The 56,453-nt window shown below is 67.9% G+C and carries 50 protein-coding genes and 1 pseudogene (2 of these 51 cut by a window edge); 16 read left to right on the forward strand and 35 right to left on the reverse strand.

Annotated features, from left to right (window positions below; all coding sequences use genetic code 11):
* Nucleotides 1-293 carry the start of an ABC transporter ATP-binding protein gene (locus ACT54L_RS23130; protein WP_274776939.1) on the reverse strand. It extends 487 nt beyond the left edge of the window, so 293 of the gene's 780 nt are visible here — the first part of the coding sequence; its start codon is at nt 291-293; its stop codon lies beyond the left edge, outside the window.
* 44 nt (nt 294-337) lie between these two features.
* Nucleotides 338-1,339 carry an ABC transporter substrate-binding protein gene (locus ACT54L_RS23135; protein WP_476088015.1) on the reverse strand — a complete coding sequence of 334 codons (1,002 nt, stop codon included), beginning with the start codon at nt 1,337-1,339 and terminating at the stop codon, nt 338-340.
* Nucleotides 1,340-1,504: 165 nt separating this feature from the next.
* Here ACT54L_RS23135 and ACT54L_RS23140 point away from each other — a divergent pair, with 165 nt between their 5' ends.
* The 10 genes and pseudogenes from ACT54L_RS23140 (at nt 1,505) to ACT54L_RS23185 (ending at nt 11,593) form a co-directional block, all read left to right on the forward strand.
* Nucleotides 1,505-3,616, forward strand: coding sequence for a hydantoinase/oxoprolinase family protein (locus ACT54L_RS23140; protein WP_476088016.1), 2,112 nt, complete (start codon nt 1,505-1,507; stop codon nt 3,614-3,616).
* Between the two features lie 11 nt (nt 3,617-3,627).
* Entirely contained in the window at nt 3,628-5,397 is a 1,770-nt protein-coding gene (locus ACT54L_RS23145; RefSeq protein WP_476088017.1) for a hydantoinase B/oxoprolinase family protein, read from the forward strand.
* On the forward strand, nt 5,394-6,236 hold the full coding sequence (locus ACT54L_RS23150) for a sugar phosphate isomerase/epimerase family protein (protein ID WP_476088018.1): 843 nt from the start codon (nt 5,394-5,396) through the stop codon (nt 6,234-6,236). Before ACT54L_RS23145 ends, ACT54L_RS23150 begins: the two co-directional genes overlap by 4 nt.
* 17 nt (nt 6,237-6,253) lie before the next feature.
* On the forward strand, nt 6,254-7,066 hold the full coding sequence (locus tag ACT54L_RS23155) for a TetR/AcrR family transcriptional regulator (RefSeq protein WP_476088019.1): 813 nt from the start codon (nt 6,254-6,256) through the stop codon (nt 7,064-7,066).
* Complete coding sequence (locus ACT54L_RS23160) at nt 7,067-7,873, forward strand: aldolase (protein ID WP_476088020.1); 807 nt, start codon at nt 7,067-7,069, stop codon at nt 7,871-7,873. It begins immediately after the preceding gene.
* A gap of 99 nt (nt 7,874-7,972) precedes the next feature.
* The gene (locus ACT54L_RS23165) at nt 7,973-8,785 is read left to right on the forward strand and encodes a DUF4198 domain-containing protein (RefSeq protein ID WP_476088021.1); all 813 of its coding nucleotides are present in this window, start codon (nt 7,973-7,975) and stop codon (nt 8,783-8,785) included.
* 9 nt (nt 8,786-8,794) lie between these two features.
* Nucleotides 8,795-9,467 (forward strand): annotated as a pseudogene (gene cbiM / locus ACT54L_RS23170) (cobalt transporter CbiM).
* A gap of 1 nt (nt 9,468) precedes the next feature.
* A complete protein-coding gene (locus tag ACT54L_RS23175) occupies nt 9,469-10,107 on the forward strand; it encodes a cobalamin biosynthesis protein CbiM (protein WP_476088022.1) in 639 nt (212 codons plus the stop codon).
* Entirely contained in the window at nt 10,104-10,862 is a 759-nt protein-coding gene (gene cbiQ, locus ACT54L_RS23180) for a cobalt ECF transporter T component CbiQ (protein ID WP_476088023.1), read from the forward strand. Before ACT54L_RS23175 ends, cbiQ begins: the two co-directional genes overlap by 4 nt.
* Nucleotides 10,859-11,593: an energy-coupling factor ABC transporter ATP-binding protein gene (locus ACT54L_RS23185; RefSeq protein WP_476088024.1), complete on the forward strand. Its 735-nt coding sequence runs from the start codon at nt 10,859-10,861 to the stop codon at nt 11,591-11,593. The genes cbiQ and ACT54L_RS23185 overlap by 4 nt, the downstream gene beginning before the upstream one ends.
* A 6-nt stretch (nt 11,594-11,599) precedes the next feature.
* Here ACT54L_RS23185 and ACT54L_RS23190 read toward each other — a convergent pair whose 3' ends face one another.
* From ACT54L_RS23190 to ACT54L_RS23295, 22 genes are all read right to left on the reverse strand, one after another.
* Nucleotides 11,600-13,057, reverse strand: a complete 1,458-nt coding sequence (locus ACT54L_RS23190; protein WP_476088025.1) for an alpha/beta hydrolase — start codon at nt 13,055-13,057, stop codon at nt 11,600-11,602.
* Nucleotides 13,058-13,208: 151 nt separating this feature from the next.
* Nucleotides 13,209-13,628: a DUF3775 domain-containing protein gene (locus tag ACT54L_RS23195; RefSeq protein WP_476088026.1), complete on the reverse strand. Its 420-nt coding sequence runs from the start codon at nt 13,626-13,628 to the stop codon at nt 13,209-13,211.
* A 36-nt stretch (nt 13,629-13,664) separates the two neighbouring features.
* A complete protein-coding gene (locus ACT54L_RS23200) occupies nt 13,665-14,111 on the reverse strand; it encodes a baeRF12 domain-containing protein (protein WP_476088027.1) in 447 nt (148 codons plus the stop codon).
* Between the two features lie 143 nt (nt 14,112-14,254).
* Nucleotides 14,255-17,131: a DNA translocase FtsK gene (locus ACT54L_RS23205; RefSeq protein WP_476088028.1), complete on the reverse strand. Its 2,877-nt coding sequence runs from the start codon at nt 17,129-17,131 to the stop codon at nt 14,255-14,257.
* A 157-nt stretch (nt 17,132-17,288) separates the two neighbouring features.
* The gene (locus tag ACT54L_RS23210) at nt 17,289-18,365 is read right to left on the reverse strand and encodes a glycerol dehydrogenase (RefSeq protein WP_476088029.1); all 1,077 of its coding nucleotides are present in this window, start codon (nt 18,363-18,365) and stop codon (nt 17,289-17,291) included.
* On the reverse strand, nt 18,362-19,138 hold the full coding sequence (locus ACT54L_RS23215; protein ID WP_476088030.1) for an SDR family NAD(P)-dependent oxidoreductase: 777 nt from the start codon (nt 19,136-19,138) through the stop codon (nt 18,362-18,364). The genes ACT54L_RS23210 and ACT54L_RS23215 overlap by 4 nt, the downstream gene beginning before the upstream one ends.
* 29 nt (nt 19,139-19,167) lie before the next feature.
* The gene (locus tag ACT54L_RS23220; RefSeq protein WP_476088031.1) at nt 19,168-20,007 is read right to left on the reverse strand and encodes a carbohydrate ABC transporter permease; all 840 of its coding nucleotides are present in this window, start codon (nt 20,005-20,007) and stop codon (nt 19,168-19,170) included.
* A gap of 6 nt (nt 20,008-20,013) precedes the next feature.
* Nucleotides 20,014-20,874, reverse strand: a complete 861-nt coding sequence (locus ACT54L_RS23225; RefSeq protein WP_476088032.1) for a carbohydrate ABC transporter permease — start codon at nt 20,872-20,874, stop codon at nt 20,014-20,016.
* A gap of 125 nt (nt 20,875-20,999) precedes the next feature.
* Nucleotides 21,000-22,328, reverse strand: coding sequence for an ABC transporter substrate-binding protein (locus ACT54L_RS23230; RefSeq protein ID WP_476088033.1), 1,329 nt, complete (start codon nt 22,326-22,328; stop codon nt 21,000-21,002).
* A 64-nt stretch (nt 22,329-22,392) separates the two neighbouring features.
* Nucleotides 22,393-23,487, reverse strand: coding sequence for an ABC transporter ATP-binding protein (locus ACT54L_RS23235; protein WP_476088034.1), 1,095 nt, complete (start codon nt 23,485-23,487; stop codon nt 22,393-22,395).
* Nucleotides 23,488-23,514: 27 nt separating this feature from the next.
* Nucleotides 23,515-25,029, reverse strand: coding sequence for a xylulokinase (gene xylB, locus ACT54L_RS23240; RefSeq protein ID WP_476088035.1), 1,515 nt, complete (start codon nt 25,027-25,029; stop codon nt 23,515-23,517).
* A 32-nt stretch (nt 25,030-25,061) separates the two neighbouring features.
* Entirely contained in the window at nt 25,062-26,555 is a 1,494-nt protein-coding gene (locus tag ACT54L_RS23245) for an FAD-binding oxidoreductase (protein WP_476088036.1), read from the reverse strand.
* A gap of 154 nt (nt 26,556-26,709) precedes the next feature.
* Nucleotides 26,710-27,714, reverse strand: coding sequence for a LacI family DNA-binding transcriptional regulator (locus ACT54L_RS23250; RefSeq protein ID WP_476088037.1), 1,005 nt, complete (start codon nt 27,712-27,714; stop codon nt 26,710-26,712).
* Nucleotides 27,715-27,811: 97 nt separating this feature from the next.
* The gene (locus tag ACT54L_RS23255) at nt 27,812-28,279 is read right to left on the reverse strand and encodes a CoxG family protein (protein ID WP_476088038.1); all 468 of its coding nucleotides are present in this window, start codon (nt 28,277-28,279) and stop codon (nt 27,812-27,814) included.
* Between the two features lie 90 nt (nt 28,280-28,369).
* Nucleotides 28,370-29,074 (reverse strand): ABC transporter ATP-binding protein, encoded by a 705-nt coding sequence (locus ACT54L_RS23260; protein ID WP_476088039.1) that lies wholly within the window; start codon nt 29,072-29,074, stop codon nt 28,370-28,372.
* Entirely contained in the window at nt 29,067-29,822 is a 756-nt protein-coding gene (locus ACT54L_RS23265; RefSeq protein WP_476088040.1) for an ABC transporter ATP-binding protein, read from the reverse strand. Before ACT54L_RS23265 ends, ACT54L_RS23260 begins: the two co-directional genes overlap by 8 nt.
* On the reverse strand, nt 29,819-30,805 hold the full coding sequence (locus ACT54L_RS23270; RefSeq protein ID WP_476088106.1) for a branched-chain amino acid ABC transporter permease: 987 nt from the start codon (nt 30,803-30,805) through the stop codon (nt 29,819-29,821). The genes ACT54L_RS23265 and ACT54L_RS23270 overlap by 4 nt, the downstream gene beginning before the upstream one ends.
* Nucleotides 30,806-30,834: 29 nt before the next feature.
* Complete coding sequence (locus tag ACT54L_RS23275) at nt 30,835-31,707, reverse strand: branched-chain amino acid ABC transporter permease (protein WP_476088041.1); 873 nt, start codon at nt 31,705-31,707, stop codon at nt 30,835-30,837.
* 131 nt (nt 31,708-31,838) lie between these two features.
* Complete coding sequence (locus ACT54L_RS23280; protein WP_476088042.1) at nt 31,839-33,086, reverse strand: ABC transporter substrate-binding protein; 1,248 nt, start codon at nt 33,084-33,086, stop codon at nt 31,839-31,841.
* 70 nt (nt 33,087-33,156) lie between these two features.
* On the reverse strand, nt 33,157-35,490 hold the full coding sequence (locus tag ACT54L_RS23285) for a xanthine dehydrogenase family protein molybdopterin-binding subunit (protein ID WP_476088107.1): 2,334 nt from the start codon (nt 35,488-35,490) through the stop codon (nt 33,157-33,159).
* Between the two features lie 71 nt (nt 35,491-35,561).
* Nucleotides 35,562-36,089 carry a (2Fe-2S)-binding protein gene (locus ACT54L_RS23290; RefSeq protein WP_476088043.1) on the reverse strand — a complete coding sequence of 176 codons (528 nt, stop codon included), beginning with the start codon at nt 36,087-36,089 and terminating at the stop codon, nt 35,562-35,564.
* Entirely contained in the window at nt 36,086-36,949 is an 864-nt protein-coding gene (locus ACT54L_RS23295) for an FAD binding domain-containing protein (protein WP_476088044.1), read from the reverse strand. Before ACT54L_RS23295 ends, ACT54L_RS23290 begins: the two co-directional genes overlap by 4 nt.
* Nucleotides 36,950-37,234: 285 nt before the next feature.
* Here ACT54L_RS23295 and ACT54L_RS23300 point away from each other — a divergent pair, with 285 nt between their 5' ends.
* Both ACT54L_RS23300 and ACT54L_RS23305 read left to right on the forward strand, forming a co-directional pair.
* Entirely contained in the window at nt 37,235-37,903 is a 669-nt protein-coding gene (locus ACT54L_RS23300) for a TetR/AcrR family transcriptional regulator (protein ID WP_476088045.1), read from the forward strand.
* Between the two features lie 91 nt (nt 37,904-37,994).
* Nucleotides 37,995-39,119, forward strand: a complete 1,125-nt coding sequence (locus tag ACT54L_RS23305) for a DSD1 family PLP-dependent enzyme (protein ID WP_476088046.1) — start codon at nt 37,995-37,997, stop codon at nt 39,117-39,119.
* A 15-nt stretch (nt 39,120-39,134) separates the two neighbouring features.
* Here ACT54L_RS23305 and ACT54L_RS23310 read toward each other — a convergent pair whose 3' ends face one another.
* The 5 genes from ACT54L_RS23310 to ACT54L_RS23330 all read right to left on the reverse strand — a co-directional run bounded on the left by ACT54L_RS23310 (nt 39,135) and on the right by ACT54L_RS23330 (nt 45,576).
* On the reverse strand, nt 39,135-40,262 hold the full coding sequence (locus ACT54L_RS23310) for a DUF1513 domain-containing protein (protein WP_476088047.1): 1,128 nt from the start codon (nt 40,260-40,262) through the stop codon (nt 39,135-39,137).
* A gap of 12 nt (nt 40,263-40,274) precedes the next feature.
* Complete coding sequence (locus ACT54L_RS23315) at nt 40,275-41,354, reverse strand: imelysin family protein (RefSeq protein ID WP_476088048.1); 1,080 nt, start codon at nt 41,352-41,354, stop codon at nt 40,275-40,277.
* Between the two features lie 77 nt (nt 41,355-41,431).
* Entirely contained in the window at nt 41,432-42,700 is a 1,269-nt protein-coding gene (locus ACT54L_RS23320) for a di-heme oxidoredictase family protein (protein ID WP_476088049.1), read from the reverse strand.
* Nucleotides 42,700-44,169 carry a multicopper oxidase family protein gene (locus tag ACT54L_RS23325; protein ID WP_476088050.1) on the reverse strand — a complete coding sequence of 490 codons (1,470 nt, stop codon included), beginning with the start codon at nt 44,167-44,169 and terminating at the stop codon, nt 42,700-42,702. Before ACT54L_RS23325 ends, ACT54L_RS23320 begins: the two co-directional genes overlap by 1 nt.
* 81 nt (nt 44,170-44,250) lie before the next feature.
* Nucleotides 44,251-45,576: an imelysin family protein gene (locus tag ACT54L_RS23330; RefSeq protein ID WP_476088051.1), complete on the reverse strand. Its 1,326-nt coding sequence runs from the start codon at nt 45,574-45,576 to the stop codon at nt 44,251-44,253.
* 588 nt (nt 45,577-46,164) lie between these two features.
* Between ACT54L_RS23330 and ACT54L_RS23335 the strand changes: the two genes are divergently transcribed.
* Nucleotides 46,165-47,034: an FTR1 family iron permease gene (locus tag ACT54L_RS23335; protein WP_476088052.1), complete on the forward strand. Its 870-nt coding sequence runs from the start codon at nt 46,165-46,167 to the stop codon at nt 47,032-47,034.
* Between the two features lie 45 nt (nt 47,035-47,079).
* On the opposite strand, the gene ACT54L_RS23340 is transcribed toward ACT54L_RS23335, so the two are convergent.
* Nucleotides 47,080-47,745, reverse strand: coding sequence for a TetR/AcrR family transcriptional regulator (locus tag ACT54L_RS23340; RefSeq protein WP_476088053.1), 666 nt, complete (start codon nt 47,743-47,745; stop codon nt 47,080-47,082).
* A 234-nt stretch (nt 47,746-47,979) separates the two neighbouring features.
* Between ACT54L_RS23340 and ACT54L_RS23345 the strand changes: the two genes are divergently transcribed.
* On the forward strand, nt 47,980-48,978 hold the full coding sequence (locus tag ACT54L_RS23345) for a tripartite tricarboxylate transporter substrate binding protein (protein WP_476088054.1): 999 nt from the start codon (nt 47,980-47,982) through the stop codon (nt 48,976-48,978).
* A 1-nt stretch (nt 48,979) separates the two neighbouring features.
* The gene (locus tag ACT54L_RS23350; protein ID WP_476088055.1) at nt 48,980-50,143 is read left to right on the forward strand and encodes an acyl-CoA dehydrogenase family protein; all 1,164 of its coding nucleotides are present in this window, start codon (nt 48,980-48,982) and stop codon (nt 50,141-50,143) included.
* Between the two features lie 67 nt (nt 50,144-50,210).
* Here the strand turns inward: ACT54L_RS23350 and ACT54L_RS23355 are convergent, their stop codons facing one another.
* The 5 genes from ACT54L_RS23355 to ACT54L_RS23375 all read right to left on the reverse strand — a co-directional run bounded on the left by ACT54L_RS23355 (nt 50,211) and on the right by ACT54L_RS23375 (nt 56,085).
* Entirely contained in the window at nt 50,211-50,990 is a 780-nt protein-coding gene (locus ACT54L_RS23355; RefSeq protein ID WP_476088056.1) for an enoyl-CoA hydratase/isomerase family protein, read from the reverse strand.
* Between the two features lie 32 nt (nt 50,991-51,022).
* The gene (locus ACT54L_RS23360; RefSeq protein ID WP_476088057.1) at nt 51,023-52,012 is read right to left on the reverse strand and encodes an NADPH:quinone oxidoreductase family protein; all 990 of its coding nucleotides are present in this window, start codon (nt 52,010-52,012) and stop codon (nt 51,023-51,025) included.
* A gap of 3 nt (nt 52,013-52,015) precedes the next feature.
* Nucleotides 52,016-54,130 (reverse strand): acetate--CoA ligase family protein, encoded by a 2,115-nt coding sequence (locus tag ACT54L_RS23365; RefSeq protein ID WP_476088058.1) that lies wholly within the window; start codon nt 54,128-54,130, stop codon nt 52,016-52,018.
* Nucleotides 54,131-54,454: 324 nt separating this feature from the next.
* The gene (locus tag ACT54L_RS23370; RefSeq protein WP_476088059.1) at nt 54,455-55,393 is read right to left on the reverse strand and encodes a hypothetical protein; all 939 of its coding nucleotides are present in this window, start codon (nt 55,391-55,393) and stop codon (nt 54,455-54,457) included.
* A gap of 74 nt (nt 55,394-55,467) precedes the next feature.
* The gene (locus ACT54L_RS23375) at nt 55,468-56,085 is read right to left on the reverse strand and encodes an alpha-ketoglutarate-dependent dioxygenase AlkB (RefSeq protein WP_476088060.1); all 618 of its coding nucleotides are present in this window, start codon (nt 56,083-56,085) and stop codon (nt 55,468-55,470) included.
* A gap of 158 nt (nt 56,086-56,243) precedes the next feature.
* On the opposite strand from ACT54L_RS23375, the gene ACT54L_RS23380 reads away from it, so the two are divergent.
* Nucleotides 56,244-56,453: the 5' portion of a DUF1236 domain-containing protein gene (locus ACT54L_RS23380; protein ID WP_476088061.1), read on the forward strand. Its footprint extends 150 nt past the window's final position; only the first 210 of its 360 coding nucleotides appear in the window; it begins with the start codon at nt 56,244-56,246; its stop codon lies off the right edge, out of view.

The following is a 56,453-nucleotide window of genomic DNA, read 5'->3' on the forward strand; positions in this document are numbered from 1 at the left end:
AGCACATTGTCGAGGATGGTGCGCCAGTCCAGCAGCACGTCGCGCTGGAACACGATGCCCATGTCCTCCGGCGGCCCCTTGAGGGGACGCCCCTGCACCGCGATCTGCCCGCCGCTCACCGGCTCAAGGCCCGCAATGCACTTGAGCAGCGTGGACTTGCCGCAGCCGGAGGGGCCGAGGATGGAGACGAACTCCCCCTCGCGCACCTCGAGCCCGATGTCCTTGAGGGCATGGACCGGCCCGCGGGGCGACCCGTAGGTCTTGCGGACCTGTTCGATGGAGAGATAGGCCATGGCCGTCCGTGCGGGAGCGGGATGGGGGGTGGGGGTGTGTGCGTTCACTTCACGAATTCATTGGTGAAGTAGGAGGACGGGTCCACACCCGGCTTGATGGCCCCCGCCGCTTCCAGCGACTTCTGCGCCTTCGCCCAGTCCTCGGGCGACTGATAGCCGATGGGCTTGCCCTTGGTGTTGGGGGTGTCAAAGAAGTCGATGGTCAGCTGGATCTGGTCCATCAGCACCTTCTTGTTCAGCTTGGCATCGGGCCGCTGCTTGATGATGGCGTCGGCCGCCTCCTCCACATGGCCGTCCTTGATATAGGCCCAGGCCTTCTGCTGCACGTTCACCAGAGACTGAAGCGCGGCCTTGCGGCTCTCGATGGTCTTCTCGGTGGCAATCAGGCCATAGCTCGGAAAGGCGATGCCCACGTCCTCGGCGAGGATGGCCTTGGAGGGACGGGCGGCTTCCGCCACGGGCAGGGCGGAGGGCTCGGTGGACATGAGGCCGTCGGCGCGCTTGGCGGTATAGGTGCCCCAGAGCGCGGCGGGGTCCACGAAGAGGACGTTGACGGTGGTGCGGTCGAGTCCGCCCTGCTTCAGCCAGTAGTCGATGAAGGGCGCCCAGGGGCTGGCGGCGAACACGACCAGGCTCTTGCCCTTGAAGTCGGCCACCTTGGCGATGGGCGAATCCTTGTCCACCAGCACGGCGAGGTCGGTGCGCTTATCCCAGCCGGCGAAGCCCTTGGCGGTGGAGCCGTTCTCGCGGGCCTGCGGCAGCAGGCCGAGCTGGATCTGGCCCACATCCACCTGGCCGGCATTGACCAGTTGCAGCGTATTGCCAGAGCCCCGGCCATCCTGGACGTCCACGTCGAGCCCGGCCTCCTTGAACCAGCCCTTCTCCTTGGCCAGGTGCATGCCCGCATGCACGCCCCACGGGGAGAAATCGAGCCGGACGGTGAGCTTCTCCTCGGCCCGCAGCGGCGCGGCTGAGAGGGTGGCGGCGAGGAGGGTGGCGATGGCGCAGGAGCGCGCGAGACGGCCGCCGAAAGCGAACATTCCCATGCTGTGAGGTCCCCTTCTGGATTTTGAAATGAGACTACATGGTCCAATACCATGCGCAAGACGTTTTCTGCGTCACCATCTGCAAACATTTCGTGCGCATGATCTCTTGACGGGAAATCCGCCTCTAACTAACCATCTAGTCCAATAATTCCCGGAGGCATCACCGTGGCAGTCTCATTGAGCCCAGCGCCGGACGGGCGCGCCCCGTCCGGGTCCGGCGCGCGCATCGGCGTCGATATTGGCGGGACCTTCACGGACCTCGTCCTCGCCGATGGCGCGGGCGCCGTGTTCCACCGCAAGGTGTCCTCGACGCCGGCGGCGCCCGAGGCGGCGGTGCTGGAAGGGGTGGCGGCCATCATCGCGGACGCCGGGCTCGATCCGGCTGACATCGCCGAGGTGGTTCACGGCACGACGGTGGGCTCCAACACGTTGCTCCAGAAGGTGGGCGCGCCCACTGGCCTCATCACCACGCGCGGCTTCCGCGACGTGCTGGAGATCGGCCGGCTGCGGACCCCATCCATGTTCGACCTGCAATGGGAGAAGCCCCAGCCCCTGGTCGCCCGGCGCCATCGCCGCGAGGTGACCGAGCGCATCGCCGCCGACGGGACCATCCTCGTTCCCCTCGACGAGGCGGAACTGATGGCGGCGGCCGAGGATCTGGTGGCGGCGGGCCTGACCTCGCTGGCCTTGTGCTTCCTCAACAGCTACCGCAATCCGGTGCATGAGCGCCGCGCCGAGCTGCTGCTGGCCGAACGCTTCCCGAAGGTGCGGATCACCTCCTCGGTCTCGGTGCTGCCGGAGGCCAAGGAATATGAGCGCACGTCTACCACGGTGGTGAATGCCTATGTGCGGCCGGTGTTGGAGCAGTATCTGACGCGCCTGGAGCAAGGCCTCGCGGCGGCCGGCGTCAGCGCGCCCTTGCTGGTGTGCAATTCCAACGGGGCGCTCGCTTCCTCCCAGACGGCGCGGGAAAAGCCGGTCTTCTTCATCTCCTCCGGCCGGGCGGCCGGCGTGGTGGGCGGCTCGCGCCTTGGCGAGGCCTTGGAACTGAAGGATTTGGTGGTGTTCGACATGGGCGGCACCACCGCCTCCGCCTCCCTGGTGCAAGGGGGCGAACTGATGCGGGTGAGCGAGTACGAGTTCCGCGCCGGCATCTCCACGCCCAGCCGCTTCATCAAGGCCGGCGGCTATATGATGAGCGTGCCCACCGTGGACGTGGCGGAAGTGGGCTCCGGCGCCGGCTCCATCGCCTATGTGGACGAAGGCGGGCTGATGCGCGTCGGGCCGGTCTCGGCGGGGGCGGATCCCGGTCCCGTCTGCTACGGCATTGGCGGCACGCGGCCCACCGTCACCGATGCGAACCTGGTGCTCGGCTATCTGCCGGCCTCCCTGGCTGGCGGGGCGCGGCCTTTGTCGGTGGAGGCCTCCCGCGCCGCCATGTCGCGTGATCTCGGCGCCCCCTTCGGCCTGAGCGCGGAGGCCGCCGCCCATGGCGTGCGCGAGGTGGTGAATGCCAACATGGCCCGCGCCATCCGCGCGGTGACGGTGGAGCGCGGCGTCGACCCGCGTGACTTCACGCTGGTGGCCATCGGCGGCTCGGGGCCGGTCCATGCGGCCGACATCGCCCGGCTGCTGGCCATGCCCCGCGTGCTGGTGCCGGCCTCACCCGGCGTCTTCACCGCCATGGGCATGCTGGCGGGGGATGTGGAGCGCTACTTCATCCGTCCCTTCCCGTGCCGGCTCGACGCGCTGGATACGCAGGCGGTGGAGGCGGTGCTGGCCGAGCTTTCCGCCGAGGCGCGCCGTGCGCTCGAGGAAGAAGGCGTCGCGCCGGACCATGTGCGCCTCTCGCCCGAGATCGACATGCGCTTCCGAGGGCAGGAAATGTCGCTGGCGGTGCCCTACCGCGCCGGCGACGTGGCCTCGCTCAAGGCCGCCTTCACCAGCGCCTATGAGGCCATCTATTCCTACTCTTCAGCGGACACCGTCGAGGTGGTGAGCCTGCGCCTGATCGGGCGGGGGCTGCGGCCCGGCAAGCTGGACTTCAAGGCGCGCATCGAAGAGACCGCCCGCGCCGCCAAGCCCATCGGCGTCCGCACCGTTCATTTCGGCGCCGAGCGGGGCACGCGGGAGACCCCCGTCTATGACCGGCGCGCCTGCCCGGCCTCCCTCACCGGCCCGGCCATCCTGGAAGGGGCGGACAGCACGGTGGTGATCCCGCCGGATGCCAGTGCCGAGGTCGACGCCCACAACAATCTCCTCATCACGCTGAGCTGACGGAGCCCGCCATGATCCACGCCCAGCCGACACCGCCCGTCAGCCCGCAGCCGAGCGCGTCGCTCGATCCCATCACCTTCGCGGTTCTCAAAAGCGCGTTCGAATCCATCGTCGATGACATGGCCTATACGGTCATGCGTACCGCCCGCTCACCCATCGTGCGCGACGTGCTCGATTATTCCGCCACCATGTGCGACGCCGAGGGCCGCATCCTGGCCCAGGCCAAGACGGTGGCGCTGCATCTGGGTGCCGTGCCCGATGCCATGGCGGCGCTCCAGCGCCATTATGGCGACGACCTCCACCCCGGCGACGTGATTATTTTCAACGATCCCTATGATGGCGGCATGCACTTGCCGGACATCTTCATGTTCAAGCCCATTTTCGACGGGGCGCGGCATGTGGGTTATGCGGTGGTCATCTGCCACCATTGCGACGTGGGCGGCCGCGTGCCCGGATCAAACGCCTCCGACTCCACGGAAATCTTCCAGGAGGGGCTGCGCATTCCGCCCTTGAAGCTGTTCGACAAGGGGGTGCGCAACAAGACCTTGTTCGACATCATCTCGAAGAATGTGCGCCTGCCGGATCTGGTGATCGGCGATCTGGAGGCCCAGCTTGCCACCTGCGCGCTGGGCGAGCGGGAGTTCCTGCGCCTCACCGGCCGCTACGGCATCGAGATGGTGGAGCGCTTCCTCGCCGAATTCCTGGATTATGGCGAGCGCCTGACCCGGCGCGCCTTCGCCCGCTGGCCGGACGGGCGCTACAGCTTCACCGATTATATCGACGGCGACGGCTTCGACGAGGCGCCCATTCCCATCCATGTCACCATCACCGTGGCGGGCGACCAGATCGGCGTGGACTTCGAGGGCTCGGCGCCACAAGTGAAGGGGGCCATCAACTCGACCTTGTCCTTCGTGAAGTCCGCCACCTATCTGGCCGTGCGCTGCGTGCTGGATCCGGACGTGCCCAACAATGCCGGCGTCTATCGCTGCATCGATGTGAGCGCGCCCAAGGGCTCGCTGCTCAATCCCGAATTCCCCGCGCCCGTCGCCGCCCGCGCCCTGACCGGCTATCGGGTGGTGGACACGGTGCTGGGCGCCCTGGCGGCCATCGTCCCCGAGCGGGTCTGCGCGGCCGGAGAGGGGGGCAATTCGGTGGTCTGTCTCGGCGGCTACGACAAGGCGACGCGCGAGCCTTTCATCGTGGTGGACATGATCAATGGCGCGCTGGGCGGACGGGCCACCAAGGACGGCATCGACGCCGTCACCAATCCCTCCCAGAACATGTCCAACATGCCGGTGGAGATCATGGAGGCGACCTATCCCCTCATGATCGAGGAATATGCCCTTCGGCCCGATTCGTGCGGCGCCGGGCGCAATCGGGGCGGGCTCGGCGTCGTGCGCCAATATCGCCTGCTGGCGGACGACGCGGTCATGCAATTGCGCGCCGACCGCTATCTGAACCGCCCCTATGGCCTGTTCGGCGGCGGCCCCGGCGCGCCGTCCCGGAACCTGCTGCGGGAGGCGGACGAAACGGAACTCCTGGCCAGCAAGGTCACGCGCACCGTCCATCGTGGCGCGGTGCTACGTCACGAGCAGGCGGGCGGTGGCGGCTATGGCGACCCGCTGGAGCGCGATCCCGCGCGGGTGCTGGAAGACGTGCTCGACGGCAAGGTGAGCGCGGCCTATGCCCGCGACGGCTTCGCGGTCATCATCGCCGACGGCCGGGTGGACGAGGTGCGGACCAAGGCTCTGCGCAGCGCCCGGCGCGGGGCGCAGGCATGAGCGCGCTCCCGCGCTTCGCCATCAACCAGATCACCACGCGCGACCTGACCTTGCCGCAGGCGGTGGATGTCTATGCCCGATTGGGGGTCGGTGGCATTGGCGTGTGGACGCAATATCTGGAGGGCATCGGCGCGCCGGCCGCCGCGCGGCTCATCCGCGATGCCGGCCTGTTCGTGCCCTGCCTGTGCACCACCGCCTGGGTCAACCTGACCGATAAGGCGGCCTTCGCCGCGGCTTTGGACGAGAACCGCCGCCGGCTGGACGCCGCCGCCGAGATCGGCGCCAGGTGCCTCGTCGTGGTCCCCGGCGGGCTCGCCACGGGAGAAAAGGACCTGTCCGCCGCCCGTGCCCGCGTCGCGGATGCGCTGCACGCCTTGCTGCCCCATGCCCGCGCCTGCGGCGTGGATCTGGGGTTGGAGCCGCTCCATCCCATGTATGCGGCCGAGCGGTCCTGTCTCAACACCACCCGCGCCTGCCTGGACCTGATGGACGAACTCGGCGCCGGGACGGGGCTGGTGGCGGATGTCTATCATTGCTGGTGGGACCCGGATTTCCCAGACGGCCTGCGCCGGGCAGGGCCGGAGCGCCTCCTCACCTTCCATCTGTGCGACTGGCTGGTGCCCACCCGCGACCTCTACCAGGACCGGGGGATGGTGGGGGACGGGGTGATCGACTTGGCCGGCTTCCGCCGGGTACTGGACGAGATCGGCTATGAGGGCCCGTTCGAGGTGGAGATCTTCTCCCGGCTGGACTGGTGGCAGCGGGACGGCGCGGAGACCGCACGCATCTGTGTGGAACGGTGCGCACCCTTGGTTGCACCTCGCCCAATGCCGGTATGATGGCGCGGAGTTGAACCATGCCGGACGTCGCCATGCCCCAAGAGCCGCCAGACACGCCCTCGGACCTGTCCGAGGCCGAGCGCCCGTCGAAGGGAAAGCGCAAGCCGGCCGCCGTGTCCGGCGAGCCCGTGCGCAAGCGCGACACCATACAGACCCAGGAGCGGATTCTCGCCGCGGCCCAGGCGGAGTTCGCCCGGCGCAGCTATGACGGGGCGCGGGTGGACGCCATCATCGCCCGGGCCAAGGTGAGCAAGAACCTGCTCTACCACCACTTCCGGTCCAAGGAAGAGCTTTATGTCCGGGTGCTGGAGCGCACCTATGAGACGCTGCGCCGGCGCCAAGGCGACGTTCCGCTGACCGGGCTCGACCCCGTTGAGGCCATGCGCCGCCTGTGCGAGACCACCTTCCAGACCTTCGTGGACGAGCCGGACGTGATCGTCATGCTCAACACGGAGAACCTCTATCGCGGCAAGCACATCACCAAGTCGCCCATCATCCGCTCGCTGTATAATCGCCTGTCGGATTCGATCCAGACCATCCTGGCGGAGGGGGAGCGGCAAGGGGTGTTTCGTGCCGGCATCGATCCGGTGGAGCTCTATATCTCCATGTCTGGGCTCGGCTATTTCTACCTGTCCAACAAATATACCCTCTCCATGATCTTCGACCGCGACCTGAAGCGGCCGGAAAACATCGCCCGGCGCAAGGCGCACATCGTGGACATGGTGCTCGCTTATCTGACCTCCGGGGCGGAGAAGGCGCTGCCGATCGCACCGCAGGTTGCGCCGGAAAACAAGCCCGCCCCGCGCCGCAAGAAGAAGGAGGAGACCTGAATGGCCCACGCATTGAACAAGGACGCCCTCGCCCCGGACGTTGCCCCAGCGGTGATGCCCAATCGCCCGGACCTCGACAGCGAGATCGTCTGGAATGCGCGGGTGGATCTGGCGGCCTGCTTCCGCTTTGCCGCGCGCCTCGGCATGCACGAGGGCATCTGCAACCACTTCTCTGCCGTGGTGCCGGGCTATGACGACCTGTTCCTGGTCAATCCCTATGGCTATGCCTTCGCGGAACTGAAGGCCTCGCACCTCCTGGTGTGCGACTTCCACGGCAATGTCCTCTCGGGCGAGGGCGTGCCGGAGGCGACCGCCTTCTACATCCATGCCCGCCTGCACAAGAACGTGCCCCGCGCCAAGGTCGCCTTTCACACCCACATGCCCTACGCCACCGCGTTGAGCATGACCGCCGGCGATCCCCTCATCTATGCCGGCCAGACGGCGCTGAAATTCTACGGCCGCGTGGTGGTGGACGAGGACTATAACGGCCTTGCCCTCGATGCCACCGAAGGCGACCGCATCGCCGCCTCCGTGGGGGATGCGGACATCGTCTTCATGAAGCATCACGGCGTGATGGTGCTCGCCTCCAACATCGCCGAGGCCTGGGACGATCTTTATTATCTGGAGCGGGCCTGCGAGGTGCAGTGCCTGGCGCTCGCCACCGGACGGCCGGTCATTCCGGTCAAGCCGGAAATCGCCGCCGCCGCTGCCCGCCAGATGCGGGAGGGCGATCCCGAATCCGCCCGCCTCCACCTTGCCAGCATGAAGCGCACCCTGGACCGCGAGGAGCCCGACTACCGCACCTGACCATGCCCATTGGGCTGCCGGCGAAAAGTCCCGCCGGTCCTCTTGCGTCTCTGGTATGATGATTTTACAAAAACGTATGATCATCCATTGGGGGCGGAGATGGCTCTGCGGATCCTCGGCGCGGCACTGGCACTTTGTCTGGGGAGCGGGGCGGCCTTCGCCCATTTCCAGGAGATCCTGCCCTCCGCCGACGTGCTGCCCGATGGCGGCCCTGTGACCGTCGACCTCGTCTTCACCCACCCCATGGAAGGCGGCCCGGCCATGGACATGGCCCGCCCCAAGCGGGTCGGCGTGAAGACCGCCGCCGGCATCACCGACCTGTTGCCGAAGATCGCCAGCGAGACCGTCAACGGCAAGCAGGCCTGGCGGCTGGCTTATGACCTCAAGGCCCCCGGCGGCGTCATTTTCTTCGTGGAGCCCCAGCCCTATTGGGAGCCGGCGGAGAACAAGTACATCGTCCACTATGCCAAGGTGTTCGTGGACGGCTTCGCCTCCGGCGAGGGCTGGGATGCCAAAATCGGCTTGCCAGTGGAGATCGAACCACTGACGCGGCCCACCGGCCTTTGGACCGGCAATCTCTTCCGCGGCCTCGTGCGCAAGGACGGCAAGCCCGTGCCCTTCGCCGAGATCGAGGTGGAATATGTCAATGACGGCGCGGTCAAGGCGCCCAACGACGCCTTCCTCACCCAGGTCATCAAGGCCGACCAGAACGGCGTCTTCTCCTATGCCATGCCACGGGCCGGCTGGTGGGGCTTTGCCGCCCTGGTGGATGGTGACAAGCCCATGAAGGGACCGGACGGCAAGCCGGCCAAGGTGGAACTGGGCGGCCTCATCTGGGTGAGGGCCACCGACATGAGCGCTGCCGCCAAGCCGGCGGCTCCCGCGCCAGCGACCCCTGTTTCCTCCAAATAGGCGTAAGCCATGGCTCATATCCCGGACGGCGTCCTGTCTCTTCCGGTCCTTGCGGGGGGCGGCGTGCTGGCGGCGGCGGGTCTTGCCGTGGCGCTGCGGCAGTTGCGGGAAGAGGACATTCCCAAGGTGGCATTGCTCTCCGCCGCCTTCTTTTGCGTCTCGCTGGTGGCGGTGCCGGTGGGGCCGTCCAGCGTCCATCTCCTGCTGTCGGGCCTCATGGGGCTGATGATCGGCTGGGCGGCCCTGCCGGCGGTGGTGGCGGGCCTGGTGCTGCAGGCGGTGCTGTTCGGCTTTGGCGGGCTGACCACCCTGGGCGTCAATGCGGTGAACATTGCCGGGCCCGGCATTCTTCTCGGCCTCCTGCTGCGGCCCGCCGTGCGCCGCGCGCGCCCGGGGATGGCCGGGCTGATCGGCGGCGTCTGCGCGGCGGGCGCCGTCGCCGGGACGGCGGGTCTCGTGGCCCTGTCCCTCGTGCTGTCGGGGTCGGAATTCGTGCCCTCGGCGCGGATCATCCTGCTCACTTATGTGCCCCTGATGCTGGGCGAAGGAGCGGTGACGGGTTTTGCGGTGGCGTTCCTGAAGACCGTGAAGCCCGAGGTGTTCGCGCCTGCCGCCGCCGATAAGCCCGCGCCGGTGGCCGCAGCGCCGGCGGGCGGCGTTCTGGCCTCCCGTGGGCCGGTGAAGTGAAGACGCCCCTCCCCCTTCTGGTGGCGGCCCTTGTCTTGCTGGGGCTGACGGTATTGTTCGTGCAGCCGGCGGCGGCCCATCGCCTGAAGGTCTTCGCCACAGTGGAAGGGGGCGCGGTCACCGGCTATGCCTTCTTCATCGGTGGCGGGCGTCCCCAGGGCGCGCAGGTCCTCTTCCGCACCCCCGGCGGTGGCGATCTCGCCCAGGCCGTGACCGATGCTGAAGGCGCCTTCTCCTATCGCCCGCCCATGCCGCAGGCCGTGGAAGTGGTGGTCAATGCCGGTGACGGCCATGTGGCCGAGACGCTGCTGCCCGCCGATCGGTTCGGTCCGACGGCGCCTGCGCCCGCCGAGCCCGCGCCTTCCTCTGAAGCCCCAGCGCCCAATGCTTCCGCGCCATCCCTCGCGCCAGCGCCCGCCGCCTGCCTGCCCGATCCGACGGTCCTGGCAGGGCTCGTCGATGCGGCTGCGGACCGGGCCGTGGCGCGCCAAATCCGGCCGCTCCTGGAAGCCTATGAGGCGGCCGAGGGGCGGGTGCGGTTCAATGACGTGATGGGCGGCATCGGCATGATCGTCGGCCTTGCCGGCACCGCCTTGTGGGTCTCCTCCCGGCGCCGGATGGGAGCGGGCCGATGAGCCTGGCCGACAGGGAGGTGGCAGAGCCCCCGCGCCTGTCAGGGCTTGATCCGCGCACCCGCCTCCTTGCCGCCTTCGCCTGCGTCCTGTCCATCATCACGTTGCATCACCTGGCGCTGGCCGTCGCAGCCCTGGCCGCGGCGCTCGGCCTGGCGCTGGCCTGCGGCCTGACCCCGGTGGCACTCGCCCGCCGCCTCGCCCATCTTGAAGGCTTCATGCTGGTTCTGCTCGTGCTTCTGCCCTTCACCACGCCCGGCGTGCCGGTGTTCGAGGCGGGTGGCCTGACCGCCAGCCAGGAGGGCCTTGCCCGCGCCATGCTGATCGCCGTGAAAGTGAATGCCTGTGCGGCCTGTGTCTTCGCGCTGATCGGCACGCTGGAGCCCGTGCGCGTGGGGCTCGCGGCGGCGCGCCTCGGCGTGCCGGAACAGCTGGTGCATCTCTTTCTCATGATGGTGCGCTATGTGGCGCTCCTGCGCGCCGAGACGGGCCGGCTGCGGGACGCCATGCGCGCCCGTGCCTTCGTTCCGCGCACCAGCCTTCACACCTGGCGAAGCCTTGGCCAAATGTGCGGCATGGTTCTGGTGCGCGCGCTGGAGCGGGCCGAACGGGTGCATGAAGCCATGCGCTGCCGGGGCTTTGATGGCCGCTTCCCGGCACCCCTGGTGCGCTTTTCCTTCGCACCTGCGGATGGGGCGTTCGGGCTGGCTCTTGCCTTGGTCCTTGCCGCCTTCCTGGTCATGGAGCACCTGGCATGAACGCTCCGCTCCTGAGGCTGGAGCAGGTGACGGTGTGCCGGGGCGAGGCGACCGTCCTCGATGCGATCGACCTCGCCCTTCACGCGGGCGAACGGCTGGCGCTGGTCGGCCCCAACGGGGCGGGAAAGACCACCTTGCTGCGCACCCTGGTGGGCCTGGAGCGGCCTACGTCCGGGCGCATCCACGCCTTCGGCCGCGACCGGAAGGCGGAAAAGGATTTTCGCGAGGTGCGCGCCCGCGCCGCCTTCCTGTTCCAGGACCCCGACGACCAGCTTTTCTGTCCCACCGTGCTCGACGATGTGGCCTTCGGCCCACTCAATCTGGGCCTGGATCGCCCGGCGGCGGTATCGGAAGCGCACGCCTGCCTTGACCGCCTGGGCCTCCTGCACCTGGCCGAGCGGGTCACGCACCGCCTGTCGGGCGGTGAGAAGCGCCTTGTGTCGCTGGCCGCCGTGCTGGCCATGCGGCCGCAGGTGCTGCTGCTGGACGAGCCCACCAATGCGCTGGACGAGGTCAACCATGCCCGCATGCTGGAGGTGCTCTCCGGCCTCGATACCGCGATGATCCTGGTCTCCCATGACCGCTCGGTGCTTGAGCGCCTCGCCACGCGCGCGGTGGCGCTCAAGGCGGGCCGGCTCTCCGACGCCCTCATCCATCGCCACGCGGTGACGCGGGAGGACCTGCACATTCATGGCCTTGATGCCGGCCACAGCCATGGCAGGCCGGAATAGGCGCCGTCAGGGCCGCGCCGGCGGCAGCCCTTCGCCGACCCGCTCGAGCACGAAGGGGAAGAAGGGGTTGGAGGACATGCGCATCACCATGATGAGCGGAATGGTGAGCGCGCTGAACTCCCCGCGCCCGGCCGCGGTGCCCAGTGAGATGCCGAAATCATCGCCCGGCTCCGGCTGGAGGCCGTAGAGCCCATCCTGGAGCGGGAAGGGCACGGCGATATGGGACAGCGAATAGACCTCCGGGGGAAAGGCGAGCCCCAGGGGCTGGTCGTGCGCGGTGCTTTGGCCAGCCTCGGTGATGCGAGCGGAAACGGTCAGCGTATCGGGCGCGGTGTTGGTGACGATGGTGGTGCGATAGGGCCGCGGCGCCGCGGGCAGCAAGGTCTCCGCCCCCTCCAGGGCGATGATGCTCAGGAAGTTGTTGAGCTGGGCGAGGCGGTTCACATCGAACAGGACCAGCTCGCTGCCATTGTCCGGCAGGTGGCCGTAAAGGCCGTCCACCATGTCCTGGGCCACCACCGTGTGGTCGAGCAGGGACTGGAAGGTGAGGACGGGGGCGAGGCCCTCCAGGCGTCCGCCTTTCAGATGGCGGGCAATGTTGTCACGGAGCGCCTGGGTCAGCCGCCAGGACTGGTAGCCGCCATTCACGGGGAAAGAATTGTATTTGAACGGATTGAACTCCGGCAGGATGGACAGCCACGCCGACTGGGCGAAATACGGCAGCACGGCCGGCCAGCCGGCGAGCGGGGCAAAGCGCGCATAGGGGGTGATTCCCACCATGGGGGAGACCAGAACCAGGCGGTCCGGCTTCACCAGTTGGGGGTCGTCGAGGGCATCAAGGGCATACATGAGCGCCAGAGCCGCGCCGTTGGAATAGCCCAGGAGATGGACGGGCAAATTGCCGCCCGCCCGCCGCTTCGCCTCCCGCATGACAAGGCGAGTCGCCGCCATGAAGTCTTCCCATTCCGCGCTCTTGAGGGCGGCGGGCGTGGTGCCGTGAGCGGGCAGGCGGATGCCGATAGCCACAAAGCCCCGCTCGGCATAGAGGCGGGCGAAGTGCCTTAGGCTGTAGGGGGAATCCGTCAGCCCGTGGAGAAACACCGCCACGCCTTTGGGCGGCCCTTCCGGCTCGATGACGAAGGAGCGGTTCCAATCCTGCGCGAACTTGGGCGGATAGATGGGGCTGTCGGCGAAATAGCGATTGCCGGGCACCCGCGCCGCCGGGGAAAGCCGATCCGCCACGTTGACGCGGATCTCCTCCATCAGCTTCGCCTCGCGGGCGAGATAGGCGGGCCAGTCGACGCGATCCAACTCGGCGCGGGTCAGCTCCGTTGGGGCGAAGGTGTGCCAGGCTTCGAGCGGCGGCTCCATGCGGGTGATGAAGCCGCGGCCGAGCAGGCCCAAGGCGAGGAGCACCAGAACCAGCACCAGCAGGCGCCGCGCCAGCCTGAATAGGAACCCCATGCCTTCGCCCCCGCTTCCGCCCAGGTTGCGCCGGCGTTCGTGGCAGGCGCGCTTTCGGCCGCCATCTAGTCACGGGGCGCCGGGGGAGGCAATCGGCGGGCTCGGCGCCGCACCGAGCCGAGCGGGAGCGGGGCGGTGGGAAACGCCGAACCTACAGCCGGTCCATCTCGAAGTCTTGGCAGGTCAGGCCGAATTGGGAGAGGCCCTCTTCCAGATAGTCGGCAAGAAGCGGGATGCCGAGGAGATAGCTGGCGGTGCGCCCATTGTGGGCATCGGCCGCCTGGGATTTCAGATCCTCCCAATCGGCCAGCGTGCCATCGCCCCGTCCGAGCCAGGTGAGGGCAACAAGTTCGATCTGCTCGTCCGCGTTGAGCGCACGGACATGGCCGACAATCTCTGCGCGGGTGGGATCATCGCCGTGATCCTCCAGCACCGCGGCCATGCCGTCGTCGGTGGCATTGGAGCCGTCGTCGGGATCCGTCACCACGTCTTTGACGTCGAACTCCCGGGCCTTGATGATGATGAAGCAGACGGCTTCCAGCGGGATCGACAGTTCGGGCTCGTCGGCCATGGCAGGTCTCCGCGGATTGGGTCACGGTCAGGCGGGTCATCCCGCCAAATGCTTTTCGATCTCGCCAACAGGCAGGTGCATCAGGTCCTTGGCCAGCTCGCCTTGGATGCGCGCCTTCAATCCGGGTGTCATATGGCTGCGCAGGACACCAAGGGCGCGGGGCGGCGCGACCACGATGATGTGCGTCGCTCCATGGCTGTGTGCGGCCTTTTCCAGATTGTCCGCAGCCTCTTTCAGAAACGCGGCTTCCGCCGCCTCGTGGAGGTCGGTGTCGGCGACAGCGCTGCGTGAGGCGCCGGCGGACTCGTGGACACGGCCGGGACGATCGGTGCCCAGCGCCCGCGTGGGCGGGACCGGCTGCACGGCAACATCAATGGTCTTCAGGTCCAGATGGGCCGCATCGCCGGCATTTTCCAGCACCAGAGCCTTGGCGCCGTCGCACAGGAACACCCAGCCCTTCCAGGGAACCGTGATCGCGCTCATGACACCCTCCCACGCCGCCCGCTTCGCCGGCAGCGTTGATCCTGTCGCGATGGTGCGCGCGGCAGGCCGGCTGGCCCTTGATTCCGGTCAAGGGCCTGGGAGTGAAACGCCGCGGCGCGGCGGCGGTTCCGCTTCAGCGTCGGTCAGGAGGACCGGTTGGAGAGGATCTCGCGCTTGCCCGCATGGTTGGCGGGGCCGACGATGCCCTCGTTCTCCATGCGCTCCATGAGGCTGGCCGCCTTGTTGTAGCCGATCTGGAGGCGGCGCTGGATATAGGAGGTGGACGCCTTGCGGTCGCGCAGCACGATGGCCACCGCCTGCTCGTAATGGTCGGCGCCATCTTCCGCCAGCGGGCTCTTGTCGAACACCGCCACGTCCTCGACCTCTTCTTCCTCGTCCGCCTCGTCGGAGGTGACGGCCTCCAGATATTCCGGCCGGCCCTGCGCCTTCAGGTGGGCGACCACGTGCTCCACCTCGGCGTCGGAGACGAAGGGCCCGTGCACGCGGGTGATGCGCCCACCATTGGCCATATAGAGCATGTCGCCCTGGCCCAGCAGCGTCTCGGCGCCCATCTCGCCGAGAATGGTGCGGCTGTCGATCTTGGAGGTGACCTGGAAGGAAATCCGGGTGGGGAAATTGGCCTTGATGGTGCCAGTGATGACATCCACCGACGGGCGTTGGGTGGCCATCACCAGATGGATGCCGGCGGCGCGGGCCATCTGGGCGAGGCGCTGGATGGCGCCTTCGATGTCCTTCCCGGCCACCATCATCAGGTCGGCCATCTCGTCCACGATGATGACGATGTAAGGCAGCGAGGCCAGGTCCATGGTGACCTCCTCGTAGGTCATCTCGCCGGTCTCCTTGTCGAAGCCGGTCTGGACCACGGAGGTAATCACCTCGCCCTTGGCGCGGGCTTCCGCCACGCGGGCGTTGAAGCCCTCGATGTTGCGCACCTTCAGGCGCGACATCTTGCGGTAGCGGTCTTCCATCTCGCGCACCGCCCATTGCAGGGCGATGATGGCCTTCTTTGGGTCGGTGACCACGGGGGTCAGGAGGTGCGGGATGCCCTCATAGACCGAGAGCTCCAGCATCTTGGGGTCGATCATGATGAGCCGGCACTGCTCCGGGGTCAGCCGATAGAGCAGGGACAGGATCATGGTGTTGATGGCCACCGACTTGCCCGAGCCGGTGGTGCCGGCCACCAGCAGATGGGGCATGCGGGCGAGGTCCACGATCACCGGCTCACCGCCAATGGTCTTGCCCAGACACAGGCCGAGGCGCGCGCGGGCGTCGGCAAAGGCGTGGGCGGCGAGAAGCTCGCGCAGCCACACCGTCTCGCGCCGCTGGTTGGGCAGCTCGATACCGATCACATTGCGCCCTTCCACCACCGCGACGCGGGCCGAAACCGCGCTCATGGACCGGGCAATGTCGGCGGACAGGCCGATGACGCGGGACGACTTGGTGCCCGGCGCAGGCTCGAACTCATAGAGCGTCACCACCGGGCCGGGATTGGCGTCGATGACCTCGCCGCGCACGCCGAAATCCCGCAACGTCTGCTGGAGGGCGGCGGAATTGCGGTCGAGCGCCTCCTCGGAGAGTTCGAGCGCCGGCTCTACCGGTGGCGGCTCGGACAGGAGGTCGAGGGAGGGAAGCTCGTATCCCTCATGCATCAGGCCGGACGTGGCCACGAGCGGCAAGGCGGGCGAGGGGGCAAGGAGAGAGGCGGACTGTGCGGGAGCGGCAGGGGCTGCCAAGGCGGGACCGTCCGCCGCCGCGACGAGCGGCTCGCAGGTGTCCGCGGCATCTTCCGCCACGCATTCGACCACCGCGATCGCCTCGGGGCTATCGCTGGGCTGCACTTCATTGGCGATGGGCGCGGCCTTCCCTTCGGCGTCCGGGATGGGGGCCGAGGCGTCCGCGTCCCCGGAGGGTGCGGCAGGGTCCGCCGCCTGGGCCTGCGGTTCCGGCGTCGAGAGCGAGGCCGTGGCGAAGAGCGGCCAGCCGAAGGTGGCGGTGAAGGTTCCCGCCGCACCCAGAGGAGGGACCGGAACGGGCGAGAGGGTGAGCGGCGCGGCCTCTTCGGCGGCCGGCACTTCCGGTTCCGGCTCCGGCTCGGGCGCACGCAGATCCTGCTCGGCGACGGCGGCCGGCACGTCGGGGTGAATGACAATCAGGCGGGCGAGGCGGCGGATGCTGGCGGGCAGGTCGTCCATCGAGGGAAAGGCGGTGGGAGCGATGGACAAGATTTCCTCGGAATTGGCCTCGGTCTGGGCGGTCTCGGCTTCGGCGGGCGCTGCCTCCGGGAGGGGCACTTCGGCCGGGACGCCGGCCGTTGCGACCGCCTCGTCCTGGTGCGCCGCGGGGAGCGGTGCGGCCTCAAGGGATGCGGTCTCGGCGGCGATGGGGGCCTCCGGTTCCGCAGCGGGCTCGTTCTCCGCCGGGAGGGCGGGGCGCGTGCTCTCCGTCCGCGCGTTCTCCGCAGCCAATGCCTCGGCGAGGCGCCGGCGCAGCACCATGGGTTCATTCGGCGCGGGCGCCAGAGCCGGCGCCGGCTGTGCCGACTCGGCGGAGATCGCCACAGGGGCGTTCAGGCCGCGTTCAGCGGCCAGGCGGGCGGCCCAGCTTTCCCCGGTCCAATCGATGAGAATGTCCTCATCGTCCAGATCGGCAGAAAGGGCCGCCGCTGGGAAAGAGGGGGATTCGGGAATCGTCCAGTCCTGCGCCGGCTCGAGGGGCGCGGCCTGGGCCAGCGCCTCGGAGGGAGAATCGCCGGCCGGTTCCAGCGCGACAGGGACGGCAGGAGCTGCGGTGGAGGCTTGAAGCTCGCTCTTGCGGCGCAGGAACACTTCCGGCGTGCGGGTGAAGCGGGTGTTTGCGTCGAGAGCGAAGGGGCGCAGCCAGCTCGGGACCTGCTCCGGCTCGGCCCATGGCGACCGCGCCAGACTGCTCGAACCACCGCTGTTCACGGAGGAGGAGAAGGCGGAGGCATGGGGATCGGGCGGGCGATTCCAGGATGACATGTGCGTCCAAGACCCTTTGACCGATGGTGGCGGCCGGCAACGTTCGCTCCAGTCGTAAGGAGCGCCCGTTAATGGGAGGTTTGGACGCGACGTTCACGCTTGTCGCAGGCGCTGTTTTCCCCAGCCTGTGGCTTTCCGGCACAAGCGGGCGCGGCGCCTAACCCCGCATCCGCTGCAAGGTTCGGAAAGCGTCCGCCAGAACCTGCGGCGACAAGGGCTGTACGAAGTTGCGGATATAGGGCGCTGTCTCCCAGGACAGGCTCACCACGCGGTCGATCACGTCATTCCCTCCGGCCCCGAAGTCGGACAGGGCGCGGGGCAGGTCGAGCCGGTCATAGAAGGCGAGGAGATCGTCCATAAAGGCGCTCTCCCGGCCCTCCGCCACCAACTGGACCAGCAGTCCCAGAGCGACCTGCTCGCCATGGAGCGCACGGGCGATCTCCGGGACGGCGGAAAAGCCACGGGTCAGCGAATGGGCGATGGACAGGCCACCGCTCTCGAAGGCAAGGCCAGACAGAAGGACGGTGGCCTCCACCACGCTCTCCACCGCCCCGTTTGCGCTCTTGCGTCCTACGGCTTCAACGGCCGCAAGGCCTTCGCGGCGGATGGTGCGGTAGCAGGCATCGGCGATGGCCACTGAAAGCTCAGTGGGCCGCGCCTTGAAGAAGTTCAGCCCGCCCGCATTGGCGCATTGCTCCACCTCGAACTTCTTCGACAGCGCATCGCCGATGCCGGCGATGAAGAAGCGCGCGGGCGCCTGGACGATGATGGAGGTGTCCACCAGCACCGCATCCGGATTGGCGCTCATGAGCCGCACTTCGCTCAGCACATGGTCGGCCGTGTAAAGCACGGCGAGGCGCGAGGTGGGGCTGTCATTGGAGGCAATGGTGGGCACGATGATGATGGGTGCCTGGAGCGCCATGCGCACGCCCTTGGCGGTGTCGATGGCCTTGCCGCCGCCCACCCCGATGACCACATCCGCCTTCGCCCGGCGGGCGGTGCTGGCCAGCGTCTCGATCTCGGCGGCCGTGCATTCCCCGGAGAAGGTGGCGAAGACGGCCTGTTCGGTGCCGGCGAGCTCCCGCCGCAGCCGGTCGCCCAGCAATTGCGTCACGACGGCATCCGCCACGATGAAGGGGCGCCGGCCATGGAGCCGCACCAGTGCTCCCAGCTCGGACAGGGCGTCCGGCCCCTGGATATAGCGGCTCGGTGCTCCGAAGGCGCGAAGGCTCATGCATCCCCCCAGTGAAAGTCCCGCTTGCCCCCGTCCATGCAGATGAGGGCACCATTGATGAAGGCCGCCTGCACGGAGCACAGGAAGGCGACGAGCGCGCCCACTTCCTGCGGCGCGCAGAACCGGCCGATGGGATTTTGTCCTGTTATGACCGCCAGCTTCTCCGGGGAAAAGGTGGCGATGAAATCGGTGGCCACATAGCCCGGCGCGATGGCGTTCACGGTGATGCCGTCGCCGCCCACCTCCTTGGCGAGGGTGCGGGTGAAGCCCAGCACGCCGGCCTTGGCGGCGGAATAGTTTGTCACGCCGGGTCGCCCGCCGCCGGTGACATTCATGGAGGAGGTGTTGACGATGCGCCCGAAGCCACCCGTCCGCATCACCGGGATGGCGTGCTTGGCGCAAAGGAAGGTACTGCGCAAATGGGTGCGCACGATGATGTCGAAATCGTCCACATCAAGGTCCTCGGCCTTGCGGCCGATATGGCGCCCGCCCGCGCCTGCATTGTTGACGAGAATATCCAGCCGCCCGAACGCATCCGCGGCCTGCGCGATGACGGCGCGGGCGGCGGCCTCGTCCGAGGCATCGCCCGTGGCGGTCGCGGCGCGGTGGCCGGCGGCGCGCAGGGTCTGCGCGAAGTCTTCCGCGCCCTCTTTGTCGATGTCGTTGACGATGATGGCGGCGCCCTCCGCCGCCAGCGCTTCCGCCTCCGCCCGGCCGATGCCGCGCGCGGCGCCGGTGACCAGGGCGACCTTGCCGGCAAGCCCGAAATCCATGGTGTTCTTGTCCTTCTTGGAGGGCGGCGTCAGCCCTTCACCGCGCCGGCCCCGAGGCCCTGGATGAAGTACTGGCTCAGCAGCGCGAAGGCGCCGAACAACGGCAGCGCGATGAGGGTGGAACCGGCCATGATCTCCCCCCAGCGCAGGTCGAACGAGCCGATCATGGAGGCAAGGCCCACCGGCACGGTCTTGTTGGCGTCCGAGCCGATCATGATCAGCGCATAGGTGTAGTCGGTCCAGGACAGGAGGAAGGAGAAGATGGCGACCGTGATGAGGCCCGGCAGCGAGAGCGGCAGCACCACGCGCAGGAAGGCGCCGAGCCGTGTGCAGCCATCCACCATGGCGGCCTCCTCCAGCTCGAACGGCATGCTCTTGAAAAAGCCCCACAGGAACCACACGCCCAACGGCAAGGTGAGGGTGAGGTGCGAGACGATGACGGAGGTCAGCGTGTCGCCGAGCCCGATCTTGGCGAAGATGGAGAAGAGGGGAATGGCGATGAGCAGCGGCGGGAACATATAGGCATAGAGCATGGCGCCCACGATCAGCCCCTTGCCCATGATGCGGTGGCGCGTGACCGCATAGGCGATCATCACCGAGAACACCATGGTCACCGCTACTGTCACCAAGGCCACCAGCAGCGAATTCATGAACTGGCTGGGATAGTCGGTCAGTTCGAGCAGGTTGGTATAATATTCGAGCGTGAAGGGTCCGGGCATCAATGAGGTGGAATTGATGAGGGCCTGCGGCGCGCGGGTGGATGACACCACCATCCAATAGATGGGAAAGGCGGAATAGACGGAGATGACCAGCGCCGCCAGATAGAGCGCGATGCGGCCGGAGCGGGAGCGGGGGAGCGAGGCGGACATCAGATCTCACTCCGTATCGAGCGGGAATAGGCGGAAATAAAGGAACACCGCCACCGAGAGGATGGCGAAGGATATGGTCGCCACCGCCGCCCCGCCGCCGATGTCGAACTGCCCGAAGGCCTGCTTGTAGGACAGGATGGCCAAATGCTCGGTGGACCCGACCGGGCCGCCCTGCGTGAGCAGCCAGATGACGTCGAACTTGTTGAACATCCACACCGCCCGCAGCAGGACGATCACGGTCAGGATCGGCTTCAGCATGGGCAGGGTGATGTGGAAGAAGCGCTGCACCGCATTGGTGCCGTCCACCTTGGCGGCCTCGTAGAGAGAGGAGGGGACCGTCTGGAGGGCGGCGAGGAAGGTGGTGGTGACGAAGGGCGTCCACATCCACACGCTCACCAGGATGACGGACGCCATGGCGGCGCCGGGGCTCTCGAACCATTGCACCGGCGGCAGGCCAAGGGCCGCGATCACCTTGGTGAGCACGCCGATGGAACCGTCCACCATCCACTTGAAGGTCAGCACCACCACCACGGTGGGCAGCAGATAGGGCAGGATGGAGAGGCCGCGCACGATGTTGCGGCCGGGAAAGACCTGGTTCAGCACCAGCGCGAAGCCGATGCCCAGCACCACCTGCAGGACGATGGTGCCGAAGGAATAGATGAAGCCGTTGATGAGCGCTCGCCAGAAGATCCACTGGGAGAGCATGCGGACATAATTGTCGAAGCCCACGAAGCGCGGGGCGCCGACGAACGAGTCCATCTGGTAGAAGCTCAGCGACACCGCATAGACCACGGGCGCCACGATGAGCAGCGCCGTGACCGCGAGGCCCAGGAACAGGAAGGAATAGATCGTCGCCTTGGAGCTCACCTGCGGCGCCTCTGCTTCGGGAATTGCGCAGCGCGCTCCGGCCCGCCGGAACGGGACGCCGGAGCGCTTCGAGGGGTGCCGGGCGGGCCATGGTGTCAGGGCAGGGCCCGCCCGGCCCCGCGGTATCAGGAGGCGATCACCTGTCGCATCCGCTCGCCCGCGGTCTTGACGCACTCGGCCGACGACATGCCCTTCAGAAGCTTGTTCTGGAGCATTTCCGGGAACACGAAGGCCTCGAAGATCTTGCCGGGCTTCAGGCTCGGGGCGGGGCCCTGCGTGTCGATGGAGGTGAGGATCATGTTCTTGTCGGTCAGGAAGGACCGCATCATCTCCACCGCCGCATTGTGCTTCTCGATGAGGGGATGGGCGCGCCAGCGGGCATCGTCATAGACGTCGAGGCGCGGCGGCTGGAAGTGCAGCGGGGCGGTGTGCAGGAAGTTGATGTACTGGTTCTCGGTGAACCAGGCCATGAACTTCATGGCTTCGTCCGATTGCGGCGTCTTCAGCACCACCCAGCCGTCATAGCCATGGTTGACCGCCTGCTGCTTACCCGCCGAATCCATGTAGGGCATGATGCCGTATTTGTCGGCGAGCGCGGGATTGTTGCGCTCCAGCGTCTCGATCATGCGCCCCGCATAGGCGGAATGGGCCACCTTGCCGGAGGTGAAGTTGGACAAGACCTCGCCGAAGCTCGCCTGGATGGTGCCCGACGGCATGGTCTTGTAGAGGTCGCCGAAGAAATCTAGGTAACGCGCCGCGCGGGGCGCCATGTCGGCATTGTCGAAGATGATGTTCCACTTGTCGTCGAACAGCTGCACCCCTTCCGCCCACATGAAGCCCGGCGACAGCCAGTTGGTGGCGCCGTTGGAGCCGATGGGATAAAGCGCGCCCGACATGCCGTCGGTGTTGAGCGTCTGGGAATTTTTCAGGAACGCGTCCCAGGTCTTCGGCACCTCTAGCTTGTTCTTCTCGTACAGGTCCTTGCGGTAATAGATCCAGGCGAGATTGTAATCGTAGGGATACCAATAGACCTTGCCATCCAGCGGGAAGAGGATGTTCGGCCCCCACTTATACTTGTCGGTGAGCGAATTGAGCGGCATCAGGTGCCCCTCGCTCGCCAGGATCAGCACATGGCCGACAAAGGCGAAGGTGGCGATGTCATAGGGCGTGCCGCCGCGCAGCGAGGTCGTCACCTTGGTGAAGATGCCGTCCAGCGGCACCGAATCCACCACAACCTTGGTGCCGGTGAGCTTCTCATATTCGGCGCCCGCCACCTTCAGCGCGCGGATGCTGTCGATGGAGGTTTCCGCATTGAGGAAGCGGATGGTCTTCGTGCTCTGCGCCCGCACGATCGACGGCGCGGCGAGCCCGCCGGCGGCGATGCCGGCGGCCAGCGCCCCCGATCCCTTCAGAAGGGTGCGGCGCGAGACGCCGCCGGTCCTGTTCTCGTCCATGGCCCTCTCCTCCCAGTTCCGTCCTGTTTTCCGGACGCGATGATTTTTCTGCGTGTGGTCGTGTTCAGGCGGCGGGCCGCTGCCCCTGCCGCGCGCCCGCCCGGTTCAGCCGGGCCCCGGTGTCCTTCTGGAAAACGTGCAGCCGCTCGGGGCGGAACTGCACCGGCAGCGTGGTGCCGTGGCTGATCGCGTCGGAGCGGTCCATGAGCACCTTGAGGCGCACGCCGTCCACGTCGCCGATGCAGAGCGTCTGCGCGCCCAATTGCTCGATCACCGCCACCCGCAACGGGCGCGCGGCCGGGCCTTCGGCGATGGTCACATGCTCGGGCCGCACGCCGAGCACCGCCTCGGTGCCCTCCTTCACCTCCACGTCCGGCGGCAGGGCCACCGTCAGCCCACCGCAGCGCAGGGCGCCGCCGATGATCCGACCCTCGGCGAGGTTCATTTCCGGCGAGCCGATGAAGCCGGCGACGAACAGGTTGGCGGGGCGGTCATAGACCTCAAGCGGCGCGCCCACCTGCTGCACATGGCCGTCGCGCATGATGAGGATGCGGTCGGCCAGCGTCATGGCCTCCACCTGGTCATGGGTCACATAGATCATGGAGGTGCCCACCTCCTGGTGCAGGCGGGCAATCTCTTCCCGCATGCGCACCCGCAGCTTGGCGTCGAGGTTCGAGAGGGGCTCGTCCAGCAGGAAGACGTCGGGATCGCGCACCAGGGCCCGGCCCAACGCCACGCGCTGCATCTGCCCGCCGGAGAGCTGCTTGGGCTTGCGTTCGAGATAGGGGTCGAGGCCCAGCATGGCGGAGGCGGACTTCACCCGCCGGTCGATCTCGGCCTTGTCCATCTTGCGCATGCGCAGGCCGAACGCGAGGTTCTCGTAGATGGTCTTGTGGGGGTAGAGCGCATAGTTCTGGAACACCATGGCGATGTTCCGGTCCTTGGGCTCTAGGCGCGTCACGTCGCGCCCGCCGATCTCGACCGTGCCGGTGGTGATCTCCTCCAGGCCCGCCACCATGCGCAGCGTGGTGGACTTGCCGCAGCCGGAGGGGCCGAGGAAGACCACGAATTCGCCGTCGCGGATGTCCAGGTCCACCCCATGCACCGCCACCGTGGCGCCATAGGCCTTGCGGACCTGTTTCAGCCTGACCTCGGCCATTTTCCTCTCCCTGCGACGCCTTTGGCGTCAGCGTCCGCGCACGAAGGCGTGGATCTTGTGGTTGAGCGGCGCCAGCGCCGCCTGGATATCGCAATAGAGCCCGTGGCCCTCACGGTAGCGCGCGGCCCGCGCCGGATCGGGCACGGCGCGGGAGACGATGTGGACCACCTCCGCCGCCGCCCGCTCGTCGTTGTAGGCGCCCACGCCGACGCCGGCGATGAGCGCGGCGCCGAAGGAGGCCTCCGCCACCGCCGGCAGTTCCACCTCCACATTCAGCACATCTGCCAGGATCTGGCGCCACAAGGCGCTGCGGGCGCCGCCGCCGGTGAGGCGGGTGGTGGAGAAGTCGAGGCCCTTGGCGTTGAGGGCGAGCAGGCAGTCCTTCAGCGAATAGGCGATGCCCTCATAGAGCGCGCGCGCGAAATGGCCGGGGCCGTGATTGAAGCCGATGCCGACGAAATCGGCGCGCAGCAGCGGGTCCCAATGGGGGCTGCGCTCACCGTTCAGATAGGGATGGAAGAAGAGGCCCTCGGCACCCGGCGCAACGGCGGCGGCCAGCCGGTCCATCTCGTTGAAGACCGCGGTGCCATCTTCGCCTGGCCGCTTGAAGAAGGTGTCGCGCAGCCATTTGTGCGCCGAGGCGCAGGAATTGGTGGCGGCGATCACATACCAATGGTCGGGAATGACATGGGGATAGTTGATGACCGTGAAGTCCGGCCGCGCGGCGGGGGTGAGCACGCTCACGGTGGCCGCCGTGGCGAGCTTCAACACGCCGAGGCCCTCGCGCACCATGCCGGCGCCATAGGTCTCCGCCGCCGTGTCCGAGGTGCCGCACACCACGGGGGTGCCGGCCTTCAGGCCGCAGGCGCGGGCGGCCTCGGCGGTCACCTCGCCCACCACGGCGGTGGGCGTGACGATGGGCGGCAAGGTCTCCATCGGCCAGCCGATCATGGCGCACAACTCGGCTGACCAGCCCTCGGTCCGCGCATCCGCCATGAGGGTGCCGACCGCGTCGATGTGGTCGGTTTCCCAGGTGCTCGTGAGGCGGGAGCGCAGCCAGTCCTTGGCCACATAGAGCCGCTTCACACGCCCGAACGCCTCCGGCTCATGCCGGCGCAGCCACAGCATCTGCGGCAAGGTCCAGGTGGGATTGGCGCGGTTGGCGCCGATCTCCAGGATGCGGGCATCCGCCTGCGCCCGCAGGTCCTGCGTCTCCGCGCCCGAGCGCTGGTCGTTCCACAGGATGGCGGGGCGGATCACCCGGCCATCCGCATCCTCCAGCACCTGCGTGTGGGCGCCGGCCGAGAAGGAGATGGCCGCCACCTCGCTCGCGTCCGCGCCTGCCGCCGCCAGCGCCTGCGGCACCGTGCGGCAGACGGCGGCCCACCAGTCGTGCGGATCCTGCTCGCTCCAGCCGGGATGGGGGGCGTGCGTGACCACGGGCGCGGACGCCTCCCCGGCCAGCGTGCCATCCAGCCGGATGACCGAAGTCTTCAGCGACCCGGCGCCCAGATCGATGCCGACGAGCAGGCTAGGTGCCACGGCGGCGCTCCCCGCCGGCTGGTGCGAAGATCTCAGTCATGGCGCACGTCCACGGCGGAGGGGGCGGGACGCAGGCCGAGCTTGCCGGGATTCATGAGATTGTCCGGGTCGAGGGCGTCCTTGATGGCCTGGAGGACATCAAGGCCGGCGCCGAGCTCACGGGCGAGCCAGGGATTGCGGAACACGCCGACCCCGTGATGGTGGGCGATGGAGCCGCCATGGTCGAGGGTCAGCCCCTCTATGGTGTCCCACAGCCGCGCATGGAGGGGAAGGGCCTGCGCCTGGTCCATGGGCGGCAGGCGGATGGTCATGTATTGGCAGGCACCCTCGGGATAGATGTGCGACCAGTGGGCGCCGAAATGGATTTGCGGATAGATCTCCCGCACCGCCGTCGCGATGGCCGCATAGAGGCCCGGCAGGGCGGACCAGTTGCCGGTCACCTCGATGGTGTCGTTGAAATAGCCGGCGGCCTGCCACTTCTGGGAGAAGGCCACGTAGCGATTGGCCTTCCAATGGTGGAATGGCCCGTCGGGGGCGACCTTGCCGCCTTCCTCGGCGCAGATGGCCAGCGCCATGTCCTGCTCCGTGGTGACCATGGGGTCGGCGCCGGAGAAGACCATCACCGCGAGGATGGGGTTGGTGCTGAAGACCTCCAGGCCCTCGGTGCGCTCGGCGCTTTCGGCCCCGTCATAGATGCGGGCGATGGTGGGGCGCAGTTCCGCCTGCATGATGCGCCGCGCGGCGGTCCAGGCGGCATCGAGGGAGGGGAAAGCCAGCACCACGCCGCGCTCCACCTCGGGCTTCTTCCAGATGCGCAGGGACAGTTCGGTGATGATGCCCAGCGTGCCCTCGCTGCCCACCAGGAGGTCGCGGAGCGAGGGGCCGACGGAGCGGCGGGGCAGGGGGGCGATTTCCAGCATGCGGCCATCCGGCAGCACGGCCTTCATGCCCACCACGATGTCCTCGATCTTGCCATAGCGGGAAGAAGCCTGCCCACCGCCCCGGCAGGCGGCCCAGCCGCCGACGGTGGAAATCTCGATGGATTGCGGCAGGTGCCCGCAGGTGAAGCCCTCGGCATTCAGCGCCGCCTCGAAGGCCGCGCCATTCATGCCCGCTTCCACGGTTGCGACCGCATTGATGGGGTCGATGGCGACGATCCGGTCGAGCCGGCGCAGGTCAACCATGACTTCTTGAGCCAGCGGGATCGCCCCGCCCAGCACGCCGGAACCGTTGCCATAGGGGATGAGCTGGATCTTCTCGGCGCGGGCGTGGCGCACAAGGGCCGCCACTTCCTCCGCCGAACCAGGGCGCACCACGAGGCGCGGCAGGACGCCGGCGAGGCGGCCGGTCCGTTCCCGGAAATTGGCGAAAGGCAGCCGGTCATGGGCATAAGCGCGCCGGCCGTTCGCATCGGCGATCACATGGTCGGCGCCCACGATGGCGGCGAGCGCCTGCGCGAGGGCGGCGGTGCCGGCTTCGGGAGTGTGGTCGTCCGCTTGCGCTTCGGCGATGGCTGGGCCGGTCATATGCACCTCTCGCGACGGGAGGCGCAAAGAAGCAAGCCCGGTGAGAGCCCCATTCTCGCATCCTCCCATTTCTTATTGAACAATCGTTTGTTCAAAGCTGTCAGACTTCCTCCGGGTCGTCAAGCGCGGGATTTGGAAAAATCGGGAGTGGGGCTCAGGCCCGCGCCGGGCCGCTGGAGGCGCGCACCACCAGCGCTCCCGGCGGCAGGGGCGGGACGGGCTCGGGCTCTTCGCCATTCAGGGCGCGGATGAGGGCGGTGGCGGCGACGCGGCCCATCTCCTCGGTGGGCATGGCTACGCAGGTCAGCGCCGGATAGAGCATGCCCGCCACCGGGGCATCATGCAGGCCCACCACCGACACATCGTCGGGAATGCGCAATCCGGCTTCGTGGAGCCGGGCCATGGCGCCAGCAGCCGAGACGAGGGTTGCCGCCAGAACTGCGCTCGGTTTCTGCGGCAGAAGGGCCGACATGGCCGCCGCGCCGCCTTCCGCCGTATAGCCGGCCACGGCAACAAGGGCCGGATCGAAGGCGATTCCCGCCGCCGCCAAGCCATCGCGATAGCCGTCGAGTCGCTGGCGGGCGTTGAAGCCGCCTTCCCGACCGGCCAGGTGCGCGATGCGCCGGTGGCCAAGCGCCACCAGATGGTCCACCGCCTTGCGGGCCGCCGCGCGGCTGTCGAGCACCACGGACAAGGGCGCGCCGGGCAGCACGCGGTTCATGAGCACGAAGGGTACCTGGGCCGTATTGAGGTCCGTGCGCAGCACCTCGTCATCGTCGAGGCTCGCCACCAGCAGGCCGTCCACCCGGTTGGTCTGGGAAATCTTGGCGATGGTGGTGGCGGTGGCGCCGGGCTCGCGGTGGGAAATGAGCAACGAATAGCCGAGCGCGGCCGCTGCCATCTCGGCCCCGCGAATGGCCGAGGCGAAGACCGGATTGTCCAGCTGCGGGACGACGATGCCAAGGGTGGAGGTGCGCGCGGTGCGCAGGCCGCGCGCCAGCGGATTGGCGCGATAATTGAGTTCACCGGCCACTTTGAGGATGCGCTCGCGCGTCTCTTCGCGCACCCTTTGGGCGGCCTCGCCCCGCAGCACCCGCGAGGCGGTGGACATGTCCACGCCCGCCACCCGCGCCACGTCCGCCAAGGTCACCCGCGCCATTCTTCGCTCCCGCCTGACGGAGAGACCATAACGGGCTTCGCAGGCGGGGAAAATGCGGCGCGCGGGTGGCTCCCTCCGCGCGCCGGACCTGCTCTGGTCAGGAGGCTTCGGCGGCCGGCGTCTCTTCGCCCGCCAGGGCGGCGGTGAAGCTGGAGAAGAACTGGTCCGCCAGCTTGCGGGCGGTGGCCTGGATCAGGCGCCCGCCGAGCGCGGCCAGCTTGCCGCCGATCTGGGCGTCGGCCGTATAGGTGAGGATGGTTTCCTCGCCATCCTCGGCCAGCTTGACCACCGCTTCGCCCTTGGCAAAGCCCGCTACCCCGCCATTGCCCTGGCCCGCGATGCGGCAACCGGAGGGCGGGTCCATGTCGGTCAGTTCAACTGTGCCGGAGAAGGTGGCGGAAACCGGGCCCACCTTGATCTGCACCTTGGCCGCATAGGCATTCTCGCCCGTGGTCTCCAATTCCTTGCAGCCGGGAATGCAGCGCTTGAGCATTTCCGGGTCGAGGATCGCCGCCCAGACCTGCTGCCGGGGCGCGGCGATGCGATATTCGCCGACGATTTCCATCTCAGCTCTCCTCTTGTTTCCTCAAGGTCCTGCGGCGCGAGGTTAAGCGCGCGGCGGCCGTTTGGAAATTGGTGTTGCGCCCGCCGTCCCTCAGACCGCGCAATAGCGGTCCTGGATGTCCTTGTCCGCCAGCAAGGCGGCGGCGCTGGAGCGGTGCACGATCTCGCCCTGGTCGATGATGATGGCGCGATCCGCCAGCTTCAGCGCCCATTCCACATTCTGCTCCACCAGCACCAGCGTGGTGCCGGCGGCCTTCAGGCGGCGGAACAGCACGCCCATCTCCTCCACCAGTACCGGCATGATGCCCTCGGAGGGCTCGTCCAACAGGATCAAGGAAGGCTTGGCGATCATGGCGCGGGCAATGGCCAGCATCTGCTGCTCGCCGCCCGACATTGTGGTGCCCTGCTGGTTCAGGCGCTCCTTTAGGCGCGGAAAGCTCTCGGCGATCTCGTCGATGGCCGCGCGCTCGTCGATTCGCCCGCCGGCGGCGACGAGGCCCAGCTGCAGGTTTTCCCGCACGGTGAGACTCGGGACGATGCGTCGTTCCTCCGGCACATAGGCCAAGCCCCGCTTGAAGCGGGCATGGGCGGGAAGGGCGAGGATTTCCTCGCCCCGGAAGCGCACCGAGCCGGAGGTGCGTGGCATCAGCCCCATGATGGAACGCATGGTGGTGGTCTTGCCGGCGCCGTTGCGGCCGACCAGGGCGACGATCTCGCCCTCTGACACGTCGAACGAGACGCCATGGAGCACGTGGCTCGCCCCGTACCAGGCATTGAGCCCTTGGATCTCAAGCATAGCCATCGTTCTGACCCAGATAGACGCGACGGACTTCCGGGTCCGTCTGGATGGATTGGGGCGTGCCGTCTGCAATCAGCCGGCCGTGATGGAGCACCAGGATGCGATCGGACAGGCCGAGGATCATCTTCATCTTGTGCTCCACCAGGAGCACGGTGCGCTCGCGGGCGAGGCGCTCGATGAGGGCGACCATGTCCTTGGTCTCCTCCGGCCCCATGCCGGCGGTCGGCTCGTCGAGGAGGAGGAGTTCGGGATCGGCCACCAAGGCGATGGCGATCTCCAAGGCCCGCTGCTCGCCATGGGCCAGCGATTTCGCGATGCGGGTCTGCCGGCTGGACAGCCCCACCGCCGCCAGCGCCCGGTTCGCCTTCTCGTCCAGTTCCGTATAGGCGGTGCGGTTGAAGAACAGGTCGTAGCGGGCGGCGAAGGCTTGCGCTGCCACCCGCACATTTTCGTGCACCGTCAGCTCGGGAAAGATGTTGGTGATCTGGTAGGAGCGGGCAATGCCCAGATGGGCGAAGCGATGCTGCTTCAGCCCGGAAATCTCCTGTCCCTTATAGCGGATGGAGCCCGTGGAGGGCGGCAGCACGCCCGAGAGCACGTTGAAGAAGGTGCTCTTGCCGGCGCCGTTGGGGCCGATGATGGCGGTGACCTTGTTGGCCTCGAAGGTGGCGGAAATGCCGGCCAGCGCCACGAAGCCCCCAAAGGTGCGGCCGATATTGTCGACGCTGAGCAAAGGCGTGCTCATCGCTGCGTCCTCCAGGCGAGGAAGGTGCCCCACAGTCCCTTGGGCAGGAACAGCACGAAGAAGATGAAGATGAGCCCGGCGATGAGCTGCCAGTGGGAGGTCCAGGTGGAAGCAACGTCCTCGATCAAGAGGAACACCAGGGCGCCCACGAACGGCCCGAAGAAGCTGCCGGCGCCGCCCAGCATGGTCATCATCACCACCAGGCCAGAGGTGTGATAATGCAGGCTGTCCAGGGGCACGATGGCCAGGTGCATGGCCGACATGGCGCCCGCCAGCCCGCAGATGAGACCGGACACGATGAAGGCGATGAGCTTGGTGCGCTCCACGTCATAGCCGCAGGCCCGCGCCCGGGTCTCGTTCTCGCGGATGGCTTCGATCACCGCGCCGAAGGGCGAGTTGAGCAGGCGCGAGACGAACCACAGCGCCAGCGCCGTGAAGACCATCAGCACATAGTATTTCTTCACCGGGTCCAGGAAATCGATGGACAGACCCAGCACGTTGATCTTGGAGACGGTGAAGCCGCGCAGGCCGTTCTCGCCACCCGTCCAGGCCGTGGCCTGGAGGGCGACGTAATAGACGAGCTGGGACAGGGCCAGCGTCACCATGGAAAAGTAGATGCCGCGGGTGCGGATGGAGAGGGACCCCATCACCGCCGCCAGCGCGCCGGAGCCCAGCACTCCCGTCACCATGGCCGGGAACCAGCCGAGGCCCAGATGGACCATGACCATGCCGGTCAGATAGGCGCCGCCGCCGAAGAAGGCTGCGTGGCCGAAGGAGAGAAGGCCGGTATAGCCGAACAGCAGGTTATAGCCGACCGCGAACAGGCCATAGATGAGCACGTTCACGGCCAGGGCCTGCGAGGGCAGAACCCAGGGCAGCACGCACAAGGCCAGCACCGAGAGTGGCACGCGCCATGCGCTCAGGATGGAGCGCAGGTCGCCCTTGCTGCCGTGCGCCGGCACGGCCAGCGGCGGGGAGGTCACGGGAGGGGAGGTCACGGGTGCGGTCTCCTTCACGCGCCCACGGGGCGTCCGAACAGGCCCTGCGGACGCACCAGCAGGACGAGGGCCATGAGGCCGAACATGACGATGGTGGCCATTTCCGGCGCGAACAGCGCCGTCATGCTCACCGCGATGCCGATGCCGAGCCCGGCCACGACGGCGCCGAGCAGCGATCCCATGCCGCCGATGACGGTCACGACGAAGGCTTCCGCCAGCACCAGCGCGCCCATTTCGGGGTTGACGTTGCGCATGGGTGCGGCGAGCACACCGCCCATGGCCGTGAGGGCGACACCGAGGCCGAACACGGCCAGCCACAGGCGGGAAATGTCGACGCCCAACACCCGCATGATGAGCGGGTCACGGGCGCCGGCCCGCACGATGAGGCCGAACTTGGTCTTCTCAAGGCCCAGCCACAGCGCGATCAGGATCACCGCCACCAGCGCCACCACGAACAGGCGGTAGATGGGGAAATAGCCGACCCCCAGATCCACCACGCCGGTCAGGGCAGAAGGGGTGGAAAAGGGCACGCCGTCCGTCCCAAATGCGATGCGCACCACCTCCACCAGCACATAGCCGAGGCCGAAGGTCAAAAGCAGCGGATCATCAATGGAGCGCTTGTAGAGCGGGCGGATGAGGAAGCGTTCGATGAGCATGCCGAAGACGCCCACCAGCAGGGGCGCCAGCACCAGCGCCCACCAGAAGCTGCCTGTGCGCTCGGCGATATAGACCCCGGCATAGGCGCCCACCATGAACAGGGCGCCATGGGCGAAGTTCACGATGCCCAGCATGCCGAAAATGATAGTGAGGCCGAGCGCGACCATGATGAGGATCGCCCCGAGCGCCACGCCGGAAAAGAGCTGCATGAGGATGAGTTCGAGGTCCATCGGGCGTTCCTAAGGGGCGGGCCGGATGGCCGCCGGCAGGCTGGGGACCGGACCGCCGCCGGACGCGGCCTGGCTGCACCCAGGACCGGCCGGCGGCGCATGTGGCTGCGGCGGGTCGCCCCGCCGCGCGGTCAGGTGGGGAAGCCGAGCTCGCCGCAGCTGCGCAGCATGCTCTCCGATCCGGGGACTTCCGCGATGATGGAGAAGATGTCCTGGTCGTTGGCCATGTCGGCCTTCTTCTTGGACTCCAGCACCAGGACGGACTGCACCGACTGGTGATCGCACTTGCGATAGAATTGCGGACCCTTGGCCACGTCGTACTTCAGGCTTTCAAGAGCCGCGAGCACCTTGTCCGTGTCCGATCCGCCGGCCTGCGCCATGGCCAGCAGGAGCGAGGCGACGCCGGTATAGCCATAGGCGCCGTAGTCGCTGGGATAGCTGCCGTTGTTCGCCGCCTTGTAGGCGTCGTTGAAGGCCTTGGCGGAGGGGACGGTCTTCTCGAGGCCCCAGTAATAATTGGCGCCGCCCACCACGCCCTCGAAGGCCTCCGGCCCGAGGGCCAGGCGCTGGTTGTAGAGAATGACCGGCACCACGATGCGCATGGACTGCTTGAGGCCGAACTCGGTGGCCTGCTTGATGGCATTGGCCTGGTCGCGGCCGAAATTGCAAATGCACAGGATGTCCGGCTTCATGGAGCGGATGCGCGGCATCAGGGTGGAGTAGTCGGACGCGCCGATGGGGTGCAGGATCTCGCCCACCGTCTCCGCGCCGATGGCAGCGGCGGCGCGCTTGAAGCCGCGCAGCATTTCGTGGCCATAGGCATAGTCGGCCACGAGATAGGCGACCTTGGAGCCCTTCTTGAAGGTCTTTTCCGCCACCGCCGCCGTGGTCATGTGCGGGTTGAGCGCCTCGTGGAAGGTGAAGCGCGAGAAGTCTTTCACCTCGTTGATGGTGTCGGACTGGCTAATGGACACATAGATTACGCCGCGGGCGCGGGTGACCTCGTTCACCGCCAGCTGCACGGCGCTGGAGAGCGAGCCGACAATGGCGTGCACCTTGTCCTTCTCGATCAGCTCCAGCGTGCGGGTGGCCGCCTCGCCGGCATTGAGCTTGTCGTCGCGCACCAGCAATTCCACCTTGCGCCCGGCAATGCCGCCCTTGGCATTCACCTGCTGTACGGCGAGCTCGGCACACTTCACCTGGTCCTTCGCCTCGGCGCCGAAGGGGCCGGTGAGGGGCACGGGAAAGCCGATGCGGATGGTCTCAGACTGGGCGCGCACGAGGGCGGGCGCGGCGATGAGGCCGACGCCCGCCGCCATGCCGCCGAGCACGGTGCGGCGGGATACGTCGGACAGGAACAGGTCCTTGCGCGTGGTCATGAAATCCTCCCGAAACTCTTGTTTTGGTTCGCTTTGGTCGAGGTTGGGCGTCAGTCGATTTGGCTGAAGTCTAGATGGTGCCCAGGGCCTTCAGCAGGCGGGCCGGCGTCATGGGGATCTGGCTGATGGAGGCGTCAAAGGGGGAGAGGGCATCATTGACCGCATTGAGCGCGGCCGCCGAGGCCGCGGCGGTGCCCGCCTCGCCGCAGCCCTTTGCGCCCAGCTCCGTGTCGGCGGTGGGCGTCTCCACATGGTCGATGAGGATGTCGGGCATCTCGCACGACATGGGCACGAGATAATCCGCCAGGGAGCCGTTGGTCAGCTGGCCAGCCTCATCATAGCGGCATTCCTCGAAGAAGGCGGCGCCGAGCCCCTGCACCACGCCGCCGCGCACCTGCTCTTCCACCAGCAGCGGATTGATGATGCGGCCGCAATCCTCCACCACGAAATGCTTGAGGATCTTCACCAGGCCGGTTTCCACATCGACTTCCACGTGGCTGCCATGGATGCCGTTGGTGAAGGCGAAGGGGTAGCCCTGCGGGGCGAAATGGTGGGCGGCGGTGAGCTGCGCGTCCGTGCCCTTGGGCAAGGTATCGGACCGGAAATAGGCGATGCGGGCCACTTCAGCCAAGGAGAGGCGCGGCTGGCCGCTGGCGCGGTCCACCACTTCGCCATCCCGTAAGTCGAGGTCTTCGCCCTTGGCCTGAAGGATGGTGCCGGCGAGCGCCAGCACCTGCCCTTTGAGCTTCTTCGCTGCCTGGAGGGCGGTCTCGCCGCCAATGCCCGCGCCCCGGCACGCCCAGGTGGCACCGCCATGGGGGGTGACCTCCGTGTCGCCGGTGATGACGCGGATGGCGGCCTGCGGCACGCCCAGATGATCGGCAACGATCTGGCCGATAATGGCCTCCGTGCCCTGGCCCTGCTCGGTGACCGAGATGAGGCAGCGCACCTCGCCGGACGGCGTGATCTTCAGGATCGCCCCATCCTGCGCCGAAATGCGAGCGCCGCCCACCCCATAGAAGGCCGGGCTCGGATTGGTGATCTCCACGAAGGCGGCGATGCCGATGCCGCGATGCACGCCCCGCGCCCGCGCCTCGGCCTGATCGGCCCGCAGGCGGTCATAGTCCATGAGCGTCTTCAGCTTGGCGAGGCACGCCTCATGGGACAGGCGCTCGAACTGGTAGCCAGTGGCGGACGTGCAGGGATAGGCGTCGTCCGGGATGAGATTGCGGGCGCGGATGGCGAACGGGTCGAGTCCGGTTTTCGCCGCCGCCAGATCCACCAGCCGCTCGGTCACCGCGCAGGCAATGGGATGGCCCACCGCGCGATATTGGCTGGTCTGCACCTTGTTCTGGAACAGCACCTTCAGGTCGGCCTGATAGCCCTTCAGCCGATAGGGCGCGCCGATGAGGCGGATGACTTGGTTGCCCTCCACCGCGCTGGTGCGGGGATAGGTGGAGAAGGCGCCGACGGCGGTCTTGTCCTCCACCTGGAAGGCGAGCAAGGTGCCATCCTCGGCCACCGCTGCGCGGGCGCTCACCCGATGGTCGCGGGCATGGATGTCGGAGACGAAGGCTTCCGTGCGGTCGGCGGCGAACTTCACCGGCCGACCCAGAAGGATGGACAGGCCCACCACCGCCATGTCCTCGTGATAGACATGGAGCTTGATGCCGAACGAGCCGCCCACATCCGGCGCCACCACCCGCACGCGGGATTCCGGGATGCCGTAATGGCGGGAATAAAGGTCCTGGAACTGGTAGGGCGTTTGCGTCGCATGGTGGACGGTGAGGCGCTCCTCGCTCGGATCATAGTCGGCGATGATCGCGCGGGGCTCCAGCGTCACGCCAGTGTGGCGGCCGAAGGTGAACTCGCCTTCCACCACATGGGCGGCGGATGCGAAGAGATCGTCCACGTTCCCCGTGTCGAGGCCGGCTCGGAAACACATATTGTCGGCCAGCTCCGCGCTCACCCGCGCGCCGCCGGGCTCCTGCGCCATGTCCATGTCGGTGACGGCGGGCAGTTCCTCGAATTCGATCTCCACCAGCTCGGCGGCATCCTCCGCCAAGGCGCGGGTGTCAGCCACCACCGCCACCACCGCCTGACCGGCCCAGACCGCGATCTCCACCGGCAGGGGGAGCTGGGGCGGGGATTTCATGCCCTTGAAATGGTCGAGCGTGCCGACCCAAGGCTTGCAGATGCGGGCCAGATCCGCCCCGGTCGCCACCAGCCGCACACCGGGGGCGGCGCGGGCGGCGTCCGCATTCACGGACAGGATGCGCGCATGAGCGAAGGGGCAGCGCACGAAGGCGGCATGCAGCATGCGCGGCAAGGTGATGTCGGTCACATAGCGCCCACGCCCGGCGAGCAGGCGCTTGGCATTGGGGCGGGGCAGGCGGGCGCCCACATGGCCGGATGCGGCCCCGTGGGGGCTGTCATGACCGGGAGCCGTGTGCGCGGTGGGGGAGAAGGGCGCGTTCACGGCTGCACTCCTTCGTCCTGAAGGGCATCCGCCGGTCGGGCGCCGCCACAGCACCGGTTCTGCGCCGCCGCCGTCACCGCATCGACGATCGCTTCATAGCCCGTGCAGCGACAATAATTGCCGGAGAGGGCGTCACGGATCTCTTCGCGGCTCGGCACCTCGTCCACGCGCTCCAGAAGCGCATGGGCTGCGACCAGCATGCCGGCCGTGCAGAAGCCGCATTGCAGCGCGTTGCGGCCATGAAAGGCCGCCTGGAGATCGCCGATGGCGCCACGCTCGGTCAGCCCCTCCACCGTCTCGATACGCGCCCCTTCCGCCTGAACGGCAAAGACCAGGCAGGAATGCACGGCTTCATCGTTCATCATGACAAGGCAGGCACCGCAGGCACCCATTTCGCAGCCCGTATGGGTCCCGGTGAGCTCCAGGTCGAAGCGCAGGAAATCGGCCAGGGTCGTACGCGGCGCCACGAGGCGCGAAACTTCGGTGCCGTTCACGGTGAGGGAGACGGGGACGGGCGCAGTCATGACTTGTCCCTCATGCGCTGGAGCAGGCGGCCGAGCAGCACCCGCGCCAGATGGCGGCGCATGGCGGCGGGCACGTCCTCGTCGTCCAGGGGATCGAGATCGTGATCGAGGGCGCGCTGGGCGTTGGCGATGCCGGCTGGGTCGATGAGGTGCCCGATGAGCGCCGCCTCGGCGCCCTTCGCGCGCACCGGCGTCGCGCCCACGGAGAAGAAGGCGATGCGCAGCGCTTCCACCGTGCCATCAGCCGAAAAGCGGCCCTGGAGGCCGGCGCCCACCATGGCATAGTCGCCGCGCCGCCGGGCCAGTTCATCCATGGCGATGACGGTTCCGGCGGGCGCGGGCGGCACCAGGATGGCGGTGACGATCTCGCCCGGCTCAACGGCGGTCTGGTAGAGGTCGAGGAAATACTCGTCCGCAGGCACCTGCCGGAAACCGGCCGGCCCGAAAATCTCCACCCGGGCATCCATGGCGAGCAGCATGGCGGGAAACTCGGAGGCCGGGTCCGCCAGCGCAATGTTGCCGCCGATGGTGCCGCGATTGCGGATGGCGGGATGGGCCACATGGGGCGCGGCTTCCCGCAGCAGCGGGGCATGGGCGGCGATCAGCGGGTGAGTGAGCATGTCCGCATGGCGCGTCAGCCCGCCGATGCGCAGGACATCGTCTTCCACCATCACGCCGCGCAGGCTGGCAATGCCCGACAGATCAATGAGCACCGCCGGCGCCTGCAGGCGCAGCGCCAGGGCTGGCACCAGGCTCTGCCCGCCGGAGATATAGCTCGCCTCTGCGTCGGCGTCCGCATAACGGGAGACGGCCTCCTCAAGGGAGTGGGCGCGAACATAGGTGAAGGCGCGGGCTTTCACGCGGGGCAACCTCGGCGGCGTTTCCAGGTGTAGTCTATTTGTGACCACTTGGTCTGAAGTTAGGCGCGGCAATTGATCCTTGTCAATGCAAAAAGACCACTTGGTCACTTTTGCCGAATGCGCTATCCCAGGATGCACCGGAGCGGCGTTGCGTTGATCCGGTTTCAAGCCCGCGGCGCCCATGGGAGGCCGTCCTTGCCGCAAGAAGAGCCGTCCGCGCCTGCATCTGCCACTCGTCCCGCTGCCACGGCTCGCGCCTCCGCCGCACGCTCGCGCCGGCGCAACATGCGGGCGCCGGACCGGGAGATGGCGATCCTGGAGGAGGCCGTGCGCTTCTTCGCGGAGCACGGCTTTGAGGGGCAGACGCGCGAGCTGGCCAAGCGCATGGGCATCACCCATTCGGCCATCTATCGGCACTTTCCCAGCAAGGAAGCCCTGATCGAGCGTGTCTATGAACACGTCTATCTCAGCCGCTGGAGCCCGGACTGGGAAGGGCTCATTCGCGACCGCAGCCGCACCCTGGAACAGCGTCTGACCCAATTCTACCTGGAGTATGCTCAGCGGGTCTTTGACTTCCAGTGGGTGCGCATCTTCGTGCTGTCGGGCATGAAGTCGTTCGACATCACCAAGCGCTACTTGGCCATGGTGAAGACACTCATCGTGGTCCCCGCCTGCATCGAGCTGCGCCGGGAATTGCGCCTGCCGGGCCCGGAGGAGGTTCCCGTTACCGAGCGGGAAGAAGAGCTCATCTGGGGCCTGCACGGGCGCGTCTTCTACATCGCCATCCGCAAGTTCGTGTATCTGACGCCCATCCCGGGGAACCTGGACGAGGTGATTACCGACGCCGTGCGCCAGTTCATGACCGGAACGCCGCCGGTGCTGAAGACCGTGCTGGCCGAGGCGCGGGCCGACCAACTGGCGCGCACGTCGCACACGACCCCTGCGGGGGCTTAGCCGTGTCCCGGGCGCCTGCACAGGCCGCCGGTTCCTGCTACATGTGGAGCGCCCGCCGCTTGTCCTTCAGCGGCCTGCGAGGAAGTTGCCCGTGACGTCTCCTGCCCCCGCGCGCCCCGGCGATGCCCTCGCCGAGGTCGACACGCCCGCCCTTCTGGTGGATCTTGACGCCCTTGAGGCCAATATCGCCCTCATGGCGGCGCGGGCGCGCGAGGCTGGCGTGGCGCTGCGTCCTCACGGCAAGACCCACAAGAGCATCGCCATCGCTCGCCGGCAATTGGCCGCCGGTGCGGTGGGGCTGTGCTGCCAGAAAGTCTCGGAAGCCGAGGCGCTGCTGCCGAGCGGGGTGGAGGACCTCCTGGTCTCCAATCACGTGGTCGGGCCGCGCAAGCTGGAGCGGCTCGCCGCGCTCGCGGGCAAGGCTCGGGTGACGACCCTGGCCAGCGACCTCGCCCATGTGGCCCAGCTCTCCTCTGCGGCGCAGGCCGCTGGCGTGACGTTGGAGATCCTCATCGAGATCGACGCCGGCGATGCGCGCATGGGGCTCCAGGGCGCCGATGGGCTCTTGCCCTTGGCCGAGGCGGTGCACGTGGCGGCGGGGCTGCGGCTGAGGGGCATCCAAGCCTATAACGGACCCATGCAGCATGTGCGAGGGGCCGCCGAACGCGCGCGCGCCGCCCATGAAGCAGGCGAGCGGGCGGCCGATGCCCGGGCCCGCATCCTGGCCGCCGGCCTGCCGTGCCCCCTCGTGACGGGCGGCGGCACCGGCAGCTTCGAGGCGGACCTGGCCAGCGGACTTCTCGATGAGATCCAGCCCGGCTCTTATGTCTTCATGGACGTGGATTATGCCCGCAATCTCGGGGCCGACGGGGCACCCTACCGTCCCTTCGCCCAGAGCCTGTTCATCCTGGCCGGGGTTCTGCGCACCCCCGCGCCCGGCCTCGCTTATGTGGATGCGGGCGCGAAGGCGCTGAACCTGGATTGCGGCCCGCCGGCCGTGGCCGGCCGGGCGGACCTCGCCTTCACCAAGGCGAGCGACGAGCAGGGACGGATCGAGGCGGTGGAAGGCGCAGTGGCGCCGGCCCTGGGCGAGCGGCTGCGGCTCGTGCCGTCCCATTGCGACCCCACGGTCGCCCAGTACGACTGGATGGTGGCGGTGCGCGGCGAGCGGGTCGAGGCGGTCTGGCCGGTGGATGGGCGCGGCTGCGTGACCTGACCCGCCGATGGCCGTTCAGGCCTGCACCATGTGGTTGTCGAACCGGGGTCCGCCAGTGTGGCGGGCGATGATGCCGACACCCTCGTCCACGGCGATGAGGATCACCTCGCCATAGCCGCTGGTGGCCAGGAAGCGTCCCGCCTGCCGGGTGCCGGCCAGGCCGCAGCCATCCACCAAGGGCACGGCTCCCATATAGCGCCCGTCCCGCCGCCAGATGGCAATGCGTCCGCCGCGCGGGCTGGAGCAGGCGATGAACACGCCCGAGGCATCGAAAGCCACCGAGCCCACATAGCCGCGTAAGGCGAGGAGGTCTCCCTCCGGCGCCTCGAAGGGGGTGAGGACTCCCTCCGTGCCGATGGCGAAGAGCAGAGGCCGGGACACGCCGTCCTTCAGAAGGTCCTGCGCCGCCACGACCATGGTGCCGGCCCCGTCTCGGGCCAGATGGCGGAGCGAGAGGCTCGCCAGGTCGGCGGAAAGCGTCCCTTCGCCGCGCGCTGCGCCCGTCTGCGGGTCGAGAACGGTGATGGTGCTGCCGGTCACCTCCGCATCGCGGGCCTCCGGCGTGTTGGGTTCGATGCCGCCGTTGGCCACCACCAGATGGGGGCCGTTGCGCATGAGGTCGTGGGGGCCATCGCCGCCCGTGCGCCATTCATCCACGATCTCGAAACGGCCTGCCACTGTGCGCACCGCCACAATGCCACGGCCCATGGTGCGCATGGCGCCGTCCTGGACGCCGCGCTCGATCTCGTTGGTCAGGAAAAGCGTGCCGTCCGGGGAGAAGCGGCCATGGCCGGAGAAGACGCGCCCCGCGCCGGGCACGAACTCGTCCACCTTGCCACCTTTTGCGCGGTCGAAGACCAGAGCCACCTGACCCGGCCGCCGGCCCACCGCCACCGCCAAGGGCCCTTGCGGGCTCGGCTCGATGCCGTGGAGCCGTGCCGGAGAAGGCGCACGCTCCTGCGTGTCGAAGGCCGCGCCTACGGCAAAGGCGCCAAAACCCTCGCCCACGCCGGCCGTGGTCATCCAGCCCTCGTCCAGGGCGTGGGCCTGGGCATGGAGCTGGCTCTGGGCCATGGCAAAGGCGGGGGCGAGAACAAGGCCGGCGCCCATGCCGGCGAGGAAGGCGCGGCGGGTCGGAGCCATGGATGGCCTCCCTCAGTCCCCATCAAGGGCATTGAAGCCCAGGGAAATGCCGAAATAGGACGCGATGGGTCGGTAGACGGTCAGCTGGGCCGCCTTGAAGACCTTGATGTCGGCCAGGATCTTGCCGGCACTGTCGGCGCTCTGGGCGGCCGCACCGAGATCGGCGGGAAACTCTGTTGCCGCCTTGTCGGCGGCGGTGGCGGCCTTGTTCACCACCCATTGCGGGCGGCTGGGCAATTGCTTGGCCACCTCCTGGAGCAGGGCATCGGCGCTCTGGATCATCACCCTGACCACTTGCCCCGAGCGCCCGGCGCGCCAGCCATCCGCCACCGTAGGCTTGGCGCCGTCAGGGTTGGGGCCGAGCACGGGGAGGATCTTGGTATCGGTGACGCGCTGATAGGCGCCCGACAGATCGGTGAGGATCATGCCGGGAATGGCGCCGAGGTCCGGGAACAGGGCCGGGTCGCCCTTGCCGGAGACGATGGCGGCCAGGACGCCGGTGGAACGGTCGCCCCAGGCCGTGCGGATCTGCTTGGCCATGGTGGCAAGGTTGAGGGCGATGGCGCGGGCATAGGTGCAGCGGCGCGCCGCTTCCGGGCCGTCGGTGAGCTGGGCCGCCGCGCCCGCCTCAAACAGGAGCCGCTCCAGCGCGGGCAAACCCTGCACGGCGGCGCTGGACTTGGGGAAGCGCTCGGGGCTGAAGCGCGCGTCATCCGGGTCGGCGAGCACTTCGGCCATGCCGCGGGCGATGGAGTTGCGCCGGTCGGGGAAGAAGTTGAACCGGTCCGGCCGCAAGTCCTGGCTGGCCGGACCGAACGTGACGAATTCCACCGCTGTCCAGCTGTCCGCCGCCTTTGTGAAGGCGGCTTTCAGGGCGCCGATGCCGGCATCCTCCGGCTTGGCGCAAAAGGCGGTCCAGGCGTCGGACTGGGCCCCCGTGGCCGCCACCAGGGCGTCATAGCGCGGCAGCAGCCAGGTCTCGATGAGGCTGGTGGTCTCAAACGTCGGGGACGCGGCGGCGGCGGGTTGGGTCCCGGCAAGGGCAGCCAAGGCCAGGGCCGCGATCGCCAGCCGCATCAATCTGGTGGTCATCGTTCCATGCTCCCGCGCCTGCCGCAAAATTCTCATGACGCTCGCCAGCGTCCCTTTTCCTAGCATGCCAGCCGCCCTCACAGGCGCGAGACATAGGCGATGAGGGCGGCCTTTTGCGCCGCACTCAGGCCATTGAATCGCTGAACTGCGGCGCGTGCTTCGCCATCGTGCCAGGAGATCGCCTCGGCCACACCGGCGGCGCGACCGTCATGGAGGAGGCCGGTCTTGCGCGCCAGCGCATCGGACAGGCCGGCCAGAGGCGCCGTCCGCCATTGGGTCGGCGAGGCGCCGGGATCGGGCAGCGTGTCGGCAAGGCCCGGCCCCATGTCGTGCAGCAGCAGGTCCGTGAAGAGGGGCGCCGTGCCGCCGTCCTTGGTGGGCAGGCTCGGCCGGTGGCAGACGGCGCAGCCGGTCGAGGCGAACAGGGCGGTCCCCTGCCGCTCCTGGGCGGCACCCTGGGCGGCACCCTGGGCGGTGCCCTGGGTGTCGCGCCCGGCGGGCGGGACCGGCAAGGCGGCCACGTAGGCCACCACGCGGTCGAGGATGGAACTCGGGATCTCCAGTTCCCCTTCGGCCTCGATGCCATGGGGGGCGTTGCGGCAGGCGGCCTGGGCCTCGGTACAGTCGCCCCAGGGCTCGGGATGGAGGGGGGTCGACAAGCCCATGTCGAGGAAGAAGGCCTCCGCGGTCTGCGCCTCGATGGAGGGTTGATTGGCCTTCCAGCCATAGCGGCCCAGGGTCGGGATTCCGTTGGGCAGGACCACGCGGCGGGCCGTGCCTTTCACCCCGTCCGTGCCCTTGGCCTGCTCGGCTGCGATGGCGAGAATGGCCGCGTCCGGCACCTGTTCCAGAAGGCCGCGCCCCCTCAGATCGGGGGCAATGCGCAGCGACATGCCGGTGGCCGCATTGAGCGGCCCATAGCCAAGGTCTGTGGGCGCGGGCACTGGCCGGGTTCGCCCGTCCGGCAGCGGCTCCCAGCGCACGGCCAGAATCCCTTCCGGCCGCAAACTGGGGATGGCGTCGATCTGGAGGCGACGGCCGTAGACCGGATCGCCGCCGCCGCCGGGCTGGCCGAGCACCAGCACCGCGCCGCGTCCCTCCAACTCGCCCTCGCCGTTGACGACCATCGCGGCGCGCCCGTCGCGCGGGTGGCAGGAGGCGCAGGAGCGCGCGTCATAAAGCGGGCCGAGGCCGTCATCCGCCTTGGTGGAGGCGGGGGCCTCCACCCAGGCGCGGTCGAACAGGGCCTTGCCGATGGCAAGGTCCAGCTTGTCCAGCGCCTGCGCGCTGAGGGCCGTGCCGACCAGCAGGCCGGCGGCAGCAAGACCGCCGAGGCGCCGGCGCATCAGGTCACCCGGAACCAGCCCATGAGGCCGGTGTCCATATGTTCGAGAATGTGGCAGTGGAACACCCAATTGCCTCCCGTCGCCTTGAAGGCGAATTGGACGGTCTCGTTGGGCTCCACAATTACCGTGTCGGCGAGATATTGCGGCATGCCCTTCTTCTTGGAGGAGGACAGGACGCGGAAGACGTGGCCATGCAGGTGCATGGGGTGCACATGCTTGGTGACATTGGTGCAATTGACCACATAGGTGGTGCCGGCGCTCAACTGGCTGAGCGGTGGCGGCAGCCGCAGGGCCTCCTCGGTTGCCCATGAATCCCGGCTGATGGCCCAATGGGTCTTGGCGCCCACGCAGAGCGAATCCACAAGCGCCTTGGCAAGCGGGTCATTGTCGGGCAGCGGCACGCCGATGGATGTCGCCCCGGCGGAGACCTGGACGAGGAAATCCAGCGTCTTGGGTCTGGCAAGGTCCGGCATGGGCGCCGTGGAGGCCGGCAGGGCCTTGGGCTTGAAGGGCGTCTTCTTCAGGCCCTTGTCCACGGCCACGAGGGTGGTCAGCAGATAGGGCTCATTGGAGCGGTAGTCATAGACCTTCACCTCCTGCCCCGGACCCGGCATGCGCACCTGGAGGTCCGCCCGCATGGCGGGACCCATGCGCCAGATGCCGTCGGGCAGATGGTCCGTCACGGCCGGTGGAAGGAGGGCCTGCCCGTCCACCGCGATCAGGGCGGCGTCGTCATGGTCGGTGCCGAGGTCGATGACGCGGGTGGCGTCCGCAACGATGGCGCGCACGCGCACATCGCCATAAGCTGGCACCTCCACCCGCGGCGGCACCACGCTGCCATTGGTGGCGCGCACGGTGCCGAAGGTGCCCGCAGTGGCGGCGCCCTCATCCGTGCTCATCTCGATCCACTGGCCGTCCTCCCCGAGACGCCAGTCCTTCACCACGATGAAGCATTCAGCGTCGAAATGCACCTTGCGCTCTTGCGGGTCGTCCACGATCAGCAGCGCGAACAGGCCGCGTCCAACCTGGCCGGTCTCGTCGCAATGGGGATGGAAGAAATAGAAGCCGCCATCGGGGAGCGGCACATTATAGCTGAAGCGTCCGCCCGGCGCGATCACCTCCTGGGTGAGCGGGGCGACGCCATCGGACAGGTTGGGCACGCGGATGCCGTGCCAGTGCACGGTGGTCGGGTCGGGCAGCTGGTTCTCGAAATCCACCGCAAGGCGGGTGCCGCGCTCGAACCGGAAGATCTTGAAGGGTTCACCGTCATAGGCGCAGAACTTGCGGGTGGCCGGCTTGTCCGGGCCCAGCAGCCGGGTCTCGATCTCCCGCGCGGTGAGCGCGATGCGCTTCACCGGTGCGGTCGGGGGCAAGGTGTCCACCGAGGGTACCTGGCCGATGGCGGAGGGGGCCGCGGCCACCAGGCCCATGGCCGCGCCGCCGAGCAGCATCCCGCGCCTTGAAATCATTCACCCGCTCCTCACATCGCCCATCCCGGGCGGAATGCCGGGGCCCGTGCAGGGTCCCGGCATCGGGGCCTCAGGCCCGTCTCACTTCTTCTTGGCGGCGGCCGGGTTATCCAGGCTCTCCGAGCCTTCCACCTTGATCTGGATCTTGAGGGCCGCGACGCCGCGCTCGATGGCGTGGGCCTGGGCCACCAGGGCGTCGACGCCGTCCTGGATCAGCTTGTTGCCCTTCGCATTCCCTTCCGCGAGCATCATGTCGTAGAACATCTCGCCGCTGTCGGCGGTGTCCTTGATGGCTTTGAGCGCGGCGAGGGCGGCGGCCATCTTGGCGTCGATCTCGTCGGCGATCTTGGCATCCTTGGCGCGCACCAGATCCGCCACCGACGGGCCGGAGAAGGTGGTGCCGTCGATGCGGGTGAAGCGGCCGTAATAGACGTCCTGGATGCCCACTTCGTCATAATAATGAGAGTTGTGGGTGTTGTCGGAGAAGCAGTCATGCTCCTCCTCGGGGTCGTGCAGCAGCAGGCCGAGCTTCATGCGCTCGCCGGCCAGCTCGCCATAGGACAGAGAGCCGAGGCCGGTGAAGATGACGGCAAGGCCGGCCTTGTCCTTCTTCTTCAGCAAAGCGGTGCGGGCCTTGCCCTTGGCACCCCAGTCGTCGGACATTTCTTTAAGGTCATCCACCAGCGTCTGGGTGGCCACCTTGAGATATTGCGCGCGGCGCTCGCAATTGCCGCCGGTGCAGGCCTTGGTGTCGTAGTCGGTCCAGGGACGCTCACCCGCGCCGCGCTCGGTGCCGTGCAGGTCCTTGCCCCACAGCAGGAATTCGATGGCGTGCCAGCCGCTCGCCACGTTGGATTCCACGCCCGCGGCTGAGTTGAGGTCGTGCAGCAGCTTGGGCGTGATCTTGCTCACGTCCACGGTCTTCTTGCCGATGCGGATGGTCTTGCTGGCAATCACATTGGCCGCATAAAGCGGGTTCTCGTCGGAGGAGGTGCCGCGTGACTTGTCGAGATAGTCGATCAGACCCTCGTCCAGCGGCCAGGCATTCACATTGCCTTCCCACTCGTCGACGATCTTGTTGCCGAACCGGAAGGCTTCCGTGATCTGGTAGGGATCGCGGGCCTTCTTCCACGCATCCTTGGCCGCCTGGTGGGTCTGGGCACTGGGATTGGCGATGAAGGCCTCGATGGCCGTCTGCATCTCCTTCGCCGCCAGATACGAGTTCGTGTACATGGCCTCCGCCTGGTCGGCGTAGCTCACGATCACGTCCCGCGCCTTCGGGCCTGCGGCTTGGGCGGCCGTGGCGGGCTTGGTTTCGGTCGGCTTGGTTTCGGCCGCGACGGGGGCGATGGCGCCCCCAAGCCCCACGGCAAGGGCGAGTGCGGCGGCGGCAAACTTCGCGCGCATAACTGTCTTCTCCTCGGCTAGACTTGCGCTGGGCAGGAACAGCCACCCGCTCTCCTGCGAACGGCGCCGCAAATCCGACCGCAAACTAGCGCTCCAGCCTGTGCGCTCACAAGGTCGCGCGCAAATGATGGAATTATTCCATCTTGAAAAAGCGCTGGAAGCATGGGGGCTGGGGTGCCTTCCCGTGACAGGCTGTGCAGAAGGAATGGGCATCATGCGTCAATGTTGGCGCGGTTTTGCTCTCTATCACTGGAGATGATGCTGCGCATGCCTCGGTCGTAAGCGGCTATACGAACTTATACTTAAGGAGACGACCGGAGGATGGGTATGCCCGGCCTTCCGCTGGGAAAGGTGATCCGCTGGTCGTGTTTCAATACGCATATTTTAGAATCATTTTAATCGTGCATCGAACAAGTGACAGGAGAGGTGATCGGGTGTAGCAGACAGTAGACGGACAGTTATTGCCCTTTTGAATATTTCTAAACAGCGTGCCGTCTGGTGCCAGCCGGGACCAAGGCCAGGGAACGCAAATGGTGCGTCCTCCGCTGGGTGTCCCGCCCGCCGGAGGGGGCGCGAGAGGATCAGCCCATGTTGGCAGCGTTGATCATCGTGTTTCGCGAGGTTCTCGAAGCAGGCCTCATCGTGGGAGTCATGCTTGCCGCCTCCGAAGGCATTCGCGGGCGTGGCGCGGTGATCAGTCTTGGCATTGCCGGCGGCGTGGTCGGCTCCGCCGTGATCGCGCTGTTTGCCGAGCGCATCGCCAATCTCTTTGACGGCTCCGGGCAGGAATTGCTCAATGCCGCCATCCTCTCGGTAGCGGTGGTCATGCTGGTCTGGACGGTGGTCTGGATGGCCAGCCATGGCCGGGAAATGGTCATGGAGATGAAAGCGGTTGGCCGCGACGTGAAGGAGGGCCGGCGGCCCATCGCGGCGCTGGGCATCGTGGTCGGCATGGCGGTGCTGCGCGAGGGCGTGGAAATCGTGCTCTTCATGTATGGCCTCACCGTCAGCGGCGGCGAGACCGCGGCCAATGTGGCGCTGGGCTTTGCGCTGGGCATCCTCGCCGGTGCTGCGGTGTCCTACCTGCTCTATCGCGGCCTCGTCGCCATTCCGGTGAAGCACTTGTTCAAGACCACCACCATCCTCATCACCCTGCTCGCCGCCGGGCTGTCCGCCCAGGCCGTGGGCATCCTGCAGGATTCGGGATTCATCCAGAGCCTGGCCGACCCGGTGTGGAACAGCACCTGGCTTTTGGCTGATGACAGTGCCGTGGGCCGGGTCCTGCGCACGCTGGTGGGCTATCGCGCCGAGCCGACGGGCATGCAGGTCATCGCCTATGTGGCGACGGTGGCGGTGATCGTGGCGATGTCCTACGCGGTGAACGGCCGCATTGCCAAGGCCAAGCAAGCGTCCCACCAGAGCTCCAAGCCCCACGCCGGCGTCGGTCGCGCGGTTTAGGCCTCCCGGTCGGAAGGGCGGGGCGTTCGTCCGGACTGGCCCATTTCAAGTCGGCCGTTCCAGGGCCCGGCGTGTGGCTTCCGAGAGCGGGGCCGATAGCGCGCCTTCCGTCATGTCCACCAAATTGGAAATGAAGGCGTCGCGGCCGAGCGCCATGGGGCTGCGGCCGGCGGCGCCGTCGCGCTCGAAATCCGCGAGCGCATAAATGGCCTGCCGCAGGGCGATGGAGACCCGGTCGCGCACCAGCGAACGGGGCAGAGCGGGCAGGATGCGGTGGATGAGGCTGACCACGCGGGACAGGCTCTCGTCGTGGCGGTCGCGGGCAATGGCCCAGATGTCGAATTGGTGGCTGGCGTAGAACTGGGCCAGGAAGCCGATGTAATTGTTGGACCCTGCGCCATCATTGGTCTGCGCCGCCAGCGGTAGGATGAAGGCTTCCGTCACCCGCCGCATGTCGCCCGCCAAGCCGGCGGTCTCCAACGCGTCCAGCACCTTCAGGCGGGCATCGTTCACCGTCGACATGCGCTGGTCGAGAATGGCGGTGACCAGCGCCTCCTTCGAGCCAAAATAATAATGGATGGCCGAGGCATTCTGCTGGTCCGCCGCGCGGTTGATCTCGCGCATGGAGGTGCCGTCGATGCCGTTGCGGGCGAACAGGCGTTCGGCGGTCTCCAGCAGATGATCGCGGGTGGAGCGGTCGCTTTCCCCCATATGCTCCTTTTCGGCTGGGCGTGTACGAGCCGTGCCGGCCGGGCGGCCGCGCCCTGACCCCGGGGGGCGTCCCCGGCCTGGCGCCGTCGCCTTGCTCTCGCTCATGGTCGGGATCCGCTGGTGGATGAGGTGAAAAGGTGTTGTTGAATTAAATCATATGAATTAATTTCAGCCCACCCCAAAGCCGGAGCGCGAGAAGCTGGCGGGGCGGAACACACCGGGGAGGAAAGCCGCATGAAGACAGACCGCATCCTGACGCGCCGCGTGGTCGCGGCCGCGGCATTGGCCGCGTTTGCCATCACTATCTCACCGGCATCGCCTGTGAAAGCGGCCGAGGCCTGCACCACGGATACCGTGACTCTGGTGGTGCCCTATGCTCCGGGCGGGGTGGTGGACCTCATCGGCCGCGTGGTGGCGGACGACCTGCGCACCAGCATCGGCCACAATGTGATCGTGGAGAACAAGCCGGGCGCCGGAAGCAATATCGGCACCGCGGCCGTGGCCCGCGCGGCGCCCGACGGGCGTACGCTGATTGTCGCCTCGGCGGCGCACACCATCAATCCGTCCATCTATCCCAAGCAGCCCTTTGACGCGATCACCAGCTTCGCACCCGTGGGCATGATCGGCATGGTACCGAACCTCATCGTGGTGCCGCCCGACTTCCCGGCCAAAACCATGCAGGACTTCATCGCCTATGCGAAGGCCAATCCCGGCAAGGTGGATTTCGGCTCGGCCGGCACCGGCTCCTCGCCGCACCTGGCCATGGAGATGCTGAAGGTGAAGACCGGCATCGACATGCTCCATGTGCCCTATTCCGGCCAGCCCCAGGCGGTGCAGGACCTCTTGGGCGGCCGCATCCAGGCCATGGCGCTGACCATGACGCTGGCGCTGCCCCTGGTGAAGGAAGGCAAGCTCAAAGCCCTCGCCATCACCTCCGAGTCTCGTTCCGATGCGCTCCCCGACGTGCCCACCGTGGCCGAGACGGTGAGCCCTGGCTTCAACGTCGTCACCTATCTCGCGCTCCTCGCCCCGGCAGGCACGCCGCCCAAGACGGTGGATTGCCTCGCCAAGGCGCTCCAGGCCGGCCTTGCCAAGCCTGAAGTGGTGGCGCGCCTCAAGCCCCTCGGCGCCTCCGTGACCCCCTCCACCCCCGCCGAGCTGGGTGCCTTCCTGGAGAAGGACAAGGCCAATTGGGCGGACGTGATCTCCAAGGCCAACATCAAGGTGCAGTGACATGGAAGGGTCGGTGGCCGGTCAGCCGGCATTCGAGGCCTATCTGACGAAGGTGCGGGCCTTCACGCGGGACGTGCTGCGCCCCGCCGAGCCGCAGGTGGAGCGGGACGACGCCATTCCGGACGCCGTGGTGGACGGCATGCGCCAGCTCGGCCTGTTCGGCATCACCTTGCCGCCCGCCTATGGCGGGCTCGGCTGGAGCATGGAGCAGCAGGTCCGGCTTACCTTCGAGTTCACCCAGGCCTCGGCGGTCTACCGCTCGCGCTTTTCCACCACCATCGGGCTCACCTCCCAGGTGGTGCTGGACTATGGCACCCAAGACCAGCGCGACCGCTATCTGCCCGGGATGGCGTCGGGGGCCATCACCGGCGCCTTCTGCCTGACGGAGGAGGCGGCCGGCAGCGATGCCGGGGCGGTGGAGACGGTGGCGGTGAAGGAGGGGGACACCTATGTCCTCACCGGCCGCAAGCGCTACATCACCAACGCGCCGGACGCCGACCTCTTCATGATCGTGGCCCGCACGGGGGATGCGTCCTCCGGCGGCAAGGGCCTGTCCTGCTTCCTGGTGGAGCGGGGCGTGGAAGGCCTGACCACGCCGCCCCATGATCGCATGATGGGCCAGCGCGGCTCCCATGTGGGCGAGGTGCACCTCGAGGGCGTGCGAGTGCCGGCGTCCGCCTTGCTCGGCGGCGAGGAGGGCAACGGCCTGAAGAAGGCGTTGCGCGGCATCAACCATGCCCGCACCCACGTGGCCGCCACCTGCGTCGGACAGTCCCTGCGGCTGATGGAGGAGGCGAAGGTCTATCTCACGAGCCGTCATCAGTTCGGCCAGCCCATCGGCTCCTTCCAGGCCATGCAGGTGCTTCTGGGCGAGAGCCAGGCGGAGATCGCGGCCGCCCGCGCCCTGGTGCTGGAATGCGCCCGGCAGTTCGATGTCGGCCCAATCCCCCATGTGGAGATCGCCTGCGCCAAACTGTTCGCCAGCGAGGTGGTGGGACGGGTGGCCGACCGGGTTGTGCAGATGTTCGGCGGCCAGGGCTATCTGGAGGAGCAGGCGGTGGCGCGGCTCTATCGGGATGTCCGCCTGTTCCGCATCTTCGAGGGCACCTCGCAGATCCAGCAGATCAACATCGCCCGGCAGGTTCTTCGCCAAGAGGCCGCCTGAGGCGAGCGACAAACAAGAGGCCGGCGCGGGAGATCGCGCCGGCCTTTTTCTTTGAGCGGGCCTGTGGTCAGAGGCCGGAAAACCGTGCCTTGCGCTTCTCCAGGAAGGCGGCACGGCCCTCGGCGAAGTCTTCCGAGGTAAAGAGCAGGCCCTGTGCATTGGCCTCCGCGCGCAGGAAGGGGTCGAGGGCGCTCGGGTGCATGGCCAGCATGGATTTCGCCAGCGCGAAGGCGCGGGTGGGGCCGGCGGCGATGGCGGCGGCCCGCTCCAGCGCCAGATCAAGGGCGCCCCCCGGCGGGCTGACGAAATCGGCGAGCCCCATGGCTTGGGCCTCGTTTCCTGTCACGCTCTCGCCGGCAAAGACCAGGCGGCGCGTCGCGCCCATGCCCATGCGCCACGGCAAGGTCCAGAGCGCGCCGAGATCCGGCATCAGGCCCACCTTGTCGAAGGCGCTGGTGAAGCGGGCGTCGCTCGCCGCGACCACCAGGTCGCAGGCAGCGGCAAGGGCAAGGCCGGCGCCCACCGCGTGCCCCTCCACCGCCGCGATCACCACCTTGGGGCCACCCAGCAGCAGGCGGCCGATCCGCTGAAGCCGCTCCACTCGGTCGCGGCCGGCGAGGCCGGCGCCCGGTGTCATGGCAGAAAGATCGCCGCCGGCACAGAAGGTGCCGCCCGCGCCCGTGATGACGATGGCCCGCACCTGCGGGTCCGTCATGGCGGGCGCCAGCGCATCATGAAGCGCCTCCCGCACGGGCGGGGACAGCGCATTGCGCCGCTCCGGCTGGTTGAGGGTGAGGAGGCGCACGGCGCCCCGGTCCTCCGCGAGAACGGCCTGGGTCCCACTCATCCGCGCTATCCCCCGTTCGTGTCCAAAGCCGCTCAGGGCACCACGACCGCCTTGCCGAGAAATCGCCGCCCGGCAATCTCCTCCATCACCGCCGGCACGCCGGCCAGGCCCTGGACCACCGTCACCGGCGCATCGAGGGCTCCCTCCGCCAGCGCGCGGAACACCCGCTCCGCCGCCGCCGCCAGGATGGCCGGGCGCTGCCAGCGATAGAAGCCCAGCACCATGCCCAATACGGCGCGGTTCTTCACCAGCAGGCGGTTGGCGGCAAAGGAAGTGATGCCGCCACCGGCGAAGCCGATCACCACATAGCGACCGTCCCAGTCCAGGAGGTTGGCCGCCGCCTCGGCGAAGGCGCCCCCCACCGGGTCGATGATGACGTTCACGTCGCGTCCGTCATTGAGCCCCTGGCAGCGCTCGCGGAAGCCGTCCCCGTAGACGAGCGCGGCATCGGCGCCGGCTTGGCGCGCCAGGTCGCAGCGGGCCTCATCACTGGCGGCGGCGATGACGCGGGCGCCATGCCAATGGGCGAGTTGCACCGCGCAGAGGCCCACCCCTCCGGCCGCGCCGCCCACCAGCACCGTTTCGCCGGCCTTCAGGGCGGCCCGATCGGTGAGGGCGATCTCGGCCGTCAGCGCCACCGAGAGCCAGGCGGCGGTGCGCACGGGGTCGCAGGCTTCCGGCAGAAGGAAGGTCTCGCTTGCGGCGGCGATGGCACGGCGGGCATGGCCGCCATCATAAAGGAGGGCGGCCACCCGGTCTCCGGGCTTCACATGGGTTACGCCCGAGCCGAGACTTCGCACCCGGCCCACCACCTCCATGCCGGCGGCGAAGGGCGTGGCGTGCTTGTTCTGGTGGAGATTGCGCACCATCAGCACGTCCACATAGGAGATGCCGGCGGCTTCCACCTCGATCTCCACCTCATTGTCCTTCAGCGCGCGCAGCGCCAGCGCACCCACCGACAGGCCGGCGGGCTCCCCATGGGCAGAGCAGACCAGCGCTTCCACCGTCGTATCGGCCGTCATGGCTTAAGTCCTCGTTGTAATGACGGCGTCGAGCGCCACGGCGCCCGCTCCGGCGGGGCGCACCAGGAAAGGGTTGATGTCCAGCGTCACCAATTGGTCCTGATGGCCGGCGGCAAAGCGGGAGAGGTCGCTGAGCGCCTGCGCCAGCGCGTCGATGTCCGCAGGCGGCGCGCCTCGCACGCCCTGAAGGATGGCCGCCCCCTTGATGGAGGCGATCATCTCACGGGCGTCCTCGATCCCGAATGGCGCGCGCTTCAGCGCCACATCGTGCAGCACCTCCACCAGCACGCCGCCGAGGCCGAACATCACCATGGGGCCGAACACCGGGTCCACCTGCACGCCGAGTATGGTCTCCACCGCTCCCTTGAACGGCACCATGGGCGCGACGAGGCAGCCCTCGATGCGGGCCTCCGGCATGGCGGCATGGGCTCGGGCCATCACCTCTGCCGCTGCCTGCTTCACCGCTTCGGCATCGGGGAGATTGAGGGCGACGCCGCCAATGTCCGACTTGTGCAGGATGTCGGCTGAGAGGACCTTCACCACCACGGGGAAGCCGATCTCCCGCGCCACCTCGGCCGCCACCTCCGGTGTGGCGGCCGTTCGTGCGCCCGGCACGGGGAGCCCGGCCGCGGCCAGCACCGCCAGGGCGTCGTGCTCGTTGAGCGTGCCTCCCGGCAGGGCCAGGGGCGCCATGGGGGCGGGCGGGGTGCGCGCCGGGCGCGGGGCGGAGAGCTGCGCCATGGCGGCGGCGGTGCGCACGGCGGCATCCGGCTCGGTGAAGACGAGGCAGCCATCGGCCTCATAGGCGGCGCGCACGGCGGGCGGGGTGGCGCCGGATATGGCGAGGAAGGCGTCGGGGTGGCGCGCGCGCACCTCCTGCCAGACCTTCTGGATGCGGAAGCCGTTCTCTTCCTTGTGGCCGGCGCCGGCATTGAAGGCGACGATGCTGCCGAAATCGGCCTCCGCCAGCACCACCTCCACCATGTCGCCGAAGCGATCCAGTTCGCCCAGCATCTGGCCGGTGACATCCACGGGGTTGCGGGTCCCGGCGAAGGGGATGATGTCCCGAATGCGAGCCTGGGCCTCTTCCCCGAGGGGCGTCGGGTCGAGCCCGCCGGAGACCGCCTCGTCCGCCATCATCACGCCGACGCCGCCGGAGACGGTGATGAGCCCGATGGCGGTGTTGCGGGGCGGCCGGCCCACCGCATAGGCATAGCCAAGGTCGAACCACTCGGCGATGGTGCTGGCGCGGTGGGCGCCGCATTGGCGCAGCACCGCGTCATAGACCGCGTCCGCGCCGGCGAGCGAGGCGGTGTGGGAGGCAGCGGCTGCCGCCCCCGCCTCGGTGCGCCCCACCTTCAGGACGATGACCGGCTTGCCCGCCTCCCGCGCCTGCTCCAGCGCCGCCACGAGGCGCGGGCCGTTCCGCGCGCCTTCCATATAGACCAGGATGACACGGGTGGCGGGGTCGGCGGCCAGATAGGCGATACCGTCAGCCACCTCCACATCCGCCTCGTTGCCGGTGGTGATCCAGGTGGAAAAGGACAGGCCCCGGTCCTGGGCGAGGTTCGCCACATAGCCGCCGAAGGCGCCGGACTGGCTGACAAGGCCGATGGACCCGCCGGAGGGAAAACGCGGCTTGAAGAAGGGGCAGAAACTGGCGACGAGGCCGGTTTCCAGGTTTGCGACGCCCAGTGCGTTCGGCCCGATGATGCGCATGCCGGAGCGCCGCGCCAGGGCGGTCAGCGCCGCCTGCGCGTCCTCTCCCGCCCTGCCCACTTCGGCAAAGCCGGAGCTGAAGACCACCGCCGCCTTCGTGCCGCGCGCCGCGCACTCCTCTAGAGCCTCCAGCACGCCAGCGGCGGGAATGGCGATGATGGCGAGGTCCAGCGGTTCGCTGATGGCGGCCAGCGAAGGCACCGCCTCATAGCCGCTGATGAGACCGCCCTTGGGGTTCACCGGATAGACCGTGCCGGAGAAGTCATATGTGCGCAGCATGGCCACCGGCACGGCGCCGATTTTTCCCGGCGTCGCGGAAGCGCCGATGATGGCCACCGAGCGAGGGCGGAACAGAGGCTCCAGGGATGCGGTCTCGATGACCGGACGGAGGAGGGTCATGGATCTGGCGTCTTCTTGGCTGGGCGTTTCCAGGGAGGGGCTGGTCCTTCCCGGTGACCTGCGCGGCGGGATGACGCGGGTCGGCCGGTGGCCCGTCTTTGGCAGTCAGGGGCGGGCGGCGCAGCGTGCCGGCAGGCCTCGTCCGTCCGTCGTCTCGAATTTAATACACTCGAATTAAATTAGCGTGTCAACGGTGACCCGCCGCAGGTGCGCGCAAGAAAAAAGTGCCCGTGGGCTGCCGCGGGCGCTTTTCCAAGCGTTTCAAGGTTTCACCGGCGGTTGAGCCGGCGTCTAATTCGCGCTGCGGCGGCGGGCGCCGCTGCCTCAGCGGGGTTCCATCCCGTCACGAAGGGCGCGCAGGCGGCCATAATCCTCAGGGAAGTCCTTGGCCCGCACGATGGCCACCATGCGCAGATGCGCCGTGGGGCCGAAGCGCAGCCATTGGATGACCTTCACGTCCTCATTGCCGAGCGCGTCCTTGCCATTGGCAAGAATTTCAAAGCCGGGAAGGCCCCCAATGCGCAGCGGCTCGGCCCGCTCGATGCGCAGCTCCTTCACCCCCGTGACCGAGGACAAAGCCCGCAAGGCGAACTGGCGCCGCTCCTCTTCGCGCGGGGCGCCGGGCGCGATGCCGGCGACGAACAGGGCCTGATCGGCATTCTCAATCACGTCCTTGGGGCCGTCGGTGAGCACCACGGCCGTATTGCCGATCACCTTCACGGGCCGGAACCCGGCCATGTCCGTGAACCGGAAGGGCAGCTCGGCCATCTGCTCCTGCGGCGTGGGCGGGGCGCGGTACGCCAGCGTCTCCAGGGCCTTGCGCACCGTCTCGTCGCTGAGCTTGCCGGCATTGTCTTCCGCCACCTGGACGGTCACGAGCACGGTCGCCTGTGCGGTGCCTGCCAGCAGGATCCATTTGCGCGCAGCAACGGGACCCACATTCTGTTTGCCCGTCACGAACAAGGTCTTGGCCCCAGGCAAGGCCAAGGGCAGCGTGCTGCGGGACTCGGTGGTGATGCCCTTGGAGGCGAGCGCCGCGTCCGTGAAGCCCGACTCCACCTCCGCATAGGCGGCCGGCGGCATCTCCACCATGAGAATGGCGGCGCCGATGGTCGGGTCCTCGAAGCCGGCGAAGGTGGAGCTTTCCACCATGCCCACCGGCGGCACGAGTCCGAATGAACTGCCCTTGGGGAATGTTGCGTCAGCGGCCCCGGCGATCCCGCCCGACAGCAGGAGGGCGGCAAGAACGAGCGGTAGGCGCATGTGCATCTCCAGAAGGGTCGTGTTCCTGTTTAGAACCAATCCCGGCGGAACCATGGCGGGGATGTGTCCACATGTCATGCCAGAGTCACGCGACGCAGCGTGAGGTTGAAGCGGCCGGGTCGGCCAATGAGGGTCGAGGTGCCCGGCAGGATGCGATCCACGCCGTGAAACGCCAGCCGGCCAGGCCCGGACAGCAACAAGGCATCGCCGGAGGCCAGGCGGATGGAGCGTGTGGGCGCGCGCCGCTCCGTGCCACCGATCCGAAAGACCGCGGTGTCGCCGAGCGATAGGGAGAGAACCGGGGCGGTGAGGTCCTGCTCGTCCTTGTCCTGGTGGAGGCCCATGCGAGCTTGTGGATCATACCAATTGATGAGGCAGGCTTCCGGCGGATAGGGCGTGCCGGCCAGTTGGTCCCAGAGGGCGGAAAGGGCCGGGGGCAGGGGCGGCCAGGGCTGGCGGGTGTCGGGATGAAAGGTCTGATAGCGGTAGCCATCCACATCCGAGACCCAGCCCAGCGGGCCGAAATTGCTCATGTGCACGCTGAAAGGCTGACCGCTGCGCGGCATGCGCGGGGTAAAGAGCGGAGCCCGCTCCAGCCCCGCTTCCACCTGCGCCAGCAACGCCTCCTGCGCACCCCGGTCCAGAAGCCCGGGCCACCACAGGCAGCCGGGGGCGAGTTCGAGCTTCTGCATCCGATCCTTCCTCAAGGCTGCTGCCCCCCAAAATGGCGGATGCCCGCCGTCCCGCAAGGGGGGTACTGCCAGCCAGCCCTTGGGAGGAACGCCGCGCCGCCCACCGGCGTTGCAAGGGAGCTGGGAAGGGGCGGGGACAGACATCAGGAGATCAGATCATGACGTCACGTCTCACCGGCAGCCTCTGCGCCGCCGTCCTGCTGGCCGGCACAGCCGGCGCTTTCGCCCAGACCGCCACGGTCGTCGTTCCCGCGCGCCAGCAGGTGGTGGTGACGCCAGCCCAGGGCGTCCTCGTGCAGCGTTATGTGGTGAGCCAGTCTCCGGCCGTGGTGGTGTCCAGCGGACCTGCGCCCGTGGTCGGCGCCACG

The organism is Aquabacter sp. DMC10 (assembly GCF_056314145.1).

Excerpts from the sequence above, each read along its gene's own strand:
- ACT54L_RS23135 (WP_476088015.1), bottom strand. The coding sequence starts at position 1,339 with ATGGGAATGTTCGCTTTCGGCGGCCGTCTCGCGCGCTCCTGCGCCATC.
- ACT54L_RS23145 (WP_476088017.1), top strand. The coding sequence starts at position 3,628 with ATGATCCACGCCCAGCCGACACCGCCCGTCAGCCCGCAGCCGAGCGCG.
- ACT54L_RS23150 (WP_476088018.1), top strand. The coding sequence starts at position 5,394 with ATGAGCGCGCTCCCGCGCTTCGCCATCAACCAGATCACCACGCGCGAC.
- ACT54L_RS23155 (WP_476088019.1), top strand. The coding sequence starts at position 6,254 with ATGCCGGACGTCGCCATGCCCCAAGAGCCGCCAGACACGCCCTCGGAC.
- ACT54L_RS23160 (WP_476088020.1), top strand. The coding sequence starts at position 7,067 with ATGGCCCACGCATTGAACAAGGACGCCCTCGCCCCGGACGTTGCCCCA.
- ACT54L_RS23165 (WP_476088021.1), top strand. The coding sequence starts at position 7,973 with ATGGCTCTGCGGATCCTCGGCGCGGCACTGGCACTTTGTCTGGGGAGC.
- cbiQ (WP_476088023.1), top strand. The coding sequence starts at position 10,104 with ATGAGCCTGGCCGACAGGGAGGTGGCAGAGCCCCCGCGCCTGTCAGGG.
- ACT54L_RS23185 (WP_476088024.1), top strand. The coding sequence starts at position 10,859 with ATGAACGCTCCGCTCCTGAGGCTGGAGCAGGTGACGGTGTGCCGGGGC.
- ACT54L_RS23190 (WP_476088025.1), bottom strand. The coding sequence starts at position 13,057 with ATGGGGTTCCTATTCAGGCTGGCGCGGCGCCTGCTGGTGCTGGTTCTG.
- ACT54L_RS23195 (WP_476088026.1), bottom strand. The coding sequence starts at position 13,628 with ATGGCCGACGAGCCCGAACTGTCGATCCCGCTGGAAGCCGTCTGCTTC.
- ACT54L_RS23200 (WP_476088027.1), bottom strand. The coding sequence starts at position 14,111 with ATGAGCGCGATCACGGTTCCCTGGAAGGGCTGGGTGTTCCTGTGCGAC.
- ACT54L_RS23205 (WP_476088028.1), bottom strand. The coding sequence starts at position 17,131 with ATGTCATCCTGGAATCGCCCGCCCGATCCCCATGCCTCCGCCTTCTCC.
- ACT54L_RS23210 (WP_476088029.1), bottom strand. The coding sequence starts at position 18,365 with ATGAGCCTTCGCGCCTTCGGAGCACCGAGCCGCTATATCCAGGGGCCG.
- ACT54L_RS23215 (WP_476088030.1), bottom strand. The coding sequence starts at position 19,138 with ATGGATTTCGGGCTTGCCGGCAAGGTCGCCCTGGTCACCGGCGCCGCG.
- ACT54L_RS23220 (WP_476088031.1), bottom strand. The coding sequence starts at position 20,007 with ATGTCCGCCTCGCTCCCCCGCTCCCGCTCCGGCCGCATCGCGCTCTAT.
- ACT54L_RS23230 (WP_476088033.1), bottom strand. The coding sequence starts at position 22,328 with ATGGACGAGAACAGGACCGGCGGCGTCTCGCGCCGCACCCTTCTGAAG.
- ACT54L_RS23235 (WP_476088034.1), bottom strand. The coding sequence starts at position 23,487 with ATGGCCGAGGTCAGGCTGAAACAGGTCCGCAAGGCCTATGGCGCCACG.
- ACT54L_RS23245 (WP_476088036.1), bottom strand. The coding sequence starts at position 26,555 with ATGACCGGCCCAGCCATCGCCGAAGCGCAAGCGGACGACCACACTCCC.
- ACT54L_RS23250 (WP_476088037.1), bottom strand. The coding sequence starts at position 27,714 with ATGGCGCGGGTGACCTTGGCGGACGTGGCGCGGGTGGCGGGCGTGGAC.
- ACT54L_RS23255 (WP_476088038.1), bottom strand. The coding sequence starts at position 28,279 with ATGGAAATCGTCGGCGAATATCGCATCGCCGCGCCCCGGCAGCAGGTC.
- ACT54L_RS23260 (WP_476088039.1), bottom strand. The coding sequence starts at position 29,074 with ATGCTTGAGATCCAAGGGCTCAATGCCTGGTACGGGGCGAGCCACGTG.
- ACT54L_RS23265 (WP_476088040.1), bottom strand. The coding sequence starts at position 29,822 with ATGAGCACGCCTTTGCTCAGCGTCGACAATATCGGCCGCACCTTTGGG.
- ACT54L_RS23275 (WP_476088041.1), bottom strand. The coding sequence starts at position 31,707 with ATGGACCTCGAACTCATCCTCATGCAGCTCTTTTCCGGCGTGGCGCTC.
- ACT54L_RS23280 (WP_476088042.1), bottom strand. The coding sequence starts at position 33,086 with ATGACCACGCGCAAGGACCTGTTCCTGTCCGACGTATCCCGCCGCACC.
- ACT54L_RS23290 (WP_476088043.1), bottom strand. The coding sequence starts at position 36,089 with ATGACTGCGCCCGTCCCCGTCTCCCTCACCGTGAACGGCACCGAAGTT.
- ACT54L_RS23300 (WP_476088045.1), top strand. The coding sequence starts at position 37,235 with ATGCGGGCGCCGGACCGGGAGATGGCGATCCTGGAGGAGGCCGTGCGC.
- ACT54L_RS23310 (WP_476088047.1), bottom strand. The coding sequence starts at position 40,262 with ATGGCTCCGACCCGCCGCGCCTTCCTCGCCGGCATGGGCGCCGGCCTT.
- ACT54L_RS23315 (WP_476088048.1), bottom strand. The coding sequence starts at position 41,354 with ATGACCACCAGATTGATGCGGCTGGCGATCGCGGCCCTGGCCTTGGCT.
- ACT54L_RS23320 (WP_476088049.1), bottom strand. The coding sequence starts at position 42,700 with ATGCGCCGGCGCCTCGGCGGTCTTGCTGCCGCCGGCCTGCTGGTCGGC.
- ACT54L_RS23325 (WP_476088050.1), bottom strand. The coding sequence starts at position 44,169 with ATGATTTCAAGGCGCGGGATGCTGCTCGGCGGCGCGGCCATGGGCCTG.
- ACT54L_RS23330 (WP_476088051.1), bottom strand. The coding sequence starts at position 45,576 with ATGCGCGCGAAGTTTGCCGCCGCCGCACTCGCCCTTGCCGTGGGGCTT.
- ACT54L_RS23335 (WP_476088052.1), top strand. The coding sequence starts at position 46,165 with ATGTTGGCAGCGTTGATCATCGTGTTTCGCGAGGTTCTCGAAGCAGGC.
- ACT54L_RS23340 (WP_476088053.1), bottom strand. The coding sequence starts at position 47,745 with ATGGGGGAAAGCGACCGCTCCACCCGCGATCATCTGCTGGAGACCGCC.
- ACT54L_RS23345 (WP_476088054.1), top strand. The coding sequence starts at position 47,980 with ATGAAGACAGACCGCATCCTGACGCGCCGCGTGGTCGCGGCCGCGGCA.
- ACT54L_RS23350 (WP_476088055.1), top strand. The coding sequence starts at position 48,980 with ATGGAAGGGTCGGTGGCCGGTCAGCCGGCATTCGAGGCCTATCTGACG.
- ACT54L_RS23355 (WP_476088056.1), bottom strand. The coding sequence starts at position 50,990 with ATGAGTGGGACCCAGGCCGTTCTCGCGGAGGACCGGGGCGCCGTGCGC.
- ACT54L_RS23360 (WP_476088057.1), bottom strand. The coding sequence starts at position 52,012 with ATGACGGCCGATACGACGGTGGAAGCGCTGGTCTGCTCTGCCCATGGG.
- ACT54L_RS23365 (WP_476088058.1), bottom strand. The coding sequence starts at position 54,130 with ATGACCCTCCTCCGTCCGGTCATCGAGACCGCATCCCTGGAGCCTCTG.
- ACT54L_RS23370 (WP_476088059.1), bottom strand. The coding sequence starts at position 55,393 with ATGCGCCTACCGCTCGTTCTTGCCGCCCTCCTGCTGTCGGGCGGGATC.
- ACT54L_RS23375 (WP_476088060.1), bottom strand. The coding sequence starts at position 56,085 with ATGCAGAAGCTCGAACTCGCCCCCGGCTGCCTGTGGTGGCCCGGGCTT.